This window comes from Streptomyces sp. SAS_272 (assembly GCF_052543235.1).
The window spans coordinates 57,672-110,164 of record NZ_JBMNDR010000016.1; the positions used below are offsets into that span (position 1 = coordinate 57,672).

Consider the following 52,493-nt stretch of genomic DNA (forward strand, 5'->3'; position numbering starts at 1 on the left):
GCTGCCGTTGAGATTCCTTGGTGTCCCCGTGCCAGAGCGCAGCCCGCCGCCCCACCCACTGGGCGTAGGAGTCGACACGAACGACCAGGTTGTTGAGCAGCGCCTTGAGCGGGCACAGATACAGCACCGACGTGCCGGTCCACTTCTGCTCGGTCATCGACGACAGCAGAGGGAAGCAGGCCGCCTCGGTCTTGCCGCCCGCCGTCGGAGCCAACAGCACGGCGTCCTGCCCCTCCGTCAACGGCGTGATCGCCGCGCGCTGGAGGGGGCGCAGATCAGGCCAGCCCAGGGTGTTGACGATGTGGTGCAGGACGACGGGATCAAGCCGGTCGAGTACGTCGGCGCCCTCGTCACCGCTGTGGCCCCGGTCGCCCGTTTCCTTCCCGACCGGGCGCCCCGCGTCCGCCATCACAGCTCCAGGTCGATGTCGTCGGCCGACACTGAGCCCTCGGCGACTGCCCCTTCGGTGACCGCGGCAGCCAGATTCCGCTCGACGTCGGTGAGTTCGCTGCCGTCGACAGTGAGCCGGTAGTGCCGGCGGGGGTCGAAGTCGTCGAACTGGTCCACGCGGTCGAGCACGTCCCCGACGAGCTTCTTCAAGAACAGCCGGGGTGCGACCCCGACCTTGCCGCCCAGCGCTCCGCCGACGGCGACGGCGAGATCGGCGACATACGCGTCGTCGACGACCTTTCGCACCCGCTCGGGCGCTTGCGCGGCATCGGCGTACAGATCACGAATGGTGAGGCCGAGCCCGACCAGCGACTCCTGGTCGAAGCCGGGAAGCCTGATCTGCACGGCGCGAGGGTTGTCGAAGCGCGGGTCGGTGGTGAAGTCGGTGGCCAGCCGTTGAGCAAGCGGAGCCAGACGCTGCACGCCCTGCTGACCGTCGTAGAAGGCCGGGGTACCCGTGATGACCAGATAGAGGCCGGGGAAGCGACCCGAGTGCACCTCGTCGATGAGTTGCCGCAGGGCGTTGAGGGCCTTGTCGCGGGCGTCCGACCGGACCCGCTGCAATGTCTCCACCTCGTCGAGGACGACGAACAGTCCGGTGTGCCCGGAGTCGCGCAGCACGGTGAGGAGCCCCTGCAGGAACCCGAGGGCGCCGAAGTGGTCGAGGTCGCCCCGCACCCCGGCGGACCGGCGGGCCGAAGCCGCGACATGCGGCTGGCCGCCGAGCCAGGCCAATACCGCTGCGGCCGTCGACTCGTCGCCGTCGGCGAGCGCCGCCCGGTAGCCGCGCAGCGCGGTGGCGAACGAGGGGGCGTGCCGGGAGACCTCGGCGAGCCGTGCGACGAGCAGCTTCTCGACTTCGCGCGGAAGCTCCTCTTCGCTCGCGCCGGCCGCGAGGACGTCCTCCTCCAGGGCGTAGAACCATGCGTCGACCACGGGCCGCAGCGCGCTGGGCGGGAAGCTGGAGGTGGTGAGCCGTTCGGTGAGCCGCCGGTAGACCGTCTCCAGCCTGTGCAGCGGGGTCTCGTTCTCCGAGATCTGGATCTCGGCCACAGCGAAGTTGCGGCGCTTGGCCCGCTCCCCCAGCCAGCGGGTGACGAAGGTCTTGCCGGACCCGTACTCACCCCTCACCGCCTTGAACACGGAGCCGCCGGACGCCACGGCGTCCAGCTCCGCGTCCAGGGCAGCCTCGAACCGGGCGAGTCCGGTGGCCAGAAGGTCGAGCCCGCTGTCGGGCACGGCACCGCGCCGGAGCGCGTCGATCACGGTTCGGCGGCGTGCGGCGCTCACCTGTGCGGGGCGCTGGGATCCGGTGGTGCTCACGGCGGTCAGTCTTCCATTTCCTCGGACGCCGCTGTACGGGGAATCGGAGTCGGCCCGTAGGCGGCCCGTGCTCGCCACGGCATGGCGGCGGGCCGCCTACTTCGTTGAATCGGTTGACGGTCACCCGGAGACGCTGCTGGAATCACTCTCCGTACATAGGGCCAAGCGGGGAGTGGGACGAACGTGGCGGCACTCGACAATGTGAAACTGAAGGACGTACTCGCGGACGTGGCCTCGGGTTCCTTACAGTTGCCCGACTTCCAGCGGACCTGGAAGTGGGACGACGACCGGATCCGCGCCATCATCGCGACGGTGACGCTCGACTATCCGCTCGGCGTGGTGATGACGCTGCAGACAGGTGGCGCCACCCGCTTCCGCTCCCGGACCCTCACGGGGGCGCGCCCGGACGGGGATCCAGCAGCGGACCTCCTCCTGCTGGACGGGCAGCAGCGCCTCACCTCCCTGTTCCAGGCCCTCTGGCTGGACGCCCCCGTGGAGACCGCAGACGGACGCGGCAAGCCGATCGAGCGGTGGTACTACGTCGACATCGCGAAAGCCGTCGGCCCGGCCGCGGACCGCGACGAAGCCATCCTGTCCGTCCCGGCGGACAAAGTGCTCCGCACCGACTTCAACCGCACGGTGGTGCTGGACCTGAGCACCACGGAGAAGGAGTGCGCGGCCGGCCTCTTTCCTCTGCATCTGGTCTTCGACGCGCAGCGTGTCAACCAGTGGATGATGACGTACGTCAAGGCGGACGAGGACCGGAACTGGGACCTGTGGGGCCAGTTCGACGAGTTGGTGCTCCAGCAGGTCCGCGCCTTCCAGGTCCCGATGATCCGGCTGGGCGCGTCCACCTCCATGGACGCGGTCTGCGCGGTGTTCGAGCGTGTCAACACGGGCGGTGTGCCTCTGAACGTCTTCGAACTGCTCACCGCGACCTACGCCGGCGATCCGGAGTACGTGGACCGGACCGGGGACTACTACCAACTTCCTGAAGCCTGGCGGGAGATCAAGCAGGGGCTGGCTGCCAAGTACCCGGTCTTCGGCCGTCTGGACGGCAACATCGAGAACGGGCTCAGCAGTATCGACTTTCTGCAGGCCATCGCCCTGGTGCGCACCTGGGAGCGGAAGCAGGCGGGCACCGGGGCGACGGTGTCGTGCAAGCGCCGGGATCTGCTGGACCTCCCGCTGGCCGATTTCGTCCGCCTGGCGCCGAAACTCGCCGACGCCTTCGCCTGGGTCGGCGACTTCCTTGAACGGCAGTGCATCGTCCGCCCGAGCGACCTGCCGTACAAGACGCAGCTCGTCCCGCTCGCGGCTGTCCGCGCCATCCTCGACACGGCGCTGGACGGCCTGGGGGCGGAGGAGAGGACCGAGCAGTGGTACTGGTGCGGGGTCCTCGGCGAGATGTACGGCGGCTCCACCGAGACCCGCTTCACCCGTGACGTCGAACAGCTCGTCCCCTGGATCGCGCACGACGACCGGGCGCCCGACACCGTCACGGACGCGTTCTTCTTCGCGGACCGGCTCGACAGCCTCACCACCCGCAACAGCGCCGCCTACAAGGGTATCTACGCCCTGTTGATCAAACAGGGGGCGGTCGACTGGCACTACACGGACAGCCCGCTCAAACCGGGCCGGTTGGACGAGTACGGCGTGGACGTCCGGCAGATCTTCCCCAAGACCTGGTTCCGGCGCGGCAACAGCGAGGGCCTGCCCACCAACTCCATCGTGAACAAGACCCCCTTGTCCTACCGCGCGGCGATGGACATGACCGGGGCGCCTGCGTCCTACCTGTCCACGATGGTCGCCGCCTCCGACATGCGCCCCGAGTGGTTCGACGACGTTCTCACCACCCACCTCATCGATCCGGAAGCGCTCCGCGAGAACGACTACGAGCGGTTCTACACGGACCGTTCCAGGCAGTTGCAGGACCTCGTGCACGCCGCCATGGGCAAGAGGACGATGCTCCGTGACCTCGCGGAGGCCGACGCCCGATGACGAACACACCGAGCGGACAGGACCTTGCCGCGCTCAAGGGCAGGACCGTGTCCGTGCAGGACATCCTCGACCTCTTCCAGGTCAGGGTCCGCGATCACCGGACGGTGCACCGCATCTCGCAGGCGCTCGCCGACGCCGGGCTGACCACCCTGCCGAACTTCGCAGTGTGCGGCCCGCGCAGCCACGTCGACGTGGTGCCGGTGGCCTTGATCCCGGCGCAGGCCGTCCCGACCGACGTGGAAGAGGACGAGACCGAGGAGGCACTGCCCTCGGCGGCCCTGCCGCAGCGTCTGCTGCTCGGCGACATCCCGTCGGCGCGGCGCGGACTGGTGTCCGTCGGTCCGGGCACGCCGCTGGCCCAGACCACATTCCTGATGCGCACGAACAACGTCGCGCAGGTCCCGGTGACCACCGGCATGGCGCAGATTCACGGGGTGGTCACCTGGGGATCTGTCGCCAAGATGTACGAGTCGGGCAAGCAGCCGACGCTGGACAATGCGATGGAGAAGGACTCCCTTCCGGTCGCCGACACCCGTCAGGAGTTCTTCTCCGCTCTGCCGGTCATCCGCGAACACGGCTACCTCCTGGTCCGTGGCGACGACGGCTGCCTCTCGGGCATCGTCACCGCCGCGGACGTCACGGACCGGTTCGAGGGCGCGGCACGGCCCTTCTTCATCGTCGGGGAGATCGAGTCCCTTCTGCGCCGCTGCCTGGGCGCGGCACTGGACGAGGAGACCGTCAAGGCCGTCCAGACGAACAAGAAGCCCGAGCACCGCACCGGCCAGGTCTCCGACCTCATGTTCGGCGACTACCTGAGACTCCTGGACGGCGACCAGACGAAGACGTCGCTGGCCGGGGCCGCCGATGCCAACTGGGAAGCCCTGAAGTGGCCCAACATGCCCAGGGAACAGTTCATCGGCCGCCTGAAGCGGGTCAAGGACATCCGCAACCGGATCGCCCACTTCGACGAGAAGCCGCTGCCGCAAGAGATGCTCGAGGAGTTGACCACCTTCGCGAAGCTGCTGCGGGAGTTCGTGGCCTGAGGCGACGGCTCGGGCACCGGAAGACGTCGCCCCGGGGCGCCCCCGACGCGGACCGCTGGAGGCACCCCTGACACCGTCAGCCCGCTCGGAGCGCGAACTGTTCACGCAGCAGCGCCTCATGGAGCCGTAGCGTGCGTCCGTCCGGCAGGGTCTCCAGCACCTGTACGCCGTCGTAGTTGAGGAGCTGCCTCAGGACCGCGGCGAAGCCGTCGCCCCGGGTGGTGGGCATTCCCGCCCGTTGGGCGAGCGCGGTCACGGGCAGGGTGCCCCCCGCGTCGAGCAGGGCGGCCAGCGCCTTGTCGACCTGCTCCTGCTGCGGCTTGCGGGCAAGACCGTCGAGCTGCCCCTGATACGTCTCCGAGTCGAGCAGCGCCGTCACGAGAGCCTCGGTCCGGGAGACGACGGTCGGAGTGAGCAGCGCGTCGTCGCCTCCTGCGGTCAGCGCCACGTCGAAGAGCGCGTCGGGCTGCGTTCCGGGTTCGGGTTGCTTCTTGCGCGGCTTGGCGGTCGTCTTCTTCGCTGCCGCTGTGGTCATCTGAGGCGCGCGCTCGTCCGAGACCGGCCCGCCCGCCTCCTCCGGGGCCCACCAGACCGGCCGTTGATCTCCCAACTCCCGCCAGCCCTTGGGCGGTTCCGCCCCGAACGGCAGGAAGGCGAGCACCGGGATGGTGAACTCGGCGAGGGAGGCTCCGCCGTGGTAACCGGCCTTCAGGGCGGTGTATCGGGAGTCCGCGTCCCAGAGCGCGACGATAGAGGCACCCGGGTCGGGCCACACCACGCGGGGCCCCGAGAGGGCGATCTCCCGTTCGCCGAGCAGTCCTCCGCCCGGCATGCGATGGCGCGCGGAGGCGGGCTCGGTGGCGGCATCGGCCTTCGTGCCGTGCCGGTCGACGACGTGACCGTGGTCGCTGGTGACGATCACGGCCATGCCCTGGGCCGCCGCCACCCGGAGCAGGTCGCGCAGGCCGGGTACGTCGTCGACCCGCCAGGCTCCGTCACCGAGCTTCTGCTCCTTGGCGAGGCGGTCGTCGATGGCATTGAGGACGACCGCGACGTGCGTCCTGCCGTCGGTGAGGGCATCGGTCAGAGCCGGGCCGAAGGTGTCGCCTGCCGTCTCGGTACGCAGGTCGTCCTTGTGGAACACGGCGGCGGAGGCCCCGCCCCAGAGTTTCAGCGCAGGAAAGAGTCGCTTCTCGTCGGCTTGGGCGCCCTTCATCAGGGTGCCCGCGAAGAGTGAGGTCCGGGATACCGCCGTGACGGTAGGCAGGGCCGCGGCCATCGCCCGTCGACACGGAGCGTCGTCGGCCAGCGGGTCGAATTCCGCCCAGGATCGGCGCAGTTCCTCGCCGAGTTCGCTGGCTATGGCCACGCTCATGCCGTCGAGCACGAGCAGCAGCACCCGCCGCTCCTCCCCGCGCCGGACGACGGGTCCGACCACCCGGTCGAGGAAAGTCTCGACGGTGAGCATGCGGCGGGGCGGGGTGCCGTCCTGCGTCCATCCGGCCAGCGAGCGCGCGAAGGACTCGTCGATCTGCCGCCGCCGGTCCCTGACGCGCGTGCCGAGGGTGTCGTAGGCGGCCTTGAGGACGGGCTCCGGGTCGCCGCCGGCCTCGACGTGCTCCAGGGCCAGGTCGACCCAGCCCGTCTCGGTGACGTGCCGCTGCATGGCCGCAGCGACACTGGGGGCGTCGGCCGGGGGGTCCGTGGCGAGCCAGACGGCGAGGCGCTGCCCCATGCGGGCGCGCTCGATGCGGGCGGACTCCGCCGGATCGGTGGCGAGCCGGTGGTCCGCCAGACGCCGTACGGCGTCCGCGGCCGCGGCCGTGTCACCCGTCGCGAGGGTCTGACCGACGGCGGCGAACCGTGCCTCCAGTCCACCGCGCAGGACGGGGCTCGCCGCGGCGGCCGCCTCTGCTCCGAACTGCCGGGCCAGCACGGCCGCCCGGTCGAGGACGATGCCGGTGGTGCGGCGCGCCTCGCGAGCCTGGTCGGTGTCGGCGCCGCCGTGGCGATGCCCGGCGGTCAGCAGCGTGGTCACGTACTCCTCGGCGGACCGGCCGAAGACGGTCACCAGGGCGTCGAGCTGTTCGCCCTCGGCCGGGGGCCGGTCACCGAAGTAGCGTTCGGCACGACCCCGCGCCCGGTAGATCTCGGGGGCGGGGGCGGCATGCTGCCACAGGGCCGCGCACACGAGCCCGAAGGCGGCGGCGTCCGTGCCGCGCTCGGCTCCGACGAGGGCGAGCAGGGCACGTCCGGCGAGGCCGGCCTGGTCGTCCTCGCCGAGAAAGACGGTCAGTCCGGCGCGCTCGGGGCCCCGCAGGGCCGACATCCGCTCCGGGGCGCCAGGTCGGGTCGACCAGTGCAGCAGGGTCTGTGCGTCGAGCCGGTCGTCGCCGGGGCGTCGTGTGCCGCCCTCGGTGTCGTGGCGGCCGAGACGCAGACGGCGCTGGGCGAGCGCGGTGAGGGCGTACTGCCGGGACAGCCAGCCGCCGGGCACGGGCGGCCAGCCGCCGGGCGGGGTGGCGTCCAGCAGGGCTTCGGCGGCCCAGTCGACGTCCTTGAGGCGTGGGTCGATCTGCCGTGCGCCGAACGCCTCCCGCACGACGTCCCAGCTGTCGACCGTGTCGATGCGCAGCTTGTGGACGCGGGCGAGGATCGCCGGGTCGAGTTCGTTGTGCTCGCGATCGGTCAGCACGACCAGCACAGCGGGCCCGGGTCGTCGGCCTGTGAGGTGGTCCAGTACGAGTTCATGAACGGCGAGCGGCGAGGGCGCCACCGCGACCCCGGCAGTCCGGCCCTCGCCCCAGACGGGTTCGGCAGGCCCATCCCACTGGGGCGCCGACCGCAGCAGCACGACCCGGCGCCTGCCCCCGCCGTCCCCGGTCAGGGAGGCGGCGAGGGAGGACTGCGAGGACAGGTATTGGGTGACGGTCGCGGTGTTCAGCCGGACGGCGCCGGGGACGGCGGCGACGGTGTCCGTCATTCGACGACCTTCCAGGTGATCTCGATCGTCGCGTCGGGGTGGCGGGCGGCCAGCTCGGACAGTTCCGCCTGGAGGTCGGCGGCCGCGCGGGACGCGGTCGTACGGCGTCCACCGGACGTCCGCGCGGTGCCACTGCCCGAGGAGACCGAGGTGGGAGCGCCCTGCGGGGTGTAGGGGATGCGCGGGTCGCTGGTCGGCGTGTTCAGGGACAGATCGTCGGCCGTGGGCTGCGGCGCGACGGGCGCGGGCGGCGGGGCGGCTGCGGCCTGGCTGCGCTTCACCAGGGCGACGACCTCGCGCTGGGTCCGGGTCAGGGCGTCCCGCAGGTCCGCGGTGCGCTGGTCGTCGCGGGCCACGTTGCGCAGCGAGTCGAGCAATGCCGCGCCCTCGGGTCCGAGTCCGGCGGCGAGTTCGAGGGTGCTCCAAGGTGCGGAGGCGAGTGCCTCCGCGACGCTGCGGGCCTGCTTGACGGAGGTCCCGTACCGGTCGGCGCTCGTCCCGCCCAGGTCGAAGGAGGCGAGGGCCTCCACGGTCTTCTTCGCACCGGCCGCGCCCTTGCCGGCTTCCGTCGTGAGCGCGTCCAGCAGTTGCAGGGAGCGGCGGGCGAGGGCGAGACGTCCGGTGTCGGCGGTCTGGTCGAGGCCGAGGAAGGAGGCGTGGGCCTCCAACTGGTGCACCAGGTCCGCCGCGTGGTCCCGGTGAGCGCGGGCGGCCTCGAGGATCTGTCGGGCGAACTGGTTGACCATCCGGCCGCGTCGCAGGGTGGGCGCCTTCTCGCCGAAGATCGTCTCGAAGCGCTGTCGTGCCGTGTCCCAGTCGGGCTCGGCGGGCAGCGGCTGGCTGCGCAGTGCGTCGTGGTCCTTGAGCGCGGACACTTCGGGCGCGGGGTCGAGCACGGTGCCGCCGCGCACCCACACCCGGTCGTCCATCTCGGCGAAGGCGGCGACGACGAGCCGGGCGAGGAAGTCCGGCAGGCCGCGCGGATCGGGCTTGTCGGTCCAGTCGGTCAGGGTGATGAGGGACAGATCCCCGGTGACGCCCTGGGCGCTGGCGAGCTGGCGGAAGTGGTCGGCCCAGTAGCGGGACAGCTCGAAGTACGCCTCCTTCTGCTGCCCGAGACGCAGGGGCCCGGCGATCCGCTGCATGAGCCTGCGGTCGGCGGCCGGGACCTCCACCCGCCCGTCACGGGCTTCGGCGGCAGCCCGGACGTGCGTGAACACCTTCTTCGTGTCGACGGACTTGACGGCGATGCCGGTGGCGTCGGGGTCGAGATCGGGGTGTGCCGGGTACTGGTGGGCGAGGAGCCTGCCCGCGACGTGCCGGATGCCGTCGTGCAGGCTCTGCCCGAACGAGAGGGTGAGGCCGTCGACGTCGGGCAGCGCGACGAGGTGGTCGTCGAAGTCGGGCACGACGTCGGCCGCCTGCTTCTGGGCGAGGCCGTAGGCCTGCTTGAAGGCGCCCCTGACCTGCTTGAGCAGGGCCTCGCGCTGGCTTTCGAGGAGGCCCTTGGCGCGGCTGCGGTTGTCGGCGTTGAGGTGGCCGGCGTACTGGGTGTCGAAGCGGTGCTCGTCCGCCAGGGCCTTGTCGATGACGACGAGGCGCCGGAAGTCCGCGAAGCGCTGCGCGGACAGGTGTGCGGGGAGCCAGGCGACGGTACGGGACCGCGCGCCCTGCTGGCGCTCACGCAGGCGCTGCATCCGGATGGCGTCCTCGCGGGGGCCGTACTCGCCCTCATCGAACGGGAGGTCTATGGCGATGCGCCAGTGACCCTCCTCCTGCGGCATCAGGTCGTGGTCGGGCAGCTCGTCCTCGTCGGCGACGTTCCCGAAGACGATCTCGGCGGTTCGGGCGGTACCGCGCCAGGTGAAGCCGAGTCGGTCGTTCAACTGGCCGTGCTCGACGCCCAGTTCCTCGGACAGCAGGCGTCGGGCGAGCGCGACCCGGTTGCCGGGGTTGTCGTTGACCTGGGCGTTGGCGATGACGGAGTCCACGTCGACGCCGGACAGCTCCAGCCGTACGCCGGGGTTGGCGTCGGTGCCGGTCTCCTTGATCTCGGGGAACCGGGCGGCCCATTCGGCGACCTTGTTCTTGATGATGCCGACCTCGGCCCCCGGGATCGGCGCGAGGACCGACCCGTGGTTGAGCGCGCCGAGTCGCCGGATGGTCAGCTCGGCGAGTGCGGGCACGCTGGGCGCGAGCGCGGACAGCAGCAGGGTGCAGGCGAGCCTGTTGTCGCCGACGAACATCCGGCAGCGGCCTGCGCGCTGCGGGTCGGTGAGGGTCTCGGGCCGGTTGACGTACTGCTCGACGTCGTCCTCAGTGATGTCGTACGAGCTGAGGAGGTACGGCCGCATCTTGGTCTTGTACAGCTTGTCGGCGGCCTCGAAGACGACCTTCAGGCTGTCGGTGAACGGCTTGTCGCCGCCCTCCGCGATCACCGGGTAGAGGTCGCCGACCGGGATGAGCTGCCCGAGCCGGATCTCGTTGCGGTGGTCGGCGAGCAGCTGGCCCATCAGCTTCAGACCGGTCCGGGAACGCTGCAGCGCGGAGGAGATGTGGACGAGGGTGTCCATGAACGCGGGCGAGAACGGATAGGTCAGCCGGAACGACTCCGCGTCCGCGCCGGTGGTGCCTTTCTCCGAGCCGAGCAGGGTGTCCCACACCTGGGTGCCGACCCGCTTCGTCTGTTCGAAGGCCGCGTCGACGAGCCGTTCCGCTTCGGCGTCCTTCGGCTTGAGGAGGCGGGCGTGGGCGATCTGCGGGAGGTTGCGGTCCTCCAGCGTGATCTTGTCGAACCGGCCGGAGGCGAGGTTGAGGGTGTCCTGGATGGAGGACTCCGCCGCGCCGGAGACCTCTTCGCCGACGAGCTCGCGCAGGTCTCGCTGGCGGGCGATGAACGACACGATGGGGATGGCACGACGGGCGTCGCCGCCCTCGACGAAGTTCGTGATCTTGCTGGCTTCGCGGGCCACGAACTTCTGGTCGTGGATGAGGGTGGCCAGCCAGAGGATCAGCTCGTCCATGAACAGGATGAGCCCGTCGTAGCCGATCGACTTGGCGTGTTCGGCGATGACGGACAGACCGGCGTCGAGGGAGATGAAGCCGTGCTCGTCCTCGACGGCGTTCTTGGCGAAACCGGGCAGGAGGTTGGTACTGGCGTCGTTGACCAGCTTGGCCCGCAGTTCCGCCGGGGCGGAGGGGTTGCGCAGGTTCAGCGGGGTGCCGGCCTCGTGGTTCTCCTCGGCGGCGAGCGCGGTGTCGAGGAGCTGCGGGGTCCAGGCGAAACCCTCGCCCCACTCGTCCTCCTCGCCGTCGTCCGCGTCGCTGCCGCCCAGGCCGCGGATGACTGCTTCGTCGCCCATTTTGGCGCGCATGGCGCGGATGTCGGCGAACAGGGAGTCGGTCCGGTAGACCTGCGGGGTCGAAGCGTCGGGGCGCAGCTTCTTGACGTGCGTGACGTACCCGCCGAGCACCCGCTGTTCGAGGGCCTTCGCGCCGAGCATGTGGTACGGCACGAGCAGGAACTTCTTGCCGTCCGTGGTCAGCCACTCGTGCTTGGTCAGCACCGGGTCGAACTCGGTGCGGGCGCGGGCGGCCGGGTCGCCGCTGAGCAGCGCGTACAGCACGGCCATGAAGTGGGACTTACCGGAACCGAACGAGCCGTGGAGATAGGCCGCCTTGGAGCGGTGCCCGTCGAGCGAGGACTTGATGAGCGCCAGCGCCTCGTCGAAGTTCTCCAGCAGCCGCTCGGTGACGACGTAGTCCTCGAGCGCGTGCCGAGCGCCCTCGGGCGTCGTCGCCTCGGCGAGGGACAGCACGAAGTCCGAGGTGGAGATGGACTCCTTGATGTCGATGACATCGCGGAGGAGGGGCGGCTGCTGGGCCATTACCGGTCACGCTCTCCATCTGGCGGCTCCTGCCGCCGCTCGTACTCGATCGTGCGGGATGTCCGCTGCCTGTTCAGCCGACCGACGGGGACAGCGAAGGCCGGCCAACCACAGCGAAGGCGGGCTGTCACCCACCCGCGCCGGAAGCGTCCGGCCGCCGTGCAGGCGCTTACTCCCCCCTTGCGCTGTATACCCGCCTCCATGCCGATCGATCAACCGGCGGCCTCCGCCCCCTTGGCCACCTGAAGCGGATCGGGACTGTTGAAGACATCCCACCCTGCAGCCCGTACAAGAAACTCGTACCATTGCAGTACCCTTTTTCGGTACCACTTGAAGAGAGGTGCCGCAGATGACCATAAGCGCCAGCGAAGCCCGCAAGGATCTCTTCCCGCTGATCAAACGCGTCAACGACGACCACACTCCCGTGCGCATCAGCTCCAAGAGCGGCGACGCGGTACTGATGTCCGCCGAGGACTATGACTCCTGGCAGGAGACCGTCTACCTGCTGCGCTCCCCCGCCAACGCGCAACGCCTCATGGAAGCCGTCGCACGGGACAGGGCCGGCGAGACCGTGATCACCAGGACCATGGCCGAGCTGGAAGAGCTGGCGGGCGACGGATGAGGAGCGTCCACTTCGACCCGGCCGGGTGGGAGGACTTCCTGTTCTGGCTCGGCTCGGACCGTGCCATGGCCCGCAGGGTCACCCGGCTGATCGCCGAGATCCAGCGCACCCCCTTCACCGGCATCGGCAAGCCGGAGCCCCTGAAGGGCGACCTGTCCGGCTACTGGTCACGCCGGATCGACGACGAGCACCGGCTCGTGTACCGGGTGGACGAGAAGGAAGTGAAGATCCTCAAGGCCCGCTACCACTACTGAGGCCGCCGTGCCTCGCCGCGGCACTCGCGGTCACGTCATCGGCCCGACCGGTACGTGTCCAGAAGCCGCCGGCCCGCGACGGTGAAGGGGTGCTCGGGGCCCAGACCGCGTTCCCGTCGTGCGACGACCTCGGTCATCAGCTCGATCGCCTCGTCCACCCCGCCGAGCGCGGCCCGGGTCCGCGAGAACAGCTGCCGAGCCGCGAGCACCATCGGGTACTCCGGCCCGAAGCGCCGTACATACGCCTCGGTGACCCGCCGGATCTCGCTGTCGGCTTCGGCGAACCGGCCCAGGAGATACAGCGCCCACGCGTGGTTGTGCCGGGCGCCCAGGGTCACGGTGTGATCGGGGCCGAGGGACCGGTCGCATTCCGACGGGAGCGTGAGCAGCGCGCCGCCCTCCTCGGTGACGACGTCGGCGGCCGGCAGCATCTCCAGCAGGCTGGCGCGGGCCCGCAGGGTCAGCGGATGCGCGGGACCCAGCGCCGAGCGCCGTCCGGCGACGGTGGCGCGGAGCAGTGCGACGGATTCCTCGCGTCTGCCGAGGTTCGCCAGCACGAGCTGGAGGCCGTAGGAAGTGTCCAGGGTGTCGGGGTCGTCGGCTCCGAACAGAGCCTCCTGAGCGGTATGGATTTCGCGGAGCAACGACTCGGCCTCCAGGAACCGGCCCAGCCGGAACAGCGCCCGCCCGGCCCTGGAACGGGCGGCCAGGACCGTGCGGTCGTCCGCGCCGAGCAGTCGCTGCGCGAGGTCCGCGGCGGTTCGGGAGGTTTCCCAAGCCGAGGGGTAGTCACCGGTCCGGTGCAGTGCGACCGACAGCCGCGTCGCCACGGCCAGGGCGTCGGCGGCGGCCGACGGCTCGCCGACGTGCCGCAGCAGGGCCAGCACATGAGGTACCAGCAGGCGCAGTCGCGGCTCGTGCGGCCCGGCGTCGGGTGCGCCGGGTACGGCCGCGTCGAGCAGTCGGACGGCCGCCGCGTCGAGCGTGGGCGTCACTTGGGCGGGGGTCGCCGCGGAGACACTGTCGAGCAGCACGCCATGGCTCTGCACGCAGCGCATGCCGACGACGTCGACCAGCTCGGACAGCGACTGGTCGAGCAGGGCCCGCAGAGCCGTCTCGGTACGGGCCCGGGGAAGGACTCCGCCGATGTCCTCATGGTTGAGCACGGCCAGCGGCAGGGGTTCGGCGGCGAACCGCGCCAGCAGTCTGAGCAGAGTCGCGGCCTCGGGCAGCCCGCGAGCCTCGAACGCGTCGAGGGTCAACTGCCAGGTCAGGCCGACCAGATGCCGCGGGTCCGCTTCGGACAGCGCGTCGGCTCCCCGGTCGATCAGCTGGACCCGCTGATCTCCGTCGAGCTGGTCCCCGTAGGCGTCCATCGTCCAGGGGTCGATGACCTGGTGGGAGAGGAAGCCGCCCGCCAGGGTGAGGGCGAGTGGCAGCCGCCCGAGCCGGTCCGCGACCCGCGCCGCCTGCTCCGTCGTCCCGCTGTGCGGTGCGAGATCGCGCAGCACGAGCGCGGCGTCCTCTCGGGGCAGGACGCCGATGTACTGCAGCTCGGCCCCCGGCCACCACCGGGCCGCCGCGCGCCGTGTGGTCACCAGGACGGTGCCGCGCGGACTGGTGCGCAGCCAGTCGCCGTCCCGCAGGATCTCCGGCTCGTCGGTGTTGTCCAGGACCAGTAACCAGGGTTCCGCGGAACGGTCGAGACAGGTCCACACGAGATCGGCGGCGGGCCTGAGCCCGTTACGCGCGGCGAGCAGTTCACCGTCGCCCGCTCCTCGGTCGGCGGCGACGGCGAGCATGCCGGCGCGCAGGCTCGCACGGTCGGCAGCGTTGACCCACAGGCCCACCCGGCCGTGTTCCCCGGTGACTTCCTGGAACAGGGCGCAGGCGACCGCCGTCTTGCCGGAGCCGCCCATGCCGTACAGCACGTAGACCTGGCCGCCGCGCTCCGCCTCGACGCTCGCCCGCAGGCGTTCCATCACCTCGCTGCGGTCGCGCAGCGCGACGGGGGGCCGGCCGACCGCCGGGCGTCGCACCGAGTCCGGTCCGCCGCGCTCCGGCCCGTCGCCGTAGTGGTGGTGGTGCTCGCTGATGTGCTGGTCGCCCCGCGCCTGATAGACGCGTCCCTGGTCCTCGGCGTGACCGTCCGTCCCGCCCGTCATCGCTCGGCGATGTGCTGGTCACGTCCCGCTTGGTAGACCCGGGCCTGCCCGGACGCGGTGGCGTGCTGGCTGATCTGCCGTGCGGCCGCGCCGCCGGGATCGAGTCGGTCCAGCAGCGCGCGCAGCTCGTCGACGGCGGCGGGACGGGCGACGAGCAGCCGCCGTACCGACCCCTGCCACTGAAGCCGCAGTTCGTCCAGGGATTCCTGGTCTCCCGCCGCCGCGGCGGCCAGGACGTCCTCGCGAGTGGCCTCCAACTCGGCGGTGACGGTCTCGGCGCGCTCGGGTTGCGTCCGGCGCCAGAGCTGTGTGATCCCGTCACGCACACGGTGCCAGGCATCGGTCGCCATCAGCGTGACCAAGGTGGCCCCCGCGCTCTGTGCGAGCAAGGTCACTTCTGAGTCCACAGCAGCCCCTCCGTTCACCCTATTTTCCTACAGCACAGACGAAAGATTCCGCCTGCCAGGCAGTGACGTGATTTTCTTCCCGATCAATATCATTCCAGCCCTGAGCGACATGAGACAAGGAGGAATCAATCCTCGCCATTACCCCGGCGGGCTGGTTCCAACACATCGTCAGGTGGGCAAGTTGCACGTTACAGTGAGGCATCCCGACCGATCGAGGGGGCGACGGAAATGGCCAGGCCATGGGAAGCGGATCCGCACACAGGTTTCAAACAGCGCCTGGGAAAAACACCCCAGGAACTCGGAATCACCACCGGGACTCCAGACTGTCCGGACATCTGGGAACTCGCCAACGGTGACATCGCTGTCATAGGACGGGACCTCACCCGGTCACTCGGCGGGCACCTGCCCGACGGGGTCTCGATCGGATCGGACGAATGCCTCGTCGTCATCCCCAGGAAGATGCTCATCGCGGCGAAACCGGACATCCCCAGTGTTTGACTCCTTCCCTCTCGGCACCTCAGAACGCCTGGACCGGCCCCGGTACCACGCGGACCTGGGCCGGCTCTACACCAGCGGGATCGGCTTCCTCAACAAGCTCGAACGCGGCCAGCACTTCCAGGAGCGCGGCTTCCCGAGCTGGGAGGCGTTCGCCGACGGCGACTGGGAGAGGGCGCTGTCCCTGGCCGACGAGAGGCGCGAGGACTACGCCCAGGAGCTCCGCCGGGCGTCGCGCCTGGGCGTCAGGCACCGCCGCCTTCGCGTCGTGGAATTCCCGATCACGCCGTATGTGCAATGGGAGTTGTTCGTCCTGCGCACGCGCGTGGACGTGGGCGACGACATCAAGATTCTCGACGCCGACGATATTTCGAACATCGAGCGGAGTCGCCCGGTTCCGGAAGCAGTGATTCTCGGCGATGTGGTCATGTACGAGGTCATTTACGACGGGGAGGGAAATGCGGCCGGGGCCAAGAAGTACACCGACCGCTCACTGATCCGGGAGACGAACGCCGGGTTCGACGCGCTTTATGAGCGTGGTGAGGGGTTCCACGATTTCTTCGACCGGGAGATCGCCCCACTGGCTCCGCCACAGGGGTGCGGCAGTCCGACGGGTTCACGCGGGTCGCGGTGACCAGAGTCAGGGCTGAGGTTCCTCCAGCTTGACGGCAGCGGTGGCCGCGCTGAGTTCGTCAGCCTGTGCCGTCGCGAACGGCTCGTTGTCTTCGACGACTTCGCCGTCCACGACGTCACCGTCGTCCGTCACTCGGTGCGACGGTTCCGCCAGGGGCAGGCCGGCGAGGTGCTTCTTGAGCCGCTTGGCCATCGGAAGGAAGGTCGCGAAAGTGAGCCCGCCGGAGACAGCGGCCCCGATGAGGGGGATGGCCTTCGAGACGGTCGTCGCGAACGACTGCTTCGTCATCTGGACGCCGAGGTATGCCGCGACCTTCTTCACTATCGGGTAGACGACACCCTGGGTGAGTGCCTTCTGCGGCAGCTTCTTGGCGACCTGCTTCGACATCATCCCCGCGACCTTCCCCACGGCCGTGTTCGCCGACTGGGTGCCGAACATCACGCCGAAGAACAGCGTGAGCACCCCCATGGTCGCGTCGTCGACGTCGTCGCCCTCGTCGGAGAACAGGTCAGGCCAGCTGTAGAGGTAGGCGAGCTTCTGCGCGATGCGCAGCATGTGACCGACGTACTGGGCCAAGTCGGCGGGCACGGTGGCGGGGAGGGCGAGAATGCCGGGTATCCCGGCGGCGGCGGAGAGAGCGCTGACCTTGCCGGTTTCGAAGCGGATGGAGTCGTTGGCCAACTTGTCGAGAACGTCGGCGCTGATGCCCGCCGCGGCGGGAGTCTCTTCTATCGCCCTTCGGATGTCGTCCTCGGAGCAGTGGCGAGCCAGCGCACTTCGGAGGTACGCCTCCCTGTGGATCCGCACGCCCGGGAGCTTCGCCGCCGCCCGCAGCACCGTGAAGAAACGCGATTCGGGGTTCTCGACCTCTTTACCCTGCTTCATGGCAGGAACCTACAGTAGCTTCGCGTATCAAGGGCCTTACTGAGTCGACTCCGTTGAGGCCCCGTTGCGGGAGTGATGGTGGCGGCCGGGTTGGGTCAATCATGGTGCCGATCGGACCCCGGGAAGGCGACCCCCGCCAAGAATCGGACGTCTCTGGCGTGACGTTGACCGTCATGCCGGCCAGCGCGGGCGGCGCACCCTGCGGGCAACCCGCCGAAGCTGCTGAAGGTGCTGCGGAGGTGGGGTGCACAGTGGCCCTCGGCGAGCACGCGCCTGCCGAGGGCCCTACCGCCTTCAGAGTGCCGCGAACTCGACGAACGCGGTCCACGCCGTGGGTTGTACGGCCAGTGCGGCGCGGGTTGTGTCCTTCGAGTCACGGACGTGGACCGCCCCGGGGCGGGTGGCGACCTCGACGCATTCGCCGCCCGAGCCTGTGCTGTAACTGCTCTTGAACCAGGCCGACTCGGGTAGCGGCTCTATGAGCTGTTTGGCGTTCATCTCTCTCCAAGCAACTTCTCGATGAGGGCCAGCGACTCGCGGGGAGTGAGCGCCTGGGCCCGAAGGATGCCGTACTGCTCTTCCATCTCCCGTACCTGCCTCCGCTCCGTGTAGAGACGGCTGTCCTTGTACGCCTCCACGTAGGCGATCCTCTGCCCTTCGTGCGTCTCGATCAAGGTGAAGGGGCCGTCCAACCCAGCATGCTCATCACGTTCGATCGGCATCACCTGGATCCACGTTACGCCGGTGCCCGTGCAGCAGGATCTGCTCCAACTGGCCTTGCATCACTGCCCGTCCACCGAGCGGTCGCCGTAGAACGAACTCCTCGATGACAAAACTGATGGTGGGCATCGGGGTCCGAGAGAAGATCTCCTGGCGCGCGAGGCGAGCAGCGACCCGTTGGTTGATGGTCTCCTCGTCCAGCAGCGGACGCCACATGGAGAACACGGCTCGCGCGTACTCTTCCGTCTGCAACAACCCTGGCACTGCCTTCGTCGCGTACAGGTGCAGGGCTGCCGCCTTGGCCTCCAACCTGGCCGCATCCCGAAAGAACGTTGGATACTGAGCCCGAGCCACCTCCTCTTTGCTCGCGCTCAACACCCCACTTGCGCACAGCACTTCATCTGCCTGGTCAATGAACTTCGGCGGCGGGATGCGTCTCCCCTGCTCGAACGACGCGATCGTCGAGGCCGAGTAGCCGGTCAGCGACCCGAGACTCGCCCGGTCCATCCCCGCCCGGTCCCGGAACAGCTTCAACTGCCGCCCGAACACGAACAGCATGCCCGTCCCGACTTCGTACTCCGGCTGCTGAACCTCGTCGCCCACGCCGCAGCTCCTCTCGTACGACCGCCCAGTCAGCCAACTCTGGGGCCCGGGAGGCGGTCACGCTTAACAGCAGGTACAAGCGCACCGCCCGCGTGTACAGCCCGTACCCGTCAGTGCGTCACTCCTGGTCAACGCTACGCAGAGTTCGCGACGGTTGACCCTATGAAGTCAGCAACTCCCCCGAACGGGCATATGCCACAGCGCCCCGCCCTCGAACGCGAGTTCACCATGCGCTTCACCTCGACCCCACGCGGTGCCCGCCTCGCCCGCCGGCTCGTCTCCCACCGCCTGAACGACTGGGGCCACCCCTACACGACCCCGGCCAACGAGACGCTCACCCTCGTCACGGCAGAACTCACCGCCAACGCCGTACGCCACGGCCACGTCCCGGGCCGGGACTTCCACCTCCGACTCACGTTGGCCGTGGACACCTTCCGCATCGAGGTGACGGACACCCGCGCCGAGAGACGACCTCCGTCCACTCCCCCGACCCCCGACTCCGCGTCCGAGTCCGGCCGCGGCCTCCTCCTCGTCGCCTCCCTCACGGACGACTGGGGCGTCACGCCTCGCCCGGCCGCCCCCGGCAAGACCGTCTGGGCCGAGCTGCGCGTAACGGCAGGAGGCCACCCGTACATGCACCAGGTGGCCCCTCGTCCGGCAGACTCGGCATCGGCCTACGAGCGCGACACCGAGTTGCTTCTGACTACTTCTTCACTGCTGCGCGACGACCTCGGGTTGCGGCCGGAGGCTGCCAGCTACGGAGGTCATCGTCCGTGAGCCCGTGCTCGCCCTGCTTCTGCTGGCGGTAACCGGCGAAGAAGTCCGCCGGGGAGCCGCTGTAGAGCATGTCGAAATCGTTGTGCCACTGGGACAGCCACGGCTGGAGTTCCAGCAGGCCGGCGAGGAACGGCGCGATCTCCTCAGTGGTCAGCGCGGTGTTGGTGAAGTAGGTGGCGAGGGCCTGCGCCTGCTCCCGCTGATCCCAGCCGGCCCACCCGTACAGCTCGGGGGTGGCCGCGTTGGTCTGCCCGTAGGAGACGAACCGCTCCTTGGGCACGTCGAGCTTGCCGCGCGCCCGCCAGTAGGAGGGGCGGAGGAAGTCGGCCGAGGTGTACTTCGGCGGTACGGGGATGGAATCCCTGATCTTCCGCTTGGCGGGCTCGTCGGGCGCGGCATCCTCCTTGCGCTGGAGGTCCCACACCTCTTCCCAGTCAGCGCGCTTCTTGAGGCCGGACGGCTTGTAGCGCAGGGCAGGGAGGAACGGCACATGCTCGTCGGTGATCAGCTCGGCAACGACCTTCGCAAGTTCCTTGCGGGGCGCGTAGAGCTTGGCGACGGAAACGAAGTCCTCGTCGCGGGAGAGGGCGTCGGTGAGGCGACCCAGGGTGAGGATGGCGGGCTGACCGTTCTCGTCGAACCAGTGGTCACGGTTCTCCATCCGGTCGAGCAGCCAGGAGCGCAGAGCCTTCTCCTGGAGCGCGTCCCAACCCTCGGTGGCCCAACGGCGCTTGTACTCGGGGCGCTCGACCATGCCGATGGCCCGGTTCGACTCGATGACGTCGATCCGCTTCTGGACGATCTCCCGGTACGGGGCGGGCCAGTGGGCGGGGATCTCCGTGATGGGCGTGGAGTTGTGCCGCTTGAACCACTCGCCACTGGCCTCGCCTGCGGCCACGCGGCGTGCAAGGACAATCTCGAAGGCACGCTCACCGAGAGCCAGTTCGGGGATGTTGGGGTCGTCTGGGTCCTCAGAGACCCGGAGGTCTTCTGAGTGGAGGTTGTAGAGGGAGTAGACCTGCCAGTCCAACTCCTCCTGGCGTGCGATCATGCGCGCCCGGATTGATTCCCAGCGGGACTTGGCCGCGCGGAGAGCGCCAGCAGTAGGAACGTCGACAGTAGCCGGGCTGCTGGCCGTAAGTCGCCGGGAAAGAGCATCCAGAGAAATAGCACAGGCGGTTGGGTACGCGATCGGGAGAGGGAATTCCTGAAGTTTCGTACTGGTGAACTCAAAGAATCGCTCCCAGTCATCACTGGTGAAACCGCCACCCTCTCCACGAATCCCCTTGTCATGACTGACCTGCTTCATCCAGAACCCAGCCATGGAGGAATTCAACACCCCAAGCAGTTGCAGATACTGCTCCTCCGTCGCCTCTCTTTTCAACTTTACTACAGTAGCCGAGTCTTTCGACGGGATTACATCGTGCTGCATGTAGAAATGATTATGCGTTGCCACCTTCACGAAAACCAGCAACTTATCGGCCATTACGCGAGATCGATACACTTCACGCCATTCAATCCACGGAATTCCGCGCTCCAGAAGACTGATGCTAAACTTTTTCCGGAGCTCCAGGACTCGACGCAGTGGCCACATAAATTGCAATAGAGGGAGACCGCCTCCCTCCTTCTTGAGCTTGTAGTCGATTTCATATGGAGTAATCAGCCAAGTTACACCTTGCAGTTCCCAGTCTCGAATTCTCGCTCCGTCTACAACGGGGGCTACTTCTACGTCACGCCTTTTGAGAGCAAGCGTAGGCTCGACTCCGAAAGCCTGATCCTCCCCGGTAACCACCGATAGTCCCACTTCGTCCGCCACGTCACGAAGTTTTTCTGCCGCAGCCCCCAGCGTCTGCATGATCTCCACGGCTGCACCACCCCCGTTAAGACTCCAAGGGTGTTCCGCCATTGCAGCGCGCGGCATGTCGACCGCACTAATCCAAGAACTTTCAGAGCCAGCCTGATCAACCTGCTCCAAAATAGCTCGCCAGACCAACCCCCTGCTGGGATCTTCTGGAGCGGCCGGCTCCCCTTGAACACTACGAATCGTCCGCACCGTCGCAGATCGGGCACTTCGCTCAGATTTTCGACCCACAAGGATTACTGTAGGCGTCCCATGTCCAGGAATATAAGCACCGGAAGTGTCAATTACCTCGAGCAGTTCTACTTGATCACGAAAGAAACCTTCAATCAACTTCTTTCCGAATTCACGCTTCATGAAGGAATTTGCCGTGATCTGCCCCACCATGCCGCATCCAATTCCTTGCGGATCTCCCCGCTTTGCTAGCTCAAAGAACCGCTGCGCAAAAGGGACGGAGAGCGAGTACTCACGGTGACAAGAATCGTAGAGTTCCCGGTATAGGTTTCCGAGCTTCTTGTCCTTCACCGTGATGTATGGCGGATTTCCCACCACCACATGGTAACGCCCCTGCCGGAGAATTTCGCTGTGCTCGTACACGTCCTCCGTGGCGTAGGAAAATGAAGCCAACGGATCGTCGAGGCTCTCCTCGTCCCCGCCTAGCATCAGCTCCATCTGCCGGGCCTTAATGAGTGAGTCACCTACCGCCAAATGGATCGGCCACTCGTACCTGGATGCCCCAGTCAGCGTCCGCACCCCACTCGCCGCCATAGCCGCAACCAGCAACCGGAACCGCGCAACAGCCACCGCGAACGGGTTGATGTCCACCCCGTGCACCGAGTCCAGCGCAGCCCGCACCCGCTCATGCACATCCCGCCCCGGCTGCCCCTCCCCCCACAGCCGCACCAGCCGCCGAAACGCGCCCAGCACAAAGTGCCCCGACCCGCACGTGGGGTCGATCATCTTCAAGCCCTCGTACCCGAACTCCCGAACCGCCGGATTCATCGTCCGGTCGAGGATGAACTCCTCCACGAACTCCGGCGTTTGCAGCAGCGCGTACGTCTTCCGGGCGGCCTCGCTCAGGTCCTGGTACAGGTCCCCCAGGAACCGCGTGTCCCACCCCTCCGTGCCGTCCTCGTTCAGCGGGTCGGTGAAGTCGTGGACGAGGACGCCCGCCTCGTCCCTCCCGCGCCAGAACTCGACCAGCTCCCGCGCACCGTCATGCGAAAGCGGTACCTGGTACAGCGGGTTGTGCCGCTTGTCGAAGAGGAGCCGCCCCGCCTGTCCCTGCCCCAGCTCCTCGAACGCCTTCTCCAGCCAGCCCCGGAACGTCGGGTCGTCGTCCGTCTCCACGTACGCGTCGTACCGCGACTCCGCCAGCTCACGCCGGTCCCCGTCCGGACCCGTCAGGTACGGCTCCGGGATCAGCCGGTTGTCCTCGCAGAACCGTACGAAGACAGTCCCCAGCACCCACGCCACCGCGACCTGCGTGACCCGCTCGTCCAGCCACGAGGTCCACGTCGCCGCCGTACGGCCGAGCTTGCGCGCCTGGTCGTACTCGGCCCTCAGCCGCGCGCCGACATCCGCCAGCACCTTCACCTGTCGCCCGAGGTCTGTCTCGACCGCCTTGACCTGCTGCTTCAGGTCGTTCAACAGAGCCTTGCGGTCGATCACTTGACGTCTCCCTCGACACCACTGGCACTTGCACTTCCACCCGCACTTGCCACAACCTCGCCGGAACCACGATGAGCGTTGCCCACCCATGTGTCCGGAAGCTGGATCCACTCCCCCAGGCCGGCCTGGTACGGCACGGCCGCCTGTCCGAGCCGCGGCTCGCGTGAGGGGTCGCTCTGCGGGACCAGGAGCCACAGCCCCCGCCCGCCCCGCCGGGCAGCCGACGCGAGCCGGTCCAGGACGCCCATCGCGTCATAGCGCGCGAACACTCCGGCCTCCGTCAGCAGCACGGGACCGACAGAGCCGGCGGGACCGGCCCCGCCGCCACCGTCGCCCAGCAGTTCCGCGATTCGGGGCTCCACCGCGCCCCACGCCGTCCGCGCGTACTCCGCGAACCGCACCGCGCCCTTCGAGCCCGGCTCGGCGGCGTCCGCCTTGAGCAGGGTCTCCCAGGTCGGCTTCGCGCCCGGCGTGACCTGGGCGTGCAGGGCTTCCAGGAACAGCTCGGTCACCGACAGCGCAGCCGCGCCCAGCCGCTCGGCACCCAGTTCCCGCACCGCGTCCCGCACCAGCTGCTGCCGTACTGTCAGCACCCGGTACCCGTCCCGGCGGGCCGAGGCGAGCAGCCGTTCCTCCGCGCGCACCGCGCCCGCGAGCTGCGGGTCGTCCGCGTACCGCGTCACCGCACCCGCGCGCGTCGACTGCCGCCACGCGCCCGTCGTGAGGTAGCTCGACGCGTCGTCCACCCGCGTCGGCAGGTACCGCAGCACGCCCTCACGCTCGTGCATGCTGAGCGACAGGTCGAAGCCCGCGTCGCGCAGGGCCTTGGTGAGCGGACCGCCGGTCGGCAGCTCGTGGGAGGCGCCGCCCCGCCCGTCGACCACGACCAGCTCGGGGAAGCGAGCGCGGACCCGCTCGTGCACGGCCTCGCCGGTCAGTCCCGGCTGCTGTCCTTCCGGCATACCCGGAGTCCAGCGGACCAGCCCCGCCTGTGTGAGGCGCAGCGCCCGCACCAGCGGCAGGTCGCGCGGGTAGATCTCCAGGCGCGGCGTGGCGGCGGCGTTCACGGAGGCCGCGGCCGCCAGCTCCACCATGCGCCGCTCGTCCCAGTCGACCGTGCCCGGCGGCACCGTCAGCGCGCTCAGCTCGGCCAGGACGGTCGCGGCCGTGGGCAGGGTGTCCAGCTTGGTGAGCCGGTCGGCCGTCCTGCCGAGGCGGGTCGCGTACTCCAGCAGTCCGGGGGCCGTCGGGGTGTCCGGGCCGTCGTTCTCGCGCACGTCGAGCGCGAGCAGGCCGGCGCCCAGGGACTCGTCCGTCGCCTTGCGGTTCGGCTGGTGCTGGAACTCGGCTTCCTGCGGCAGCAGTTGCTCGACCTCCACCACGGCCCGTACGGCCGCCAGCGCCATCGCGCGCCGCTGCTCGCGCCCCGCGAGATGCGTGCCGCGCCGGACGGCCAGGGCGTCCGCGATCTCCACCGCGGAGGCGACGCGCCCCATGCTCACCAGCAGGTCGATGATCTCCTCGCGCAGCGCCCGGACGGCCGGCTCCGCCTTCCAGCGCTTGCGCTCGTCCTTGAGCATCTGCGGGATGCGGCCGTGGCTCAGGGCGAGCGCGTCCGCGACGTCCTTCTGCTTCGGCCAGACGCCGATGTCCGGCAGGACCCCGTGCTCGTCGGGCAGGCGCAGCAACAGCCGCACCATCTCCGCCTTGTTGCGGTTGGAGCCGTTGTTGTTGACGGCGGGCACGAAGACGGTGGCGAGGGTGTCGAGGCTGACCGAGCGCAGGGTGCGGGCGGGCAGCGCGCCGGCCGACTCGCCCGTCGCGAGGCGGCCCACCAAGGCCGACTCGGCGGCCGTGAGCTGGTCCAGCTCTTCCTTGGCCTCCGCCCGGCCCTTCGCCGTCAGCGGCGAGACGGGGATCTCGCGCAGCCGCTCGCCCCATTCGCGCTGCCGCTGCTGGACCTCGTTGCGGGTCTTGGCGCCCAGTCCGGGGGCGTTGACGAGCTTGCGGCGGCTGTAGTCGAGCAGTTCGCCGACGGTCGTGATGCCCAGGCCGTACAAGAACGACTGGGCGGCTGGCGTGAGGCCGGAGACGGTCAGCGGGGTGTCGCGGGTGACCTCGGCGGCGAGGCGGTCGCGCTGCTGCTCGGCGGTCTCCGGCTCGGCGTCCGCGATCGCGGCTGCGCCCTCGGCGGGCCGCACCTCCCCCGTGGTCGTCGCCGCCGGGGCCGGGTGACGGGAGCGGTGGCTGGACGGGACGGTCTGGGAGGCGTCGAGGAAGACCTTGCGCCACGCGTCCCGCATCGGCTTCAGCTCGGGGTACCGGTTGCCGGCGTCGCGGTGCAGGGCCTTCTGGAAGAAGGCGACCAGACCGTCGCGTACAGCCGGGTCGAAGGCCTCGGCCGCGATGGTCGGGTACGGCCACTCCTTGTCGTCGGTCATGCGGGGCAGAACGCTGCCGTCGCCCCACTTGGGCAGCTCGCCGGAGGCCATCTGGTGCAGGGTGACGGCGACGGCGTACCGCTCGGCGTGCGAGTCGTACGAGCCGCGGGTGATGACGTCGACGAAGGGGTCGAGGTACCCGTCGGTGCCCGCGTTGGTGCTCTTCGCGGGGTAGCCGGCGAGGGAGAAGTCGATGAGGACGAGTTCGCGGGTGCGGTTGGGGCGGATGCGGATGGCGATGTTGTCGGGCTTGATGTCGCGGTGCCAGACGCCCTCGCCCTCCAGGAAGTCGACGGCGCCGAAGAGGTAGTCGCCGTACGCCTCCAGCTGGTCGACCTGGAGGCGGCCGTTCTCGCGGAGCTGGCGGGCGACGGTCTCCTCCCGGCGACGCGGGCGTCCCCCGCCCTCGGCGCCCTGTCCGCTGTCGTCGCGCTCGTCGCCGACGTATTCCAGCGCCAGAACCGTACGGCCGCCGATGTGCAGAGGCTCGGGTTCGACGAGGCGGATGATGCCGGAGTGGGGGCGCAGACGTCCCATGGCCTCGGCCTCGCGGGCGAGGATCTCGCTGCGGCTGTCGGAGAGGGCGACCTTCAGCACGGCCAGCGGGCGGGTCCTGCGGGCCTCGGCCTGAAGGTCGCGGACGAGGAAGGCGCGGCTGGTGGAGCCGGTGCCGAGGCGGCGGCGGATCTCCCACCGGCCGGCGAACACGTCACCGGCGACGGCCTCCAGCGGATCCTTGTCGGCGGCGGTCTCGTCGTCCTCGTCGGCCGGCCCCTCCGTAGCGACGGCCTGGGCCGGGGCGGTGAGCGAGTCCTCGACGACCTCCAGCAGCTCCAGGAACTCGTCCACACTGGACAGCCGCTGGCCCGGCCGGTAGGCGGTGGCGGCCTGGACCAGAAAGTCCACGTCCTCGGACAGGCCGTCGACGAGAGAGCTGGGGCGCAGGCCCTCCCCCGCCTCCAGGCGGGCCAGCAGCTCGGCCTGGCTGGCGGCCGGAGCCTTGCCGGTGACCAGCAGATAGGTGAGAACGCCGAGCCCGTACACGTCGAGGTGGACCGGGTCGGGGTTGAGGGCGGTGAGTTCGGGGGCGAGGTAGGCGTCGGCGTCGTCGGCCAGGTGCATCGCGGACAGGGCGGTCGGCGCGAAGCGGGTCATGCCCTGGCCCTGGGAGGAGTCACCGCTGCGCTGGGTGGCGATCTGCCAGTCGGAGATCTGCAGGTGCGGCGTGAGCCAGGCGGCCTCCTCCCCCACGGCCCGGCCCTTCCCGCCCCGCGGCCGGGGGACGACCAGCACGGAGCGGGCGGCCAGCGCCCGGTGGTGGATACGGCTGGAGTGCGCGGAGCGCATGGTCTCGGCGAGCTGGCGGACGAGTGCCATCCGGCCGAGGATGTCCAGCTTCTCGCCATACTGGACCAGGTACTCGTCCAGCTTCAGCGTGGCCGGGTGGTAGTCGAAGATCAGCGCGGGGCCGGCCGCGTGCCCGGAGGGGAAGTACTGCTTCAGCTCGACCGCGCCGGGGTGCTTGAAGCGGCCCAGCACCGCGGCCTCGCGTCGGGCCGCGTTCTCGACCGACTGCCTCAGGGAGGCGTCGGAGCCGCGCTCGCTGAGGTAGATGCGAACGCGGGCGGCCTCGGGCAGGTCGCTGTGACGGGCGAGGTGGTCCGCCCAGGTGGGCCCGGAGTCGAAGGACTTCCGCTGCAGCTCGTACGGTCCGACCTTGTACTGCGCGTCGCTCTTGCGGATGCCGATGTTCTTGAGGGCGGCCTCGATCTCGCGCGAGCTGATCGCCGTGATGCGGCGCCGCTCGTCACGTGGGGCCTCCTTGAGCATCTCGACCAGCTGGTGAACGGTGTGGACGCCGTTCTGGTCGTGGGCGGGCAGCCGTACCCGGAGGCTGTTGTCCGTGAAGCAGACGGCCTCCGCGACCCAGACCCGCCTGCCGCCGGGCAGCGCGAGCAGGTCGGCCAGCTCCTTGGCCTTGCGGTTGACCAGATGCAGCGGGTTGCCGTGCGTACGGCGGTGGCCGCCGGGCGTGGTCTGCACCCAGGTGCCGTTCTCCGAGGTGACCGAGCCGTGCCAGTCCTTCAGCTCGATCATGCAGACGCCGCCGGGGGCGACCACCAGCAGATCGACCTCGCGGACATGGCCGGTGTTCGCGGTGAACGTGAAGTTCGACCAGGCCCGCCAGGGGTCGGAGTCCGGCAGCTTCTCCCGGATCGCCTCCAGGCCGCGGCGTTCGTGATCGAACTCGGACTCGGTGACCGTGACCCACCGGCCTTCCCGCATGCCTGTTCCCCGCTCCTCGTGTCCCACAAGGGCCGTCGTTTCCCTTGACCAGACCCTCGGCACCGATCCTAGTGGCTGCATGCGGCATGAAAAGAGACGGTGAAGGACGGGAGTAAGGGACGTTCCCGCCCTGTCGTCCGAATCTGGCAGCCTGTGAAGCCCGGCCACCGACACCCTGCAACCTCGCCCTCGCCTCCGGGCGGGAATGCGCAGAATCCACACAGCCGGCGCCGTGCGGAACACCCGGCCCGCGACACCACGGCGTCCGAAATCGATCTCTCTCAACTCGCATGTGCACTAACGTGGTTACCCGCTGCGCACCTTCCCGGAGGGTACGTCGGCGGTGTTCCAGGTGCCGGTCCTCGGCGCTGAGCGACGAGTGGTCTCCACCGCGTCCTGCACGCGGTGTGACTGCGGATGCCCGGTAGGGCGATCCCTGCCATTCCCAGCTCACGCTCAGGAGTGGAAACCGATGAACCCCGTTGAGTACGAACTTGCACGTCGTGACCGGATTCGTCAGATTCTGGTCGACGTCACGGTGGGCGTCGTCATCAACCTGTTGGTGGCGGCTCTGACCGCGGCAGCACGCCTGGTCTTCTGACCGGCAAGTGGCGGGCCCGGGAGAGCCCGCCACGCCTCACGCTGGTCCCCGTGTCAGAAAAGACGCATGTCTCCGGGCGGGGTGTCCTTCTTCTGACGCTTCCGGCGGCGACGCCGTCCTCGGGCAGGACGGGGCAGATGCGGCTGCCGGGCCTGCTCCGGCAGATTCTCCCAGGTGGGTCGCAGGCCGTGGATCGCGACGTCGCCGACGAGCCCCTTCAGGTAGTTCCGGGTCTCCTCGTCCGTGGAGTAGAGCACGGTCGCCCGGCTCGCCCTGGTCATCAGCACGTGGTACGCGTGCCGGACGAGGCGGGCGAACTCGTCGTCGTCCACGCTCTGCGGCTTCACCTTGGGATCGAACGATCCGGGAACGGCGACGCGCTTGACGCCCGCCTCCTTGTCGGCCCGCTCCTTGCCCCGGCGGAACACCCAGCGGTCGCCCCGGCGCACCATGTCCTCGCCCATGATCACGCCGCACCAGTCCCACTCGAGGCCCTGCGCGGTGTACACACAGCCGATCTGGCCGAGTCCGTTCTCGTGCACGGACCAGATCTTGGACGGCGGCACGGTCTTGTTCTCGCAGAAGGACTCGCTGTCCGCGTTCCACGGCCGGTGCCAGTCTCCGATCCGGACATCCGGCTCGAGCCGCTTCTCCTTCCCCAGGGGCTTCGTCCAGGGCCAGCAGTATCCGGCGACCATGCGCGCGGAGGCTCCCGCCATGGCCTCGGAACGGATGATCCGCTCGAGCTCCTCGGGGCTGTCCACGACCTCGACGTGCATCAACCCGTCCGGGATCCACGGCTCCGGCTCCGCGCCCGACACCCCCAGCGCGCACCGCACCCAGCGGATGTAGGCGTCGCTGCCGCCGCACCGGAACTGTTCCCGCAGGCTGTAGCGGACCAGCTGGGCATCGTAGCGTCGCGCAGCATCCTCCACGAGACCGACGGTGCCGACCTCCTGCGGACGCACGGACTGGCCCTCGTCGAGGAAGAACACCGTCAGACGGGAGGCGTCGAGGAGTTCCTCCACCTGCGGTTTCGTCCCCCAGTCCTCGGGCTTCCAGAAACGGTTGGTGGAGCGGTCGCGCAGGCGGTGGGCCTCGTCGCAGATCAGTACGTCCAAGGGCGGGTCGGGCGGGGTGACGAAGTTGCTGAAGTAGGTGAACGTCTCCTTGAACTCCCGGTCCCCGTAGCCGACATGCTCTTGGAGGGCGCCGTTGAACGCCCTGCTGCCGCTCGCGTACTTGACCGTTCGGCCATCAGCCTCCAGTTCGGCCTTGAGCTGGAGGCCGATGGCGCTCTTGCCCGTGCCGGCGCCGCCCGTGACGAGGAAGACCACCCGTCGTTCGTCGGGGAGAAGCGCGGGCCGCTCGGGATCGGGAAGCACCTTGGCGGCCGTGTCGAGAATCTGGTCCGCGACCTTCTTCTGGCGGCCGCGCAGGGTGAAGACGGTGTCCTCACCGCTGGAGCGGATCATGGCGTCGAGCAGCGGGGTGTTGCGCAGACCCATGCTCCGTAACAGGATCTCGGCCGCCGAGTCGGCGCCGTCGGCGGCGAAGCTGCTCCTCAGGTCCGACAGCAGTTGGGCGCGGCGGTCGCCGGTGTAGACGCGGGCGTAGGAACCGGTCGGCGCGTCCACGCCGACCAGCGGGAGCACGGAGGCGTCGGTGGCGTTGTGCAGATAGGCGAAGCCGCCGCACTCGAAGTCCAGCCCGTGCAGCGGCCCTCTGGAGCCCGTGAACGCCTCGTAGTATTGGCGCAGTTGCAGGGCGGGGTGCTTCTTCTCCCCCATGCCCGGGACATGCACCAGGTCCGCGGTGGCTTGCTCCACCCGGGTCACCGTCGACCACCGCTTCAGCTCGACGAGCTGGACGGACAGCCCGTTCTCCTCGGGGTGGTGGCCCACGAGGACCACGTCGATGAGCTGCGGACCCCCGGCGCGGTCGGTCTCGTCGAGCGTGGCCGCGCACTCGACGACCATTTCGACGTTCCCGCGGTCGGCCGCGACCAGATCCTCGGCGAGATGTACCAGGCTCTCCGCCCAGGCGGAACGTTCGGTCAACGAAGCGTCGGTGTTGAGGAAGTGCTTCCACCTCGCAGCGAGATGGGGCACCATGCGGCGTCTTGAGTTCAGGTTCAGCAGATCACGCGCTGCCAGTTTCAGCAGGAGCATGGACACGAGGAGGATCCCCCAGGGCACGAGTGACTCGTGCGGGTGGGGGCATGTCCCGTGGGAAGCCCGTCGGGCCGCAATGACGTCTGGGATCTTAGAAAGCGACGTCCCGACCTGACGCACAGGACGCGGCAGTCGGCCGGAAGCACAGAGATCATGGCTGGATATCGCGTGCTCACCGCCGCAGAAGGGGCTCCTCGTTCGCGGCAGGACGCGGCTCGAGTCGGCCGGACACCAGTTCTCGGAGTTTCTCTCGGGTCTCGGGATCGGTCGAATAGACGATCGTGCCGACCATGCCGCGGGTCAGCAGCACCTTGTACGTGTTCCGGATCAGACGGTCCACGTCGGTGTCCGATACCGACTTCTTGAAGACCGGGTCCTTGGACGCAGTGCGGTCCGTGATCCATCGGTCACCCCGCCAGACCAGGTCCGGTCCGATGATGACGCCGGACCAGTCGTACTCGAACCCCTGCGCGGTGTAGACGCAGCCGATCTGGCCGAAGCCGGCCGGGTCGGTCGCCCACAGGGCGGACGGGGGCGCACCCGACACCGACCGATCCCCGCGCAGGTTCCACGGACGGGCCCAACCCCCGATGACGACGTCGAGGGGCAGCGGGTCTCCGGGCTTCGGCTCGGGCGACCACCGCCAGCAATAGCCCGCGGACATCCGGGCGCCGTATTTCTCGGCGCGGCGGGCGTCGAGGAACGCCTCCAGTTCTTCAGGGCTGTCGGCGACCAGCAACTGCATGCGGTCGTCGGGCTCCCACACGACCGGCCCGCCGGGCTCCAGGCCGAGAAGCCGGACGACCCAGCGCAGGTAGGCGTCGCTGCCCCCGCAACGGAACTGGCTCTCCAGGGGGACGACATGGCAGTCGATGCCCCGTCGGGCCGCGGCCTCACGGATTTCGCCCACGGTGCCCATTTCACCGGGACGCACCACCTGATGCTCGTCGAGGAAGAAGACCGGTACGTGGGCGACGTCGATGAGCTCGTCGATCTGAGCCCTGCCGGTCCGCAGGGCCGCGCGGGTGTAACGGTTGGCGGAGGTCTCCCGGATGCGGTGCGCCTCGTCACAGATGAGAGCGCCGAGAGCGTTCTTCTCCGTGGTCATGAAACTGTTGAAGTACTTGAAGAGATCCTGGACTTCGCGCTTGCGGGAGCCGGCCACCTTGCGCATCGTCTTGGTGAACGACTGCGAGCCGGTCGCGTGAACTGCGGCCACACCCCGCCGGTACAGCTCGCCGAGCAGTTGAAGCGCGATGACGCTCTTCCCGGTACCGGGGCCACCCGTGACGATGACGACTTCCTTGTGGTCGGAGCGCTTCGCCCTCTCCACCGCGTTGAGCACCATGCGGTAGGCGACCTGCTGCTCGTCGAGGAGGACGAACTGCTGCCGCTCGCGCACTTCCTCGGCTGCCACGGACATCAACTGCTTCGACGGCACGGTGGCGCCCGCGAGCAGTTCGTCGGCCGCACGAGCACCAGGATGGCTGTCGCTCAGTCGGGTCCGGAGGTGGTCCAGGAACGCACCGCGACGCTCCCCGGTGAAGAGCAGTCCGCGCGCGTCACGCTCGATCTCCCGCAGCCCCGCCACCCCGAACTCAGTGGCGTTGTGCAGGAAGGCGGCTCCCTGGATCCGCTCGCCGTGCTCGGCCACCGCGCCATTGAAGTTGACCAGGTAGTCGCGGTATCGCCGCACCTGCTCGATCGGGTTGAGCACGGGGTGCGCGTAGGCGTCGACATGGCACAGGGTGGGGTCGTCCTCGTGCGGCAGCGCCTGGCTCCACTGCTTCAGCTCCACGACCACGTACGACGGCTCCCCCGTGACCGGGTGCACTCCGGCGAGGACGACATCGGCGCGCTTGCTGTTCAGCGGGAGCGCGTACTCCAGCATGACCTCCACGTCACCCAGGCCGGCGTCGTTCAGGGCGGCGGCCAGGACGGGAATGCTGCGCTCCCAGGAACGCACTTCCGAGACGCCGGGCCGGTAGCCGTGCATATGGACGAACTGGTCGGTGAGGTGCAGGAACAGTGAACCGTCGAGTGCCATGACGGCGACCGTTTTCGCGGACGCGCGGAACAGCAAGGACTTCCCCCAGGCAGCACGAAGAGACTCGTGCGGGTGGGGGCATGTCCTTCGAGACTCCACCGGCGTGGAGCGGAAGCCCGTCGGGCCGCATTGACGATATGCCTGAGCGTACCTGGCGGTACTCACCGTCGTAGGGGTGGTTGCAGCGGTGGCGGCGTCCCTGACCGGTCTCCCCCGTTCGGCCGGGAGCCCCTGCCCCGACGGATCAGGTACCCGCCGCGGGCATCAGGCCGCCGTCCGACTCGATCAAGTCTCCTGCAGAGATCAACGCGTCGATGTCGCCGGTCAGCGCGTCCCGGATATCGGCTCCGAGCCTCGCCCACCCGAAGAAGCGTGCGGCCTCCCTCAGCAGGTCCTCGCGGTGCACGCCGGGTCCTTCGCCGACCACGTTCGTGAGCACGAGCTGCCGCTCCGCCGCGGGAACCTCCGCAACTCGCCTGGCGCAGCGGTCCGTCGGCGTGCGGGCGAACTCCGTCTCGTGGCCCGGCCTGTCGTAGGCCGTGCCCACCTTGACGACCTTGCCCTGCTTGAGCAGGTGGCGAAGAGCTCGATCGATGCGGTCGCGAACCACCTGGCCGGCGCGTCCGATGCCCCACGCGAGACGGACCCGGCTATAGATCACCTCTTTTTCGACGGGCCCTTCCACCTCCACCACACACAGCGCCACGTCCGCCACGACATCGAGGGCAGCGGGGTCCTGCAACTCCAGGTCCCACACGCCTCGCCGGCTGCTCGACCGGTCACGTGCCTCCGCCAACAGGTCGGGGTCGACCTCCTGGTAGGGGCGGCTCCAAGGCGCAGGGCCTCCGTCCACCGCCACGAACTCCACGCGCGAACCAGGCGGGCCGCCGACCGGTCCCGCAGGCTCTCCGCCTTCTGCGTGCACGGGGCCGGCCACGACCTCGGCAGTGCCGTCACCTGCGCCGGCGCTCCCTGCTCCCGCCACGGGCGGCGCTACCCGCACCGCATGCGGATCGTCCGCACACGCCGCCTCCACCGCGGCCCTCAGCCGCGCCATCGCATCCCTTCGGTTCCGGTACCAGTCCGTACCCCAGATCCGGTGCAGCCTCCAGCCCAGGTCGCTCAGAACCGCTTCCCTGAGCCGGTCGCGGTCGCGAGCCGCCCGCGAAGAGTGATACATGGCGCCGTCGCACTCGATGCCCAGCGCGTAGGCGCCGGGCGCGCCCGGGTGCCGTACCGCCATGTCGATGCGGAACCCTGCGACCCCCACCTGGGGCTGGACCTCGTAGCCCCAGCCGCGCAGGGCGCCGATGACCTCCTCCTCGAAGGGACTCTCCGGAGCGGCGTCCGGATCGGCGGTCTCCGTCTGAAGTAGAGCAGGACCGTGCTGGGCGTACTGCAGGTACCGCTTGAGGTGTTGCACGCTCTTGTTGGCGCTGTCCGGCAGGTCCCCTCCGTGGAAGGAAGCGACGACCTCCATGCGGCGCCGGGCGCGGGTGACGGCCACGTTGAGGCGTCGCCAGCCGCCCTCCCTGTTGATGGGCCCGAATGTCGACAACAGCTTGCCCCGGTGGTCGGGACCGTAGCCGATGGAGAGGATGACGACATCGCGCTCGTCGCCCTGGACGGTTTCGAGGTTCTTGACGAAGAATCCGTCGAGTCGGCCCTCCGTGAAGTGGTGGTCGAGATCGGGGCGGGCCGCCCTGGCCTTCTGCACTGCCTCCTCGATCGCGTCCGCCTGCGCCTTGGAGAGCGCGACCACCCCGAGAGTGTGCTCGGGACGGGTGTCGAAGTGATGGATGACGCGCTGGGCCACCCTTGCGGCTTCAAGGGGGTTGTCGCTGTTCCCGCCGCGGTCGTACACACCGTCCGCCTTGATGAACTCCACGCCGATGTCCGGGCCCTGTTCCAGCGCACCCGGGAACGTGACCATGGAGTTGTCGTAGAACTCGTGGTTGCTGAAGGCGATCAGATTCTCGTGCCGACTGCGGTAGTGCCAGCGCAGGGGCAGTCCGCGCAGGACTCCGCTGGCCTTGCACATGTCGAGGATGGACTCGAAGCCGTCGGTGGCGTCCTCGTCCCACTCGTCTCCGTCGTCGCTGTCCCCGGCCGCGCTGAAGAACGAGGTCGGCGGCAACTGCTTCTGGTCGCCCGCCACGATGAGAGCCTTGCCCCGGTAGACGGAGTTCACCGCGTCCTGGGGCAGCACCTGCGACGCCTCGTCGAAGATGACGACGTCGAACCCGAAGTCCGGCGGCAAAAACTGGCTGACCGTCAGCGGACTCATCATGAAGCAAGGCTTGACCAGCCGTACGACGTCGCGTGTCTCCGTCAGCAGACGCCGCACCGGCATGTGACGCCGCTGCTTCTCGGCCTCGCGGCGGAGTACGGCGGCCTGGCCCACCGATGTCCGGCGGGGGCGGCGCGAGTTGCACGCGGCGATGACCTCGGCATGCGCCGCCGCCACCATGTCCTGGTCGGCCCTCTTGAAGCGCTCCACCAACTGATCGCGTTCCACAGCCCGCACGGGCTTCAGTCTCTGGTCGGTGGTGAGCTGGTGCTCGGCCCAGGCAGTGAGCACCGCCCGCTCCATTGAGGCGGGGAAGTCCGCGGCGAGAACGCTGCGCCGTGCGAGCTGGCCGGGCAGTCCGTCGAGGTGGTAGCGGCGCAGCAGGGCGAGGGCGTCGGTGCTGCTGGTCCACGCTTCGGGTCCGAACGGGTCGCGGTCGAGGCGGGAGAGGACGGAATGGGCCGAGGTGAGGGATTCGACGAGTTCACGTCGCAGCTCTTCAGCCCGATCCGGCTCGAAGTACCCGGTGAGTAGATTGAGTTGGCCCCTCCAATCGTCGACGCAGGCCGCGACGGACGGATCGGCCGACGCGGTCAACATCAGCCGGGCCGCCGTTTGCGACAGCGGCGCGGAATGACCGCCATGTGCGGTGCGGCGGACCTTCTGGGCCCAGTCCAGAGCGTTCGAGACGGCTTCACGGTCCGTCTCGGCGCCCCGGTGAAGGGAACCGAGAAGGTTCCGGTACGTGCCGTCGTTCTCCACGAAGGAGGACTCGGCGACGCGGGCGGCGACGACGGCGGCCACCGCTTCCCTGGCCCGCGAAAGGGTGAGGTCCGTCTCCTCGTCCATGACACGGGCTGTCGAGCGGATGAGGTCGGCCGCGTCCTCAAAGGGCTCTACGTGCGCGCGAAGCCAGCTCACCGCCCGATCGAGGGGGCGGACGCCAAGCGTCGTGCCGACCGCCGCCATGTGCGGCTGCCCGATGTATGCCCGCCAGAGGTCCAGGTCACGGCGGATCTGATGCGTCTGCGTGAGGAGTTCTCGCGGTTCGGGCCGGCCGTGGGCCAGTACCTCGACGAGACTGGACCGGCGCGCTGGTTCCGTGAGTGCGTCGAATGCGTGACGGGCGATCAGCTGGACGGAGTCCAGAGCAGCCCGCAAAGCCCCCGTGCGGACATGTCCTTCCCCAGCGTAGTGGCCGAGCAACTGTCGCTGTTGCTCCGTGGCGTACGGGCCCGGTCGCTGTCGCGTCAGGTCGAGGCCGCGGCGCAGGAGCTGCCCCATGGGCTCGTGGCCCGTGACCCCGTTGGGCGTTTCGTCGTGCAGATCGTCCGCCTCTGTGTCGAGGCCCCGGTACCAAGGGCCGAGGAGGGCGCGGTCGGTCACGGCCTGAGCGGCGAACGCGGCCGTCTCCCTCTGTGCCTCGTGCGCGACCGTGACCGCCGTGCGCGCGGAGGCGAGCGTGTGCGCGGACCCGTGGCCACTGTCGCGGCGACCGACCGAGGCCACGGTGTCCAGCATGGTGACGGCTTGCCGCAACGGGACGAGATGGGCGCTCAGCCAGCGGGCGGCGGCGTCCAGCGGCTGCTTGCCGAGGTCGGCCGCGTGCGGTGCCAGCGACGGGCTGTCCAAAGCCCTCCGCCACGTGGAGAGGCCGCTGCGCAGTGCCGCGCCCTGCTCGACGAGTGCGGGTTGCGGCTCTCGGCTATCGGTCAAGTGAGTGGCGAGCCGACCTCGGCGGTAGGGGTCGGCAACGGTTTCCGGCGCGAGTGCGTGGACCGCTTCGGCATGCGCGAGTGCATTGCGCAGTGCCGTGGCGTCGGGCAACGCCGTGCCCCGATAGCGGCCGATCAGTTCGGCGTGGGTCGTGGCCAGCGACCGCAGCTTCCTGAAGGCGGCGCACCAGGTGACGGCGAGCGGCAGCTTCTCGTACAGCTCGCCGCGCCATGCACCGCCGTGCGTCAGCCCGGCCACGAGCTTCCGGTCGGCCCGGATGCCGCTGGACATCAGGCCGGCGAGTCCTTGGCGGCCCTCCATGAGCCGGTGGATCGCCTCGGGCAGTTCGGACGTCGATACGACTTCGGGCAGGAAGGTGTCGCGTGCCGCCTGCTCCGCGGCAGCCAGGTCTTCGGCGGCCGAGGAGATCTCCGCGACGGCTGTTTGGACGCCGGAGAGCGCCTGGGGATCGAGCCACGCTTCGAGCGCGCGGTCCGAGGCTGTGGACAGCTCCACGAGCGTCGCCAGGTCCTCCGCTTCGGACGTCGCCTTAGGCCGGTCACACCCCAGGCGCTCGGCGACCGCGTCGGCGTGCCCGGCGGCCGTCTCAAGGGTGTCGGCGAGCGCGTCGAACCGCTCTGCCAGCTCCGCGGCCTGGCGACCGGTCAACGAAGCGATGTCGGTGCCAGGCGGCTCCAGTGCGGCCAGGGCCTGCTCGTTGGCCGGTCGCTCCGCGCTCAGTTCCCGACGCAGTTCGGCCCATCCCGGGCCCGCGTGGTCCGTTGCGAGGGCCTGGGCGGAAAGGACCTGATCCCGACGTGTGAAGATCTCTGCGACGGCGTCGGCCACGGCCCCGACCGCTGCATCCTCCGCCCGCGTGGGGCCGTCAGGCATCAACCACTGCTCAAGAGGGCGGTGCTCGGTGCCGGCCACGGCGACCACATCGCACAGATGGCGTGCCTCCCCAGGGTTAGCGGGATTCGTCAGCCCTGTGAGGCGGCTGACACTGCTGAGGCTGTGCAGGGTCCGTTCCAGCACACCAGCCGTCGCGTCGAACTCCCCGGCCAGCCGGCGCGCTCGCTCCTCTGTGAGTCCGGTGAGGTCGAGGCCGCGCGGCGCCAACTCCGAGAGCGCCTTCTCGTTTTCTCCCCGCTCAGCTGTCAGCCTGGTGGACAGTTCCTGCCAACGCTCCCCCACGGCCGCGCGGACGACAGCACTCGTGCGCTGCACCTTGCGCAGTTCCGCCAGGAAGGCGTCGGCCGGGTCGTTCACTTCGTCGGCGAAGGCATCAGTGGTAAGCCACACTTCCGGCACGGGGCTGCGCACATCGAGAAGCCGCAGAAGCGCGACCAGACGGTCGATTTCGCTCTGGCCCGTGACGGGCACTCCTCCGGGCGCGAGATCCCGGTATCGGTCGACCGTCGTCGTGAGCGCGTCCCACGCCGCTTGCGTCTGCTCCAGCACAGGACCTGGATGCGGCAGGCCGGCTCGCAGTTCCCGCCACGGGAACGAGGGATCCGCGACCGCCTCCCAAGCCTCGGCGATGGCTCTCGTGGCCTCGACGATCAGGCGCAGGTCCTCCTCACTGAGCGTCTCAGCGCGAAACGTCGACCCTGCCCCCGTCGGAGTGGCGCCCCCAGGACTCAGATAAGCCACCGGCGCCTCGGACAGCTGGCCGACCCGGCCGAGCACATCGTGCAACGTCCGCCCCAAGGGGTCGCGGACCTCGTTCATCGCTTCGGCGTAGGCGCTGAGCGCAAGACGCAGTTCCCTGGCCTGATCCAGGTGCTGCTGCGACAGTTGCGGTGCGCGCGGCTCCTCTACGAGAGCCCGGCCCAGCTCGTGGGCCACTGCCTTGCGGCTGGTGTTGTGGCTGTGGAGCGCCAGGGCATACGAGTCGAGCCCGACCGACTTCAGCCGGTCGAGGACGACGTCGAGCGCCGCTGCCTTCTCACTGACGAACAGCACACTCCGACCCGCGTGCATGAGACCTGCGATCATGTTCGTGATCGTCTGGCTCTTGCCGGTGCCGGGCGGGCCGTCCAGGACGAACGACTGTCCGGCCACGGCCGCGGCGACGGCCTGGCGCTGCGAGGCGTCGGCGTCAAGCACCAGCGGGCTGTCCTCGGGCGGACTCAATTCGTCGATCCGGTCGAGCTCGATCTCCGCGAAGTCGAAACGGTCGGAGGCAAGTCCGGAATTCGGGCCGAGCGCCATCGCCCGCACGAGGTCACTGCCGAGGACGTGGTCCTCGTTGTCCAGCAGGTCCTGATACATCGACTCCTTGTGGGAGGCGAAGAGCGCGAGCACCACTCGGTCGGAGATCTGCCATCCGCTCTTGCCTCCCACGGCACGAGCCGCTGCGGAGAGCACCGCCTGCAGGTCCGAGGGATCCTGTTCGGCAACCGGCGTCCAGTCGATGTGGAATTGCTGCAGCTTCACTTTCAGCGCCGGGTTGAGGCGCGGTTCCTCGTCGTCGCTCGCCCTGAGGCGGATCCGGCCGTTGCGCGCGCGCTCGATGACCACCGGCATCAGGATCATGGGGGCGTCACTGGCCGTCTCCGCCCCGTCCTCGCGCCACCGGAGCATGCCGACGCCAAGGTTGAGGGTCCACAGGCCGTAGTCGTTGAAAACCTGCGTCGCTTTGGCGCGCAGGTTGTTCAACGCGCGCGAGAGGGAGGGCGCGGTGGTCTTCTGGGTGACGATTCCGTCGGTGCGATCGGTCCCCTTCGAGAGGACGACATCGCCGGGTCGCGCACCCTCGCCGGCTTCCGGCTCCTCGTCCGGGAGTGGCGCGAAGTCCCAGCCGCGGGACAGGCCTTCGACGAGTTCCTGCGCGGACGGGGTCGTGACCTCCAATGTCGCCGACCTGGTGTGGCGGAAATTGAGCAGCCGGTTGCGGCCGCTCAGGTCCACCAGAGACGTGCGCCAGTTCTCAAGCATCGCCTTGAGGCGGTCGAGTTCCTGGCTGCCCCCGAAGTCACCCGCGTTCGTCACGCTGATCCCTGATGTCGTCGCTTCCGGGCCGACGGAAACCGGCGTCGAGGGCAGTCCCCCGCTGGCGCCAATGCAAAGCGCGGCCACAGAGGTCCGTACTGTCCTGGTGGCCGCACAAGTCCCGCTGATCCCCCTGGGCGCGAATTCTACGGTCAGCGCACCAATGCGTGAAGTGCCAACTACGGAACGGTTGCTCCGGTGTTCACGACGCCTCGGTGCCCCGAGCCCAGAGCTGCTTACTGGGGCCGCGTACTACGTGATCAGTCGCCAGTTGTGCCGGGCACGGGGAGGCGACGTGGGGAGGAATCCTTCCGGACGACTGTGCAGGTCGTCCTGCCCGTAAATGCCCGGCCGCGTGGGCTCCGTCCGCGGGAAGGCGGGGCGCGAACGTCGAAGGCCTTCCGCCGCCTGAGCAGCCGCCTTCGAAAGACTGGAAAGGACGCCCACCACAGGTCAGAGGCCACTTTCGAGGCAACGCCGCAGGCAGCGGCAGACGAGTCGGGCTGTACGCCGGGTTCTGTGCCGAGGGGTCTCGCGACGTCCTCGGTGACGGCCATCCATCTAGGGCCGGCGTTGCCGCCGGCCTCGTGCGGTCTACCCGCGGACTCGGGCGGGCAGCCCTCGATCGTCCGCGCAGGAGCACCTCAATCCTGCGAGGTGTTCCCTTTTGACCTTGCTCCGGGTGGGGTTTACCTAGCTGCCCAGGTCGCCCTGGGCACTGGTGGTCTCTTACACCACCGTTTCACCCTTACCGAGGACCGAGGTCCCCGGCGGTCTGTTTTCTGTGGCACTGTCCCGCGGGTCACCCCGGGTGGCCGTTAGCCATCACCCTGCCCTGTGGAGCCCGGACGTTCCTCGGGAAGTCCCGTGAGGGACTCCACGCGGCCGCCCGCCCGGCTCGTCTGCCGTGTCGACCATGGTACCGGGCGACGGCCGCGCTTCGGGCCCGGGACCGCGTCGCGCACCTCGCCCGAGGCCGCCCCCTGCCGCGACCGTGGGGTCGCGTCGCGCTTCGGGCTCGATGCCGTCGCCAGGACGGAGCCGGTCAGGATCAGCGCGAAGGCCGCGAGGATGCCGGCCGTCAGGGACTCGTCCAGGAACAGGGCGCCTGCCGCCACCGCGACGGCCGGGTTCACGTAGGTGATGACCGTCGAGCGGGTGGGGCCTGTCTCCCTGATCAGTTCCAGGAAGCCGACGAAGGCCACCGCCGTGCAGAGGACGCCGAGGCCGGCGAGCGCCGCCAGCACGGAGGCAGAAGGGAGCTCGGCCGGCCAGGAGGCGGCCGCTGCCGGGGCGTAGACCAGTGCCGCCAGGGTCAGGCAGGGGACGATGAGCTGGAGGGTGGGGACGTCCTTCAGACGGCGGGCCGCGATCAGGGGCGCCGTGGCGTAGCCCAGCACCGTCAGCAGGACCTCGCCGAGCGAGCGGGCGTCTCCCCCCGTCAGGTGCGGGACCGTGAGAACCCCGACGCCGGCCAGACCCAGGGCGAGGCCCGCGACACGGCGGACACCCAGCACCTCCGCGTCACCGAGGAGGCGCGCGGCCAGCACGCCGACGATGGGGACGCCCGCGATCAGCAGGCCGGCGGTGGAGCTCGACAGGTGCCGTTCGGCATCCGTCAGGGTGAACCACGGGCCGATGATCTCGATGCACGCGAAGGCCAGCATGGGCGCCCAGTGGCTCCGCACGGTGCGGATCAGGCCGCCCTGGCGCAGCGCGAAGGGGAGCAGGAGGAGGGCGCCGAGCGCGCAGCGCACGAACACCACCATGGACGGGGAGAGGTCCTCCACCGCGATCTTGATCAGCAGGTAGGGGATGCCCCAGATCACTCCCATCAGGGAGAACAGGAACCAGCCGCGTGCAGTCATGCCCGCAGTGTCGGCCCGCCCCGGGTCAGGTGTCTTGAACGCTGTTGCGGTACGCCGCCGGGGTGACGCCGAGGACGCGGCGGAACCAGCGGGTGAGGTGGGCCTGGTCCGCGAATCCGACCATGCCGGCGACCTCCGCGGGCCGCAGCCCCGACTCGAGCAGGCCGCGCGCTCGGGCGACCCGGTGCTGGGCGAGCCAGGCGTAGGGCGGCATGCCGGTCGTCGTACGGAAGGCGCGCAGGAGCTGGTAGCGGGACAGGCCCAGGTCCGTCGCCAGGTCGGCCAGGGAGGGCGGGGCGAGGAGTTCGTCGGCGAGGCGGGTCCGCACGGCGCGGGCGATGTGCTCGGCGCCGGGGATCGTGTCGCACACCGGACGGGCCGTGGAGTGGCGTCGGGCGAGGGCCGTCAGCAGCCATGGAAGGCGTGACTCGGCCTCCAGGGGGTCGGGGCAGGCGGACAGTTCCGTGTGCGCGCGGCGCAGGGCGGCGGCCAGTTCGGGGTCGTCGAGGAGGGGCTCACGGAAGTGCGGCACACCGCCGAGAGTGCCCTCGGCGAGGAGGGCCGGGCCGGCGTACAGCGCGCGGTAGGCGTAACCGTCGGTGCCGTCGCCCGGGCCGCCGGTGTGGGGCTCGTCCGGTGCGAGGACGACGATGGAACCGGGACCGGTGCGGATGCGGCCGCCGCGGTAGTCGATGATCTCCGAGCCGTCCACGCAGACGCCGACCGTGAACTCCTCGTGCGCGTGCGGGGCGTAGACGTGCCGCTCGAAGCGGGCGGTGAGCAGGTCGAGGGGCGGTCCGTGGCGGCCCAGCCGCGCTCTGGTCCATGACGCCTGTTCACGGCTCATCCGACGCCCCCAGCGTATCCATCGCGACCCGCGTCTTCACGCCCTCGCGCCCCGGGCTCCTGGGCTCCCGGGCTCTCAGCGCTGCAACGCCTTCAGGCCGCGTTTCCATGCCGCCGGGAGGTCGGCGTCGTCCGGAAACCGGCCGTGGATCTCCAGGACCACCATGCCGTGGGCGAAGGCCCAGATCGCGCGGGCCAGGTCCAGGTCTCCGTCACAGGCCCGCAGCAGGGGCGTCGCGGCCCGGTCCTCCAGGCCGGCGGGCAGGGCCGCGCGGGGCAGCGGGCGTTCGGTGGCGAGGCAGTAGAGGTGGGGGTGGGCGAGGGCGTAGGTGCGGTACGCCTGGGCCAGTGCGGGCAGGGAGCCCGGCTCCCGCGTCTCGGCCGCTTCCAGCGCCGCCGCCGACTCCTGCAGCATCTGCGCGACCAGTTCGACCTCGACGGCGTGCTTGTCGGGGAAGTGCTTGTAGAGCGAGGGCGCCTTGATGCCGAGGTGGTCGGCGAGCGCGCGCATGGTGAGCGCGGCGGGCCCGGCCTCCTCCAGGAGGGTCCGGGCGGCCGCCGCGATCTCGCGGGCGCGGGGCGTGAGCCGCTCAGTCACGCTGGAAGCCCTCCTTGGTGCGCAGTCCGTAGCCGACGGCGCGATCGTACGAGATGTGCGCGAGCCATCCGCACAGTGCCGCGAACAGCGGGGGCCATGCGGCGAACGGCCCGAAGGTGTAGAGGACCATGAGGGCGAGCGGGACGACGGCGCGGTGCATCGCGTTGTAGTACGGCACCGCCCGGGGCGCGAGCTGTCCCTTCGCCATGCGGGGCGCCTCGTCGAGGGCGACCAGGAACGTCAGGTCCGGCAGGATCAGGAAGACGAGGGCGAGGCCGCCCGCGAGCCAGCCGTGGTTCATCGACTCCAGTACCGCGAACGCCGACCAGAACACCGCGTTCGCCAACCAGGCCGCGCGGCGGATGCGACGGGAGACGGCGCCGACGCCGGCGCCGGAGACGGCGCCGGAGCCGGTTCGCGTGGTGGTGGTGATCGTGCTCATGACTGCCCCCTGGATGTCGACTGCGGTTTCGCCGTCTCGCCGTGCGGCCATCGATTGATGGCTAACGCCGTTAGCCCGACACCAAGACCGTACGGCTAACGGCGTTAGCCGTCAAGGGGCGAGGGTTCCGGTAGACGCCCCGCCGGCCACCCCGCCGCCAGCCGACGGGCTGGCCGACGGGCGGGCTGGCGGGCGGGCGGGCTGGCGGGCGGGCGGGCTGGCGGGCGGGCGGGCGGGACGACACCGGGCCGGTGTGCCCCGCGCCCTCCGCCCTGTGCCCTGCGCCCTCTCACGCCGGCGTGAAGCGGACCGTCCGGGTCGCCGGGTCGGCTCGGGTGAGGCGGACGCGCAGTCGCTCGCCGAGGGGAAGGGGAGTGCCGTCCGCGCCGTCGAGGCGGCCGATCACCGCCGGCGCTTCCAGCTGCACGGTCCCGACGGCCGGCCGGCGCTCGTCCACGTCCACCACGTATCCGTCGAACATCTCACCGACCCGGCCGCTGAGCAGCGCGGCCTCGACGATGTCGACGCAGCCGCGCTCGACGGCCCCGGACCGGCGTCCACCCTGGGCCATCTCCTGCGGGAGGGCGTCGAGGGCGGCGAGCACCCACTCGGGCGGGGGGCCTCCCGCGACGGCGGCGAGGCAGAGCTCGGCGGCGTAGCGGTCGGCCAGGCGGCGCAGCGGGGCCGTGCAGTGCGCGTACGGCGCGGCGACGGCGGCATGCGTGGTGACGAGCGGGAGGACGCCGTCGCGGAAGACGGTGTAGCCGGCGCCCCGCAGCAGGGTCGTGCACTCCTGGAGGAACGCGGCGTGACGCGGGTCGTGCGGGTCGAGGGAGCGGACGAGCTGCGCGTAGGAGACATGGTGCGGCCAGTCGACGTGCAGGGCGCGCGCGGTGCGGCGCAGTCGGCCCACCGCACCGTCCGGGGCTGCGGGCAGCGTGCGCAGGACGCCGACGCCCGACGCCAGCATCAGGTCGGCCGCGGCCATCCCCGTGAGGAGGGAGAGCTGCGCGTTCCAGCCCTCGGCGGGCAGCGGGGCACGGTAGGTCAGCTCGTAGGCGTGGTCGTGCTCGACGATCTCCTGTTCGGGCACATTCAGAGAGATCCCGCCCCGCTCGCTCTCCAGCCGCTCCCGCAGCCGCCCGACGGCGGCCAGCAGCCGGAGCGGCTCCTCGGCGCTCCCCGCGTCGATCTGCCGCTGCACGCCCGCGTAGTCGAGCCGGGCACGGCTGCGGACGAGGGCGCGCCGGACGTCGACGGCGACCGTACGGCCGTCCGCGTCGAGGTCGACGGTCCACAGTGCGGCCGGACGCACCTGGCCGGGCAGCAGACTGGCGACGCCCTCGCTCAGCACGGCCGGGTGCAGCGGGACCTTCCCGTCGGGGAAGTACAGGGTGTTCGCCCGGCGGTGCGCCTCGGCGTCCAGCGGTCCGCCGGGGACGACGAACGCGGCGACGTCGGCGATGGCGTACCGGACGCGGTAGCCGGCGCCCCGCGTCGCGAGGTGCAGCGCCTGGTCGAGGTCGGTGGAGCCGGGCGGGTCGATGGTGAGGAACGGGACGTCGGTCGCGTCCAGGGAGGGCAGGACGGGTTCCCGCGCGGCACGGTCCGCCTCGGTCAGCACCTCGGGCGGGAATCCGCCGGGCACTCCCGACTCGGCGCGCAGTGCGGCGAAGGCTTGCCGGAGCGGGGCCTCGGGGGCGCCGGTCATCCGGATGCGGCGGCGGGGCATGCGTCGAGCGTAGGACGCAGGCCGCCCCACGGCACGCCGTGGACCGCGGCCGTCTCACAGCGCGTCGCGGGGCGGAGGGTGACTGTGCGGCACGCCGTACGCTGACGCGGCAGAGCTCTATCGAAGGAGATGTCCCGTGCTGGTCCTGCTGCCGCCCTCCGAAGGCAAGGCGTCCTCCGGACGCGGCGCCCCGCTCAAGCCGGAGGCCCTGTCGCTGCCGGGGCTCGGCGCGGCCCGTGAGGCCGTCCTCGACGAGCTGGTCGAACTGTGCGCGGCCGACGAGGAGAAGGCACGCGAGGTGCTCGGACTGAGCGAAGGGCTGCGCGGCGAGATCGCGAAGAACACACGGCTGCGGACGGCGGGTGCGCGCCCGGCCGGGGAGATCTACACCGGCGTCCTGTACGACTCCCTCGGGCTGGCCTCGCTGGACGCGGCGGCGAAGCGGCGCGCCGCCAGGTCGATCCTCGTCTTCTCCGGGCTGTGGGGCGCCGTCCGCGTGACGGACCGGATCCCGTCCTACCGCTGCTCGATGGGCGTACGGCTGCCGGGGCTCGGGGCCCTGGGCGCGCACTGGCGCACGCCGATGGAGTCCGCGCTGACCGAGGCCGCCGGGGGCGGACTGGTGCTGGACCTGCGATCGGCGGCGTACGCGGCGGCGTGGAAGCCGAAGGGCGAGGTCGCGGCGCGGACGGCGAGCGTGCGGGTGCTGCACGCGCCGACACGGAAGGTCGTCAGCCACTTCAACAAGGCGACGAAGGGGCGGATCGTACGGAGCCTGCTGACGGCGGGGATCGCCCCTAAGGGCCCGGCGGAGCTCGTGGAGGCCCTACGGGACCTCGGATACGTGGTGGAGGAGCAGGCCCCGGCCCGGTCGGGCACGCCCCGGACACTGGACGTCCTGGTGGACGAGGTGCACTGAGGACGGGACGGGACGGGATGGGACGGGACGGGATGGAGGCGGGATAGGACAGGGCAGGGCGGGACTGGACGGCGCCGGGCGTGGAGGCGCCGGGCCGGGCACACCTGTCCGCCGGCCGCCGCCTGCCGCCCAGCAGCACTGCCCCATCGGCGCGTTGCAGCATGCGCAATGACCTTTGCGCACCCTGCATGCCCGGAGCAGGATGAGGCGCATGACCTCACCTGCCCCCTCACCTGCGTCCGCCGTTGCGCCCGCCTCGGCGGCTGCCTCGGTAATGGATCTGGTCCCGGCCCCCGTCGTGCCCGTCGTGGTGCTGGAGGACGCCGCCGACGCGGTGCCGCTGGCCCGCGCACTGGTGGCCGGCGGGTTGCCCGCCATCGAGGTGACCCTGCGGACGTCGGCCGCGCTCGACGCGATCAGGGAGATCTCCGGGGCGGTGCCGGAGGCCGTCGTCGGGGCCGGCACGGTGGTGACGCCGGAGCAGGTTACGGCGTGCGGGGCGGCCGGGGCCCGGTTCCTGGTGAGCCCTGGCTGGACGGACGTCCTGCTGACCGCGTTGCTCGCGTCGGGGCTGCCCTTCCTGCCCGGGGTCTCGACGGCGTCCGAGGTCGTGGCGCTGCTGGAACGGGGCGTGCGGGAGATGAAGTTCTTCCCTGCGCAGGCGGCGGGCGGCACGGCCTATCTGCGCTCGCTCGCCGGACCGCTTCCGCAGGCCCGTTTCTGCCCGACGGGCGGCGTCGGCCCGACGCACGCGGCCGAGTACCTGGCGCTGCCCAACGTCGGCTGCGTGGGCGGGAGCTGGATGGTTCCGGCGGACGCGGTCGCGAACCGGGACTGGCCGCGGATCGAGGGGCTCGCCCGCACCGCGTCGGCCCTCAGGACTGCGGGCGCCCTCGGAGCCGGGTCCTCCGCCTCCGGGACCGCGTCCGCCCCCGCGATCGCGTCCACTCCCAGAAGCGCCTCCGACCTCAGGACGGCGTCCACTCCCAGAACCGCGTCCGACCTCAGGACGGCGTCCACTCCCAGAACCGCGTCCGACCCCAGGACCGCGTCCACTCCCAGAAGCGCGTCCGACCTCAGGACCGCAGGTGGGACGTCTCGTTGAAGAGCCGAACGCTCGCGTTCCCGTCCGCGTAGTAGGCCACGGCCGACAGCGAGGCCGCCGACAGTTCCATGCGGAACAGGGACTCCGGCGGTGCGCCCAGGGCGAGCCGCACAAGGGTCTTGATCGGGGTCACATGGGTGACCAGCAGAACCGTGCGGCCCGCGTATGCGGCGACCAGTCGGTCGCGGGCGGCGGCGATCCGGACCGCGGTGGCCGCGAAGCTCTCGCCGCCGCCGGTCGGCTCGGCCTCAGGGTCGGCCAGCCAGGCGTTGAGGTCGTCCGGGTGACGTTCGCGGACCTCGCCGAAGGTCAGCCCTTCCCAGGCGCCGAAGTCCGTCTCGATCAGCCCGTCCTCGACCGTGACCTCCAGACCGAGGCGCGCTGCCACGATGCCGGCCGTCTCACGGGTACGGGCCAGCGGAGAGGCGAGAATGTGCTGCACGGTGCCACGCCGGGCGAGCGCCGCGGCGACCCGCTCGGCCTGTCCCCTGCCGACGTCCGAGAGCGAGGGATCGGTGCCGCCGCTGCCGGAGAACCGCTTCTGCGGAGTCAGCGGCGTCTCACCGTGTCGCAGCAGCACGAAGGTCGCGGGCGCCCCGAGATCGGGCGCGGCACCCCAGCCGACGGTCGGGGCGGCAGCAGGTCCGGCGACGGTGGGGGCAGCAGGGGTCGGAGCAGCACCGGGTCCGGCGACGGTGGGGGCAGCGGCGGTCGGGGCAGGAGCGGGTCCGGCGGGGGCCGAAGCCGCGGCATCTGCGGTGGACCGAGCGACTGTGCGGGCAGCCCGCACGTCGTCGCCGGTCTTGACGCGGGGCTCCGAAACGGCTTCCGCAACGGTTCTCCGCACATCTTCCGCAACGGCTTCCGCACGAGTTCCCGGCGCTGTGGCCGCTCGGCCTTCCGTAACCGCTTCCGAGCCCGTTTTCTCGGCGGCTCCAGAACCGCTGTGCGCAACCGCTTCCCGACCTGTTTCCCCTACGGCTCCGGAACGGCCTTCCGTAACCGCTTCCACGCGATTTCCCGCGGCCGCGCCCGCAACGCCTTCCGCAACAGTTTCCGCTTCACCATCGCGCAGCGCCGCTTCCGCACCCGCCGCAGTCGCTTCCGCAGTCGCTTCCGAAACTCTTTCCGTCGTCGCACGGGACCGAGACGCCCGCAGCATGGCCTCGCGGGCCTTCGCCGCGCCCGCGACTGCGTCACCGGGCGGGCCGGACGGCTCGGGGTCGGCCGACGCGGGGGCGGCCGGGGCGGGGGCGGACCGGGCGTCGAGCGCGGCGCGTGAGGCGCCCTCGTCCCACTGCTCGCCCCGCTTGCCCGCGTCCATCGCCTCGTTCGCGAGGCGGTCGGCGTGCTTGTTCTGCTCGCGGGGGATCCACTCGTAGGAGACCTGCCCGGGCGGGAGCACCCTGGCCGCCTCCGCCGCAAGCGGCTTCATGTCGGGATGCTTGATCTTCCAGCGGCCCGACATCTGCTCGACGACCAGCTTGGAGTCCATGCGGACGCGCACCCTGGCCGAAGGGTCGAGTTCGCGGGCGGCGCGCAGTCCGGCCACCAGACCCCGGTACTCGGCCACGTTGTTGGTGGCGACGCCGATGAACTCGGCCCGCTCGACGAGCGTCTCCCCCGTCGTCGCGTCGATCACCACGCTGCCGTAGCCCGCGGGCCCCGGGTTGCCCCGCGACCCCCCGTCGGCCTCGACGATGAACTCCCGCACGATGCAGGCCCCTTACCGGTTACAGCCCCGACTCGGACGTGCGCACGAGGATGCGACGGCAGTTCTCGCACCGTACGACCGTGTCGGGCGCGGCCGAGCGGATCTCGTTGATGTCGGTGATGGCCAGCTCCTGGCGGCAGCCCTGGCAGGTGCGGTGCTGGAGCCTGGCCGCGCCGATGCCGCCCTGCTGCTCGCGCAGCTTGTCGTAGAGCTTGAGCAGGTCGGCCGGCAGGGAGGCGGCGACGACCTCGCGCTCCTTGGTGACGGTGGCGGCCTCGCCGTCGAGCTCCTCGAGGGAGGCGTTGCGGCGCGCGGTGGCGTCGTCGATCTTCCCCTGCACGGAGCCGACCCGCTCGGTCAGCTCGGCGACCCGCTCCTGGGCGCTCTCTCGGCGCTCCATGACCTCCAGGACGACGTCCTCGAGGTCGCCCTGGCGCTTGGCGAGGGAGACGATCTCCCGCTGCAGGTTCTCGAGGTCCTTCGGGGAGGTGACGGCGCCGGAGTCCAGTCGCTGCTGGTCACGGGTTGCGCGCTGGCGCACCTGGTCGACGTCCTGCTCGGCCTTGGTCTGCTCGCGGGCGGTGTCGCTCTCCTCGGTCTGGGCGGCCACGAGGAGGTCGCGCAGCTGGGTGAGGTCCTTGGTCAGCGACTCGATCTCGGCGTGCTCGGGCAGGGACCTGCGCTTGTGCGCGAGTTGCTGCAGTCGGACGTCGAGGCCCTGGACGTCGAGGAGTCGGATCTGGTCGGCGGGCTCGGCGTTCAGTTGGGGGCTCCCATTGAGCTAGAGGTGGCGGTGGACGCCGCGTGGGCGGTCCAGGGGTCGGTGACCGTACGGGAGACGTGGACCCGCAGGTCCCATCCCCTCCGGTCGGAGATCTCGTCGAGCTGGGCGGCGGCCAGCTCGCACCAGGGCCACTCGGTGGCCCAGTGCGCCGCGTCGAGCAGCGCGAGAGGACTGTGGGCGCGAGCCTCGGAGACGGGGTGGTGGCGCAGGTCAGCGGTGAGGAAGGCGTCGACGCCGGCGGCCCGGACCTGCTCGAAAAGGCTGTCCCCGGAGCCGCCGCTGACGGCGACGGTCCGCACGATCGCATCCGGGTCGCCCGCCACCCGGATGCCCTGCGCGGTGGCGGGCAGCCGTTGCGCGGCGCGGGCGGCGAGTTCGCGGACGGTGAGCGGGTGGTCGAGCTCGCAGACGCGGCCGAGGCCGCGCCGCCCCGCGGGGTCGCCGGGATCGGGCACGAGGGGCCCGGTGACCCGCAGGCCGAGCGCGCCGGCGAGGGCGTCGCTCACCCCGGGATCGGCGCTGTCGGCGTTGGTGTGCGCGACGTGCAGGGCGATGTCGTTCTTGATGAGGGTGTGCACGACGCGGCCCTTGAACGTGGAGGCCGCGACGGTGGTCGTACCGCGCAGATAGAGCGGGTGGTGGGTGACGAGCAGGCCGGCGCCGAGCTTCACGGCCTCGTCGACGATCTCCTGGACGGGATCGACGGCGAAGAGAACCCGGGAGACCTCCTGGTCGGGATCGCCCACGACGGTGCCGACCGCGTCCCAGGACTCGGCCCGCTCGGAGGGCCACAGATCGTCCAGCGCGGCGATGACTTCAGACAGACGGGGCACGAACGAAAGGCTACCTGGCCGTTCTGCGGGGAGGTACCGCTGCCTCGGCATGCACACGCCTTCCGCGACCCTCAGGCGAATCGCTTCTGCACCACTCTTACGAGGGAAGAAGACCGCCCGTGGGTCCCACGCCCGTGCGTGCGAAAACTAGCTTCGTCGCCGGAGGTGGCGGAACGATGACGATGCCGGCCTGTGCGATCGAGCCCACCGCGGCGGACGGGGAGGAGCGGGAGACCCCGAAAAACGGGGCGGACCCGGAAGACGGAGCGGACCCCGAAGACGGGGCGGACCCGGAAGACGGAGCGGACCCCGAAGACGGGGCCGACCCGGAAGACGGAGCGGACCCGGAAGACGGGGCTGCCCCGGAGGACCGGGAGGGGGCGGAGTTTCTGCGGGCTCCGGACCTGTTGAGGCCCTCGGACCTGTTGCGGCCCCCGGACGGGTTGCGGCCCCCGGACGGGTTGCGGCCCTCGGAGCTGTTGAGGCGCCCGGAGGTGCTGCAGCACCCGAAGCTGCCGGCGATTCCAGAGCTCCTGGAGGCTCCGCAACTGTCGGAGACACCGGAGCTCCTGGAGGCTCCGAGGGACCGTTCCGCCGACTGCCCGCCTTATGCCGCCGAGCCTTCCGAGTACTCCGAGCTCTCGGGTCGGCGCGTGACGGCGTCCCTCCACATGGCATGGGCGGCGCCTGTACGGCATGTGCCGCCGCGGACACCGGGCGACGGATACGGCGCCGCGCCCCCCGCGTCCTGTGTGCTGACCGCGAACGGCGCCTACGCCGCACGCCTCGCCCGCGACGGCGACTCGCTGTTCCCCGAGCGCTGGACCCTGGACGGCCCGGAGCCGTACGCGGTGCCGTTGCCCGGCAACCAGCCGGAGGAGCCCGGCACGGAGGTCCAGCCGATGGCCGACGGCCGGGTCCTGATCCGGCGGGCGACCGACGGACGGCACGCGTTCTCCCTGCTGTACCCGACCGGACCCGGCACCGGCGAGCTGCCGCTGGGCGCCGTCGAGTGCCCGGACGACGGCGTCGAGCTGCGCCTGCTCCCGCCGGCCCCCTGCGGCGAGCGCGCGTACGCCCTCGCCGTAGGCCCCTGGACGACGGCCGTGTGGCTGGTCGCGGGCGGCGCCTTCGGCCCCGAGCACGTCGCCGAGATCCCCGGCCGGTGCTCCGGCGGGGTGTGGCTGGACCGCACCGGCCGCATGCTCGCGCTGGACCGTGAGGCCGGCGGGCGGACCAAGGCCGTCGTGGTGGACCTGGAGCGCGACGGTGAGGTGTCGCCGCTGCTGCAGATCTCCGCCGACAGCGACGACCGTCTGCTGCTGGCCGACCCGGACAGCGGACTGCTGCTGATCAGCTCGGACGCCGCTTCGCCGGGAGAGCCTCGGTTGGGCTGGGGCGTCGTGGGCAGCATGCTGCCGGTCCGCTTCCCGGAATCCCTGCGGCCGCCCGGCCTCGCGCTGACGCCCTTCGCGATCCAGCCGGGTCAGGTCCTTCTGCCGGAGGCGTGCGCGGTGGCTCTGCGCATCGACGGCCCCTTCGGCGCCTGGGTGGGCGTGTGGCGTCCGACGGAACGCCGGCTGCATCAACTGGCCGCGCCCGAGGGCTGGCTGACGGGCAGTGGGATGTGGACGCCGGACGGCGTGCTGCGGCTGCCGTACGCCACTGCGGCGGAACCCTGCGGGGTGGCGCCGCTGACGGCTCCCGCCATGGGCTCACCCGCCGCCGCAACCGAGGCCGAGACTGCAACTGCAACTGCAACTGCAACTGCGACTGCGACTGCGACTGCGACTGCGACTGCGACTGCGGGGAACGCCGCGTCCGCCTCCCCCCGACACCCCGGTGAGGCGACGCCGTACGGGGCGGTGGCGTACGAGGCGACGCCGTACGGGGCGGTGGCGTACGGGGGCACGCCGTACGAGGCGACGGCGTCCGGTGCGGGCGCGTCGGGCGGGAGCTCGGCGGAGCCGGTGTCCGTCGCCGCCCGTCCCGTGCCCCTGCAACAGGCCCCGCTCGGCCGACTTGTAACGAAGTAGCGGCGGTTGGCGTGGCCGCCTGGATTCGCCCCGCGGTGTGCCGGATAAAATCGCCCGGCTGTAAAGAAAGATCATGTTGACGGGGTGAATTCTTCCGATGAGCGACACAAGCACCATGCAGGCGCCGTCCGCCGACTTCCAGGAGACGGCCGGACACGGCCGCCACCGGGGCCCGGTCTCGGCGCACGAGGCCGATTCGGCCCCTCACGGCCGGCATCGCAGGCCGGCCGAGAACAGGGCCGACGGCACGGCCGAAGCGACTGCCTGACAGTACGCCGCGGGGGGC

The 52,493-nt window shown here is 70.3% G+C and carries 31 protein-coding genes, 1 other RNA gene and 3 pseudogenes (1 of these 35 only partly in view); 12 read left to right on the forward strand and 23 right to left on the reverse strand.

The window, feature by feature from the left end; translation table 11 throughout:
• Positions 1–409: the 5' portion of a DEAD/DEAH box helicase gene (locus ACN6LD_RS12820; protein ID WP_445043196.1), read on the reverse strand. It extends 1,808 nt beyond the left edge of the window; only the first 409 of its 2,217 coding nucleotides appear in the window; the start codon lies at positions 407–409; its stop codon lies off the left edge, out of view.
• Positions 409–1,773 carry a BREX system ATP-binding protein BrxD gene (gene brxD, locus ACN6LD_RS12825; protein WP_445043197.1) on the reverse strand — a complete coding sequence of 455 codons (1,365 nt, stop codon included), beginning with the start codon at positions 1,771–1,773 and terminating at the stop codon, positions 409–411. Before brxD ends, ACN6LD_RS12820 begins: the two co-directional genes overlap by 1 nt.
• Before the next feature lie 183 nt (positions 1,774–1,956).
• Here brxD and ACN6LD_RS12830 point away from each other — a divergent pair, with 183 nt between their 5' ends.
• Both ACN6LD_RS12830 and ACN6LD_RS12835 read left to right on the forward strand, forming a co-directional pair.
• Positions 1,957–3,774 (forward strand): GmrSD restriction endonuclease domain-containing protein, encoded by a 1,818-nt coding sequence (locus ACN6LD_RS12830; protein ID WP_445043198.1) that lies wholly within the window; start codon positions 1,957–1,959, stop codon positions 3,772–3,774.
• On the forward strand, positions 3,771–4,817 hold the full coding sequence (locus ACN6LD_RS12835; protein WP_445043199.1) for a CBS domain-containing protein: 1,047 nt from the start codon (positions 3,771–3,773) through the stop codon (positions 4,815–4,817). The genes ACN6LD_RS12830 and ACN6LD_RS12835 overlap by 4 nt, the downstream gene beginning before the upstream one ends.
• A gap of 76 nt (positions 4,818–4,893) precedes the next feature.
• Here ACN6LD_RS12835 and pglZ read toward each other — a convergent pair whose 3' ends face one another.
• A complete protein-coding gene (gene pglZ, locus ACN6LD_RS12840) occupies positions 4,894–7,800 on the reverse strand; it encodes a BREX-2 system phosphatase PglZ (RefSeq protein WP_445043200.1) in 2,907 nt (968 codons plus the stop codon).
• Complete coding sequence (pglY, locus tag ACN6LD_RS12845; RefSeq protein ID WP_445043201.1) at positions 7,797–11,687, reverse strand: BREX-2 system ATPase PglY; 3,891 nt, start codon at positions 11,685–11,687, stop codon at positions 7,797–7,799. The genes pglZ and pglY overlap by 4 nt, the downstream gene beginning before the upstream one ends.
• A 349-nt stretch (positions 11,688–12,036) precedes the next feature.
• Here pglY and ACN6LD_RS12850 point away from each other — a divergent pair, with 349 nt between their 5' ends.
• A complete protein-coding gene (locus ACN6LD_RS12850) occupies positions 12,037–12,309 on the forward strand; it encodes a type II toxin-antitoxin system Phd/YefM family antitoxin (protein ID WP_445043202.1) in 273 nt (90 codons plus the stop codon).
• A complete protein-coding gene (locus ACN6LD_RS12855) occupies positions 12,306–12,563 on the forward strand; it encodes a Txe/YoeB family addiction module toxin (protein ID WP_445043203.1) in 258 nt (85 codons plus the stop codon). The genes ACN6LD_RS12850 and ACN6LD_RS12855 overlap by 4 nt, the downstream gene beginning before the upstream one ends.
• Before the next feature lie 35 nt (positions 12,564–12,598).
• On the opposite strand, the gene ACN6LD_RS12860 is transcribed toward ACN6LD_RS12855, so the two are convergent.
• Positions 12,599–14,728 carry a tetratricopeptide repeat protein gene (locus tag ACN6LD_RS12860; protein ID WP_445043204.1) on the reverse strand — a complete coding sequence of 710 codons (2,130 nt, stop codon included), beginning with the start codon at positions 14,726–14,728 and terminating at the stop codon, positions 12,599–12,601.
• Entirely contained in the window at positions 14,725–15,135 is a 411-nt protein-coding gene (locus ACN6LD_RS12865) for a hypothetical protein (protein WP_445043205.1), read from the reverse strand. Before ACN6LD_RS12865 ends, ACN6LD_RS12860 begins: the two co-directional genes overlap by 4 nt.
• A 228-nt stretch (positions 15,136–15,363) precedes the next feature.
• Between ACN6LD_RS12865 and ACN6LD_RS12870 the strand changes: the two genes are divergently transcribed.
• Together ACN6LD_RS12870 and ACN6LD_RS12875 are read left to right on the forward strand one after the other, a co-directional pair.
• Positions 15,364–15,633, forward strand: a complete 270-nt coding sequence (locus tag ACN6LD_RS12870; RefSeq protein ID WP_445043206.1) for a hypothetical protein — start codon at positions 15,364–15,366, stop codon at positions 15,631–15,633.
• Entirely contained in the window at positions 15,626–16,264 is a 639-nt protein-coding gene (locus tag ACN6LD_RS12875) for a DUF6879 family protein (RefSeq protein WP_445043207.1), read from the forward strand. Before ACN6LD_RS12870 ends, ACN6LD_RS12875 begins: the two co-directional genes overlap by 8 nt.
• Before the next feature lie 6 nt (positions 16,265–16,270).
• Here the strand turns inward: ACN6LD_RS12875 and ACN6LD_RS12880 are convergent, their stop codons facing one another.
• The 3 genes and pseudogenes from ACN6LD_RS12880 to ACN6LD_RS12890 all read right to left on the reverse strand — a co-directional run bounded on the left by ACN6LD_RS12880 (position 16,271) and on the right by ACN6LD_RS12890 (position 18,472).
• Positions 16,271–17,149 (reverse strand): hypothetical protein, encoded by an 879-nt coding sequence (locus ACN6LD_RS12880; RefSeq protein ID WP_445043208.1) that lies wholly within the window; start codon positions 17,147–17,149, stop codon positions 16,271–16,273.
• 294 nt (positions 17,150–17,443) lie between these two features.
• On the reverse strand, positions 17,444–17,647 hold the full coding sequence (locus ACN6LD_RS12885; RefSeq protein ID WP_445043209.1) for a DUF397 domain-containing protein: 204 nt from the start codon (positions 17,645–17,647) through the stop codon (positions 17,444–17,446).
• A pseudogene (locus tag ACN6LD_RS12890) lies at positions 17,644–18,472 on the reverse strand (helix-turn-helix domain-containing protein). The gene ACN6LD_RS12885 and the pseudogene ACN6LD_RS12890 overlap by 4 nt, the downstream one beginning before the upstream one ends.
• Before the next feature lie 192 nt (positions 18,473–18,664).
• Between ACN6LD_RS12890 and ACN6LD_RS12895 the strand changes: the two are divergent.
• Positions 18,665–19,249 carry an ATP-binding protein gene (locus ACN6LD_RS12895; protein WP_445043210.1) on the forward strand — a complete coding sequence of 195 codons (585 nt, stop codon included), beginning with the start codon at positions 18,665–18,667 and terminating at the stop codon, positions 19,247–19,249.
• Here ACN6LD_RS12895 and pglX read toward each other — a convergent pair.
• Together pglX and pglW are read right to left on the reverse strand one after the other, a co-directional pair.
• The gene (pglX, locus tag ACN6LD_RS12900; protein WP_445043211.1) at positions 19,176–22,778 is read right to left on the reverse strand and encodes a BREX-2 system adenine-specific DNA-methyltransferase PglX; all 3,603 of its coding nucleotides are present in this window, start codon (positions 22,776–22,778) and stop codon (positions 19,176–19,178) included. The two genes, ACN6LD_RS12895 and pglX, sit on opposite strands and share 74 nt — an antisense overlap.
• Positions 22,775–27,505, reverse strand: coding sequence for a BREX system serine/threonine kinase PglW (gene pglW / locus ACN6LD_RS12905; RefSeq protein ID WP_445043212.1), 4,731 nt, complete (start codon positions 27,503–27,505; stop codon positions 22,775–22,777). The genes pglX and pglW overlap by 4 nt, the downstream gene beginning before the upstream one ends.
• A 472-nt stretch (positions 27,506–27,977) precedes the next feature.
• Between pglW and ACN6LD_RS12910 the strand changes: the two genes are divergently transcribed.
• Entirely contained in the window at positions 27,978–28,106 is a 129-nt protein-coding gene (locus ACN6LD_RS12910) for a DUF6408 family protein (RefSeq protein ID WP_445043213.1), read from the forward strand.
• Between the two features lie 53 nt (positions 28,107–28,159).
• Here ACN6LD_RS12910 and ACN6LD_RS12915 read toward each other — a convergent pair whose 3' ends face one another.
• The 9 genes and pseudogenes from ACN6LD_RS12915 to ACN6LD_RS12955 all read right to left on the reverse strand — a co-directional run bounded on the left by ACN6LD_RS12915 (position 28,160) and on the right by ACN6LD_RS12955 (position 44,816).
• Positions 28,160–30,277 carry a DUF2075 domain-containing protein gene (locus ACN6LD_RS12915; RefSeq protein ID WP_445043223.1) on the reverse strand — a complete coding sequence of 706 codons (2,118 nt, stop codon included), beginning with the start codon at positions 30,275–30,277 and terminating at the stop codon, positions 28,160–28,162.
• Positions 30,278–30,452: 175 nt separating this feature from the next.
• On the reverse strand, positions 30,453–32,363 hold the full coding sequence (locus tag ACN6LD_RS12920; RefSeq protein ID WP_445043214.1) for a DNA/RNA helicase domain-containing protein: 1,911 nt from the start codon (positions 32,361–32,363) through the stop codon (positions 30,453–30,455).
• 208 nt (positions 32,364–32,571) lie between these two features.
• Positions 32,572–39,330 (reverse strand): DUF3320 domain-containing protein, encoded by a 6,759-nt coding sequence (locus ACN6LD_RS12925; protein ID WP_445043215.1) that lies wholly within the window; start codon positions 39,328–39,330, stop codon positions 32,572–32,574.
• Positions 39,331–39,820: 490 nt separating this feature from the next.
• Positions 39,821–40,231, reverse strand: an RNA gene (gene rnpB / locus ACN6LD_RS12930) — RNase P RNA component class A.
• A gap of 187 nt (positions 40,232–40,418) precedes the next feature.
• Positions 40,419–41,198 (reverse strand): annotated as a pseudogene (locus ACN6LD_RS12935) (DMT family transporter); the annotation flags it as partial.
• 25 nt (positions 41,199–41,223) lie between these two features.
• Positions 41,224–42,045, reverse strand: a complete 822-nt coding sequence (locus ACN6LD_RS12940) for a helix-turn-helix domain-containing protein (protein ID WP_445043216.1) — start codon at positions 42,043–42,045, stop codon at positions 41,224–41,226.
• A 75-nt stretch (positions 42,046–42,120) separates the two neighbouring features.
• Complete coding sequence (locus tag ACN6LD_RS12945) at positions 42,121–42,642, reverse strand: TetR/AcrR family transcriptional regulator (protein WP_445043217.1); 522 nt, start codon at positions 42,640–42,642, stop codon at positions 42,121–42,123.
• The gene (locus tag ACN6LD_RS12950) at positions 42,635–43,084 is read right to left on the reverse strand and encodes a DUF4260 family protein (RefSeq protein WP_445043218.1); all 450 of its coding nucleotides are present in this window, start codon (positions 43,082–43,084) and stop codon (positions 42,635–42,637) included. Before ACN6LD_RS12950 ends, ACN6LD_RS12945 begins: the two co-directional genes overlap by 8 nt.
• A 289-nt stretch (positions 43,085–43,373) precedes the next feature.
• Complete coding sequence (locus ACN6LD_RS12955; RefSeq protein ID WP_445043219.1) at positions 43,374–44,816, reverse strand: RNB domain-containing ribonuclease; 1,443 nt, start codon at positions 44,814–44,816, stop codon at positions 43,374–43,376.
• Between the two features lie 136 nt (positions 44,817–44,952).
• On the opposite strand from ACN6LD_RS12955, the gene yaaA reads away from it, so the two are divergent.
• Together yaaA and eda are read left to right on the forward strand one after the other, a co-directional pair.
• Positions 44,953–45,735 (forward strand): peroxide stress protein YaaA, encoded by a 783-nt coding sequence (gene yaaA, locus ACN6LD_RS12960; protein WP_319193435.1) that lies wholly within the window; start codon positions 44,953–44,955, stop codon positions 45,733–45,735.
• Between the two features lie 211 nt (positions 45,736–45,946).
• Positions 45,947–46,627, forward strand: a pseudogene (gene eda / locus ACN6LD_RS12965) (bifunctional 4-hydroxy-2-oxoglutarate aldolase/2-dehydro-3-deoxy-phosphogluconate aldolase); the annotation flags it as partial.
• 184 nt (positions 46,628–46,811) lie between these two features.
• Here eda and ACN6LD_RS12970 read toward each other — a convergent pair.
• From ACN6LD_RS12970 to ACN6LD_RS12980, 3 genes are read right to left on the reverse strand one after another with little or no spacing between them, the layout of a single operon-like run.
• Complete coding sequence (locus ACN6LD_RS12970; protein ID WP_445043220.1) at positions 46,812–48,554, reverse strand: bifunctional RNase H/acid phosphatase; 1,743 nt, start codon at positions 48,552–48,554, stop codon at positions 46,812–46,814.
• Positions 48,555–48,573: 19 nt separating this feature from the next.
• The gene (locus ACN6LD_RS12975) at positions 48,574–49,317 is read right to left on the reverse strand and encodes a zinc ribbon domain-containing protein (protein ID WP_319191783.1); all 744 of its coding nucleotides are present in this window, start codon (positions 49,315–49,317) and stop codon (positions 48,574–48,576) included.
• Positions 49,314–50,171 carry a Nif3-like dinuclear metal center hexameric protein gene (locus ACN6LD_RS12980; RefSeq protein WP_319191773.1) on the reverse strand — a complete coding sequence of 286 codons (858 nt, stop codon included), beginning with the start codon at positions 50,169–50,171 and terminating at the stop codon, positions 49,314–49,316. The genes ACN6LD_RS12975 and ACN6LD_RS12980 overlap by 4 nt, the downstream gene beginning before the upstream one ends.
• A 671-nt stretch (positions 50,172–50,842) precedes the next feature.
• Between ACN6LD_RS12980 and ACN6LD_RS12985 the strand changes: the two genes are divergently transcribed.
• Both ACN6LD_RS12985 and ACN6LD_RS12990 read left to right on the forward strand, forming a co-directional pair.
• Positions 50,843–52,207, forward strand: a complete 1,365-nt coding sequence (locus ACN6LD_RS12985; protein WP_445043224.1) for a hypothetical protein — start codon at positions 50,843–50,845, stop codon at positions 52,205–52,207.
• A gap of 97 nt (positions 52,208–52,304) precedes the next feature.
• Positions 52,305–52,475 carry a hypothetical protein gene (locus ACN6LD_RS12990; RefSeq protein WP_319191772.1) on the forward strand — a complete coding sequence of 57 codons (171 nt, stop codon included), beginning with the start codon at positions 52,305–52,307 and terminating at the stop codon, positions 52,473–52,475.
• Positions 52,476–52,493 lie beyond the last annotated feature (18 nt).

Bases quoted from the DNA above. Each gene is read 5' to 3' on its own strand.
- ACN6LD_RS12835 (WP_445043199.1), top strand. From the start codon at position 3,771: ATGACGAACACACCGAGCGGACAGGACCTTGCCGCGCTCAAGGGCAGG.
- pglZ (WP_445043200.1), bottom strand. From the start codon at position 7,800: ATGACGGACACCGTCGCCGCCGTCCCCGGCGCCGTCCGGCTGAACACC.
- pglY (WP_445043201.1), bottom strand. From the start codon at position 11,687: ATGGCCCAGCAGCCGCCCCTCCTCCGCGATGTCATCGACATCAAGGAG.
- ACN6LD_RS12850 (WP_445043202.1), top strand. From the start codon at position 12,037: ATGACCATAAGCGCCAGCGAAGCCCGCAAGGATCTCTTCCCGCTGATC.
- ACN6LD_RS12855 (WP_445043203.1), top strand. From the start codon at position 12,306: ATGAGGAGCGTCCACTTCGACCCGGCCGGGTGGGAGGACTTCCTGTTC.
- ACN6LD_RS12860 (WP_445043204.1), bottom strand. From the start codon at position 14,728: ATGACGGGCGGGACGGACGGTCACGCCGAGGACCAGGGACGCGTCTAT.
- ACN6LD_RS12870 (WP_445043206.1), top strand. From the start codon at position 15,364: ATGGCCAGGCCATGGGAAGCGGATCCGCACACAGGTTTCAAACAGCGC.
- ACN6LD_RS12880 (WP_445043208.1), bottom strand. From the start codon at position 17,149: ATGAAGCAGGGTAAAGAGGTCGAGAACCCCGAATCGCGTTTCTTCACG.
- ACN6LD_RS12885 (WP_445043209.1), bottom strand. From the start codon at position 17,647: ATGAACGCCAAACAGCTCATAGAGCCGCTACCCGAGTCGGCCTGGTTC.
- ACN6LD_RS12895 (WP_445043210.1), top strand. From the start codon at position 18,665: ATGCCACAGCGCCCCGCCCTCGAACGCGAGTTCACCATGCGCTTCACC.
- pglW (WP_445043212.1), bottom strand. From the start codon at position 27,505: ATGCGGGAAGGCCGGTGGGTCACGGTCACCGAGTCCGAGTTCGATCAC.
- ACN6LD_RS12910 (WP_445043213.1), top strand. From the start codon at position 27,978: ATGAACCCCGTTGAGTACGAACTTGCACGTCGTGACCGGATTCGTCAG.
- ACN6LD_RS12915 (WP_445043223.1), bottom strand. From the start codon at position 30,277: ATGCTCCTGCTGAAACTGGCAGCGCGTGATCTGCTGAACCTGAACTCA.
- ACN6LD_RS12940 (WP_445043216.1), bottom strand. From the start codon at position 42,045: ATGAGCCGTGAACAGGCGTCATGGACCAGAGCGCGGCTGGGCCGCCAC.
- ACN6LD_RS12950 (WP_445043218.1), bottom strand. From the start codon at position 43,084: ATGAGCACGATCACCACCACCACGCGAACCGGCTCCGGCGCCGTCTCC.
- ACN6LD_RS12955 (WP_445043219.1), bottom strand. From the start codon at position 44,816: ATGCCCCGCCGCCGCATCCGGATGACCGGCGCCCCCGAGGCCCCGCTC.
- ACN6LD_RS12985 (WP_445043224.1), top strand. From the start codon at position 50,843: ATGGCATGGGCGGCGCCTGTACGGCATGTGCCGCCGCGGACACCGGGC.
- ACN6LD_RS12990 (WP_319191772.1), top strand. From the start codon at position 52,305: ATGAGCGACACAAGCACCATGCAGGCGCCGTCCGCCGACTTCCAGGAG.